This is a genomic window from Paenibacillus sp. FSL H7-0943 (assembly GCF_037963265.1).
Taxonomy (GTDB): domain Bacteria; phylum Bacillota; class Bacilli; order Paenibacillales; family Paenibacillaceae; genus Paenibacillus_AQ; species Paenibacillus_AQ odorifer.
In genome coordinates this window covers 2,249,184-2,306,854 of sequence record NZ_CP150148.1, presented here as the reverse complement: position 1 = coordinate 2,306,854, position 57,671 = coordinate 2,249,184, and the positions used below count along the sequence as shown (strand labels likewise).

General features: G+C 43.4%; 43 protein-coding genes, 1 tRNA gene, 1 pseudogene and 1 other annotated feature. Of the genes and pseudogenes, 10 read left to right on the top strand and 35 right to left on the bottom strand.

The window, feature by feature from the left end; all coding sequences use genetic code 11:
- Positions 1–61 precede the first annotated feature (61 nt).
- The 6 genes from NSQ55_RS09860 to NSQ55_RS09835 all read right to left on the bottom strand — a co-directional run bounded on the left by NSQ55_RS09860 (position 62) and on the right by NSQ55_RS09835 (position 4,520).
- A complete protein-coding gene (locus NSQ55_RS09860; protein ID WP_339172894.1) occupies positions 62–619 on the bottom strand; it encodes a DUF2812 domain-containing protein in 558 nt (185 codons plus the stop codon).
- Complete coding sequence (locus NSQ55_RS09855) at positions 616–945, bottom strand: helix-turn-helix transcriptional regulator (protein WP_076133666.1); 330 nt, start codon at positions 943–945, stop codon at positions 616–618. Before NSQ55_RS09855 ends, NSQ55_RS09860 begins: the two co-directional genes overlap by 4 nt.
- 531 nt (positions 946–1,476) lie before the next feature.
- On the bottom strand, positions 1,477–1,911 hold the full coding sequence (locus NSQ55_RS09850; protein ID WP_076304425.1) for a MarR family transcriptional regulator: 435 nt from the start codon (positions 1,909–1,911) through the stop codon (positions 1,477–1,479).
- A 165-nt stretch (positions 1,912–2,076) separates the two neighbouring features.
- Positions 2,077–3,765: a dihydrolipoyl dehydrogenase gene (gene lpdA / locus NSQ55_RS09845; protein WP_339172891.1), complete on the bottom strand. Its 1,689-nt coding sequence runs from the start codon at positions 3,763–3,765 to the stop codon at positions 2,077–2,079.
- Between the two features lie 57 nt (positions 3,766–3,822).
- Positions 3,823–4,263, bottom strand: coding sequence for an OsmC family protein (locus NSQ55_RS09840; RefSeq protein WP_076125055.1), 441 nt, complete (start codon positions 4,261–4,263; stop codon positions 3,823–3,825).
- Between the two features lie 173 nt (positions 4,264–4,436).
- Positions 4,437–4,520: transfer RNA gene (locus NSQ55_RS09835), tRNA-Leu, on the bottom strand.
- Positions 4,521–4,757: 237 nt separating this feature from the next.
- Between NSQ55_RS09835 and NSQ55_RS09830 the strand changes: the two genes are divergently transcribed.
- On the top strand, positions 4,758–5,519 hold the full coding sequence (locus NSQ55_RS09830) for a methyltransferase domain-containing protein (RefSeq protein ID WP_076184332.1): 762 nt from the start codon (positions 4,758–4,760) through the stop codon (positions 5,517–5,519).
- A 92-nt stretch (positions 5,520–5,611) separates the two neighbouring features.
- Here NSQ55_RS09830 and NSQ55_RS09825 read toward each other — a convergent pair whose 3' ends face one another.
- Positions 5,612–6,790 carry an MFS transporter gene (locus tag NSQ55_RS09825; protein ID WP_248549329.1) on the bottom strand — a complete coding sequence of 393 codons (1,179 nt, stop codon included), beginning with the start codon at positions 6,788–6,790 and terminating at the stop codon, positions 5,612–5,614.
- A 286-nt stretch (positions 6,791–7,076) separates the two neighbouring features.
- Between NSQ55_RS09825 and NSQ55_RS09820 the strand changes: the two genes are divergently transcribed.
- Positions 7,077–8,792, top strand: a complete 1,716-nt coding sequence (locus tag NSQ55_RS09820) for an ABC transporter ATP-binding protein (protein WP_076125049.1) — start codon at positions 7,077–7,079, stop codon at positions 8,790–8,792.
- 338 nt (positions 8,793–9,130) lie between these two features.
- Here the strand turns inward: NSQ55_RS09820 and NSQ55_RS09815 are convergent, their stop codons facing one another.
- The 3 genes from NSQ55_RS09815 to NSQ55_RS09805 all read right to left on the bottom strand — a co-directional run bounded on the left by NSQ55_RS09815 (position 9,131) and on the right by NSQ55_RS09805 (position 14,280).
- On the bottom strand, positions 9,131–11,446 hold the full coding sequence (locus tag NSQ55_RS09815; protein WP_339172885.1) for an endo-1,4-beta-xylanase: 2,316 nt from the start codon (positions 11,444–11,446) through the stop codon (positions 9,131–9,133).
- 648 nt (positions 11,447–12,094) lie between these two features.
- A complete protein-coding gene (locus tag NSQ55_RS09810) occupies positions 12,095–13,540 on the bottom strand; it encodes a DEAD/DEAH box helicase (RefSeq protein WP_339172882.1) in 1,446 nt (481 codons plus the stop codon).
- 86 nt (positions 13,541–13,626) lie between these two features.
- Entirely contained in the window at positions 13,627–14,280 is a 654-nt protein-coding gene (locus tag NSQ55_RS09805) for an HD domain-containing protein (RefSeq protein ID WP_076276371.1), read from the bottom strand.
- 354 nt (positions 14,281–14,634) lie between these two features.
- Between NSQ55_RS09805 and NSQ55_RS09800 the strand changes: the two genes are divergently transcribed.
- Positions 14,635–15,912 carry a histidine--tRNA ligase gene (locus NSQ55_RS09800; RefSeq protein WP_339172879.1) on the top strand — a complete coding sequence of 426 codons (1,278 nt, stop codon included), beginning with the start codon at positions 14,635–14,637 and terminating at the stop codon, positions 15,910–15,912.
- Between the two features lie 166 nt (positions 15,913–16,078).
- On the opposite strand, the gene NSQ55_RS09795 is transcribed toward NSQ55_RS09800, so the two are convergent.
- The 16 genes from NSQ55_RS09795 to NSQ55_RS09720 form a co-directional block, all read right to left on the bottom strand.
- Positions 16,079–18,112 carry a methyl-accepting chemotaxis protein gene (locus NSQ55_RS09795; protein ID WP_339172876.1) on the bottom strand — a complete coding sequence of 678 codons (2,034 nt, stop codon included), beginning with the start codon at positions 18,110–18,112 and terminating at the stop codon, positions 16,079–16,081.
- Between the two features lie 196 nt (positions 18,113–18,308).
- On the bottom strand, positions 18,309–19,355 hold the full coding sequence (locus NSQ55_RS09790; protein WP_339172874.1) for a bile acid:sodium symporter family protein: 1,047 nt from the start codon (positions 19,353–19,355) through the stop codon (positions 18,309–18,311).
- 121 nt (positions 19,356–19,476) lie between these two features.
- Entirely contained in the window at positions 19,477–20,430 is a 954-nt protein-coding gene (locus NSQ55_RS09785; protein ID WP_038569765.1) for a radical SAM protein, read from the bottom strand.
- A 402-nt stretch (positions 20,431–20,832) separates the two neighbouring features.
- Positions 20,833–21,774 carry an AraC family transcriptional regulator gene (locus tag NSQ55_RS09780; protein WP_248549283.1) on the bottom strand — a complete coding sequence of 314 codons (942 nt, stop codon included), beginning with the start codon at positions 21,772–21,774 and terminating at the stop codon, positions 20,833–20,835.
- 45 nt (positions 21,775–21,819) lie between these two features.
- Positions 21,820–22,626, bottom strand: coding sequence for a class I SAM-dependent methyltransferase (locus NSQ55_RS09775; protein WP_339172871.1), 807 nt, complete (start codon positions 22,624–22,626; stop codon positions 21,820–21,822).
- Between the two features lie 63 nt (positions 22,627–22,689).
- Positions 22,690–22,921 (bottom strand) — a binding site (T-box leader).
- Between the two features lie 62 nt (positions 22,922–22,983).
- Complete coding sequence (locus tag NSQ55_RS09770) at positions 22,984–24,237, bottom strand: stalk domain-containing protein (protein WP_076125030.1); 1,254 nt, start codon at positions 24,235–24,237, stop codon at positions 22,984–22,986.
- Positions 24,238–24,393: 156 nt separating this feature from the next.
- Positions 24,394–25,344 carry a nucleoside hydrolase gene (locus NSQ55_RS09765; RefSeq protein WP_076125028.1) on the bottom strand — a complete coding sequence of 317 codons (951 nt, stop codon included), beginning with the start codon at positions 25,342–25,344 and terminating at the stop codon, positions 24,394–24,396.
- Positions 25,345–25,407: 63 nt separating this feature from the next.
- Entirely contained in the window at positions 25,408–25,698 is a 291-nt protein-coding gene (locus NSQ55_RS09760; RefSeq protein ID WP_036679330.1) for a hypothetical protein, read from the bottom strand.
- Positions 25,699–25,815: 117 nt separating this feature from the next.
- Positions 25,816–26,997 (bottom strand): MalY/PatB family protein, encoded by a 1,182-nt coding sequence (locus tag NSQ55_RS09755; RefSeq protein ID WP_076125027.1) that lies wholly within the window; start codon positions 26,995–26,997, stop codon positions 25,816–25,818.
- Positions 26,998–27,256: 259 nt separating this feature from the next.
- Positions 27,257–28,486: a collagen-like protein gene (locus NSQ55_RS09750; protein ID WP_339172868.1), complete on the bottom strand. Its 1,230-nt coding sequence runs from the start codon at positions 28,484–28,486 to the stop codon at positions 27,257–27,259.
- Positions 28,487–28,768: 282 nt separating this feature from the next.
- Complete coding sequence (locus tag NSQ55_RS09745; protein WP_076125023.1) at positions 28,769–29,422, bottom strand: deoxynucleoside kinase; 654 nt, start codon at positions 29,420–29,422, stop codon at positions 28,769–28,771.
- Positions 29,419–30,042, bottom strand: a complete 624-nt coding sequence (locus NSQ55_RS09740; RefSeq protein WP_076304418.1) for a deoxynucleoside kinase — start codon at positions 30,040–30,042, stop codon at positions 29,419–29,421. The genes NSQ55_RS09745 and NSQ55_RS09740 overlap by 4 nt, the downstream gene beginning before the upstream one ends.
- Positions 30,043–30,541: 499 nt before the next feature.
- Positions 30,542–31,678, bottom strand: coding sequence for a carboxynorspermidine decarboxylase (gene nspC, locus NSQ55_RS09735; RefSeq protein ID WP_076125019.1), 1,137 nt, complete (start codon positions 31,676–31,678; stop codon positions 30,542–30,544).
- Between the two features lie 10 nt (positions 31,679–31,688).
- Positions 31,689–32,888 (bottom strand): saccharopine dehydrogenase family protein, encoded by a 1,200-nt coding sequence (locus NSQ55_RS09730; protein WP_036679313.1) that lies wholly within the window; start codon positions 32,886–32,888, stop codon positions 31,689–31,691.
- A gap of 659 nt (positions 32,889–33,547) precedes the next feature.
- Positions 33,548–35,038: a stalk domain-containing protein gene (locus tag NSQ55_RS09725; RefSeq protein ID WP_076125015.1), complete on the bottom strand. Its 1,491-nt coding sequence runs from the start codon at positions 35,036–35,038 to the stop codon at positions 33,548–33,550.
- 42 nt (positions 35,039–35,080) lie between these two features.
- Positions 35,081–36,082, bottom strand: a complete 1,002-nt coding sequence (locus tag NSQ55_RS09720) for a DUF4830 domain-containing protein (RefSeq protein WP_339172863.1) — start codon at positions 36,080–36,082, stop codon at positions 35,081–35,083.
- 304 nt (positions 36,083–36,386) lie between these two features.
- Here NSQ55_RS09720 and NSQ55_RS09715 point away from each other — a divergent pair, with 304 nt between their 5' ends.
- A complete protein-coding gene (locus NSQ55_RS09715) occupies positions 36,387–38,264 on the top strand; it encodes an LTA synthase family protein (RefSeq protein WP_076220704.1) in 1,878 nt (625 codons plus the stop codon).
- Positions 38,265–38,333: 69 nt separating this feature from the next.
- Here the strand turns inward: NSQ55_RS09715 and NSQ55_RS09710 are convergent, their stop codons facing one another.
- Both NSQ55_RS09710 and NSQ55_RS09705 read right to left on the bottom strand, forming a co-directional pair.
- The gene (locus NSQ55_RS09710; RefSeq protein WP_339172858.1) at positions 38,334–41,936 is read right to left on the bottom strand and encodes a M14 family metallopeptidase; all 3,603 of its coding nucleotides are present in this window, start codon (positions 41,934–41,936) and stop codon (positions 38,334–38,336) included.
- Positions 41,937–42,175: 239 nt separating this feature from the next.
- On the bottom strand, positions 42,176–43,924 hold the full coding sequence (locus tag NSQ55_RS09705) for an alpha-glucosidase (protein WP_081393972.1): 1,749 nt from the start codon (positions 43,922–43,924) through the stop codon (positions 42,176–42,178).
- 274 nt (positions 43,925–44,198) lie between these two features.
- Here NSQ55_RS09705 and NSQ55_RS09700 point away from each other — a divergent pair, with 274 nt between their 5' ends.
- Entirely contained in the window at positions 44,199–45,194 is a 996-nt protein-coding gene (locus NSQ55_RS09700) for a LacI family DNA-binding transcriptional regulator (RefSeq protein WP_256717185.1), read from the top strand.
- Between the two features lie 48 nt (positions 45,195–45,242).
- Here NSQ55_RS09700 and NSQ55_RS09695 read toward each other — a convergent pair whose 3' ends face one another.
- Positions 45,243–45,449: a hypothetical protein gene (locus tag NSQ55_RS09695; RefSeq protein WP_076125006.1), complete on the bottom strand. Its 207-nt coding sequence runs from the start codon at positions 45,447–45,449 to the stop codon at positions 45,243–45,245.
- Between the two features lie 21 nt (positions 45,450–45,470).
- Complete coding sequence (gene clpP / locus NSQ55_RS09690; RefSeq protein ID WP_036679301.1) at positions 45,471–46,052, bottom strand: ATP-dependent Clp endopeptidase proteolytic subunit ClpP; 582 nt, start codon at positions 46,050–46,052, stop codon at positions 45,471–45,473.
- 243 nt (positions 46,053–46,295) lie between these two features.
- Between clpP and NSQ55_RS09685 the strand changes: the two are divergent.
- The 3 genes and pseudogenes from NSQ55_RS09685 to NSQ55_RS09675 all read left to right on the top strand — a co-directional run.
- A pseudogene (locus tag NSQ55_RS09685) lies at positions 46,296–46,397 on the top strand (sigma factor); the annotation flags it as partial.
- Positions 46,395–47,378, top strand: coding sequence for an RNA polymerase sigma factor (locus NSQ55_RS09680; protein WP_339174465.1), 984 nt, complete (start codon positions 46,395–46,397; stop codon positions 47,376–47,378). The pseudogene NSQ55_RS09685 and the gene NSQ55_RS09680, both read left to right, overlap by 3 nt.
- Before the next feature lie 472 nt (positions 47,379–47,850).
- Positions 47,851–48,738, top strand: a complete 888-nt coding sequence (locus NSQ55_RS09675; RefSeq protein ID WP_339172856.1) for an NAD-dependent epimerase/dehydratase family protein — start codon at positions 47,851–47,853, stop codon at positions 48,736–48,738.
- A gap of 488 nt (positions 48,739–49,226) precedes the next feature.
- Here NSQ55_RS09675 and NSQ55_RS09670 read toward each other — a convergent pair whose 3' ends face one another.
- Complete coding sequence (locus NSQ55_RS09670) at positions 49,227–51,035, bottom strand: methyl-accepting chemotaxis protein (protein ID WP_339172855.1); 1,809 nt, start codon at positions 51,033–51,035, stop codon at positions 49,227–49,229.
- Between the two features lie 345 nt (positions 51,036–51,380).
- Here NSQ55_RS09670 and NSQ55_RS09665 point away from each other — a divergent pair, with 345 nt between their 5' ends.
- Complete coding sequence (locus NSQ55_RS09665) at positions 51,381–52,322, top strand: MerR family transcriptional regulator (protein ID WP_339172852.1); 942 nt, start codon at positions 51,381–51,383, stop codon at positions 52,320–52,322.
- A gap of 108 nt (positions 52,323–52,430) precedes the next feature.
- Here NSQ55_RS09665 and NSQ55_RS09660 read toward each other — a convergent pair whose 3' ends face one another.
- Positions 52,431–52,892: a DUF2798 domain-containing protein gene (locus NSQ55_RS09660; RefSeq protein ID WP_076218537.1), complete on the bottom strand. Its 462-nt coding sequence runs from the start codon at positions 52,890–52,892 to the stop codon at positions 52,431–52,433.
- A gap of 135 nt (positions 52,893–53,027) precedes the next feature.
- Here NSQ55_RS09660 and NSQ55_RS09655 point away from each other — a divergent pair, with 135 nt between their 5' ends.
- A complete protein-coding gene (locus NSQ55_RS09655; RefSeq protein ID WP_076184313.1) occupies positions 53,028–53,444 on the top strand; it encodes a helix-turn-helix domain-containing protein in 417 nt (138 codons plus the stop codon).
- A gap of 77 nt (positions 53,445–53,521) precedes the next feature.
- On the opposite strand, the gene NSQ55_RS09650 is transcribed toward NSQ55_RS09655, so the two are convergent.
- The 3 genes from NSQ55_RS09650 to NSQ55_RS09640 form a co-directional block, all read right to left on the bottom strand.
- Entirely contained in the window at positions 53,522–55,459 is a 1,938-nt protein-coding gene (locus NSQ55_RS09650) for an FAD-dependent oxidoreductase (RefSeq protein WP_339172848.1), read from the bottom strand.
- Between the two features lie 200 nt (positions 55,460–55,659).
- Complete coding sequence (locus NSQ55_RS09645; RefSeq protein ID WP_076124994.1) at positions 55,660–56,469, bottom strand: MerR family transcriptional regulator; 810 nt, start codon at positions 56,467–56,469, stop codon at positions 55,660–55,662.
- Between the two features lie 110 nt (positions 56,470–56,579).
- Positions 56,580–57,623, bottom strand: coding sequence for a YeiH family protein (locus tag NSQ55_RS09640; protein WP_339172845.1), 1,044 nt, complete (start codon positions 57,621–57,623; stop codon positions 56,580–56,582).
- Positions 57,624–57,671: the final 48 nt, after the last annotated feature.

Sequence of the window (57,671 nt, the reverse complement as noted above, 5' to 3'; positions counted from 1 at the left end):
AACAGCAAGTCTCCCTCTGAAAAGGAAACTTGCCGTGTGTGCATGTTACAACTCTAAAGTCCTATTCTATTATCAAATTTTCCAGCTGAAGCTTCTTAATTTTCTTACGGATAGGTGCACCAAGAATTAAAAAAGCAAAACCTAACAAAATCAACATTCCGCCCATTATTACGTTTATCATACTGAGATTCTGTGATGAAAAAGAATAATTTATTACACCAATCATCACATTAAATAGGCCTAAAATCAACTCTAACCACATTACAGATTTCCATAACCTGTTGATTCGCTTATAGTGTTTTATTCTGGATTCCAGATCTGTGTAAATATCAAACGGACCTTCCACTGACTTCTTTCTAAGGTAAACCCAGCGCATGTAAGTACTCACACAATCTATACCGTTTTCCTCTAAAAACTTGAGATATTTGATGCTATCCGGATGATCCGGCAAGTTATCTAAAAGCTCAATTCTATACGTGTACTCATTATTGGGGGTCTCTGTAAACACATATTTGCACCAGGATAATTCTGATAGAGCCATCCCCTTCGCAGACATTTCATTAAGCCACTTTTCTTCCTTCTCATAATCCCAAATTAGCTTGCGAACCACATGTTTCATTTGGACTCACCTCCAGCTATTCTCTTCCCATTCGCTATCAATTCTTCCAGACGGATGATCTCTCCCTGAATCACTGACTTTCCTAAGCCGGTAATTTCGTATTCTTTTCTACGGGAACCTTGCTCCCCTTCCACTGCTTTTATCCAGCCTTTTTCCAGTAAAGTGTTAAGTGCTCCGTATAAAGTGCCCGCGCCCAGATCAACCCGACCGTTACTTAAGTCCTTCACATTCTGCATAATTGCGTATCCGTGCATTGCTGTATATAGAGACAATAAGATATAAAATACAGCTTCAGTTAATGCGCCTCTTTCTGTGCTTTCAGGCATCATTTCATCCCCATTCTATTACTGTTGTCGATATATCGGCTTACGTAATATCATTATTACGGAAGCCGATATAATTGTCAATACAAAAACACCCATTTTTTTCAATCGCAGCGATCATGAGCGCAACAAAAAAACGCCTAGCACTTAGCTAGGACGGATTTGTTGGGGGGCTACTCAGCAGCTAGATACTCCCACCGTGGCACCTATTCCTTCCTCATTATGAAGTATCGGACTGAGATGCCGCTATTTCCGAAAAATAGCGTGTTTCAGCTTACGTTCGGACTCAGATGCAGCTATTCGTCTCCAAACACTCGCTTTTCACACGATTCCTTAGCAATAAGCGCTATGCAGTCCGAAACCTCTGTAAAATGTGCCAAAAATCAATAATAGCGGCCATACGGTCCGTTAGCTGAAACTGTTCGTACAGATTCTAAAACTACAAAAGTCTATACAAAAAATAGGCCAGATAGGATATGTAAAAAAGGAACATACCCAACCTGACCTATTCTTTATTTTGTTCTGCATAGTTTTTTATGGTCTCTCTTTTGAGGCATTTTGAACCATGACACCTAATACATTTTTAAACGTTTGAAGATCCTGTTCGGAAATATTGGTGATCGTATCATCTTTAAACTTTTCGGCAACCGGCAGTAAATCGAGATAGATCTGTACTCCCTTATCTGACAATTCCAACTGCTTGACTCGCTTATCCGCATGGGTGCCAGAGCGATGCAAGAACCCCTCAGATTCTAATTTTTGAAGCAGCCTGACTACGCTGGGCTCTTTTATAGACATTTTATCTGCTAGTTCTCTCTGGGTAATGGATTCACTGGTATAGATGTAATACATCGCAATCCATTGGCTCCGGGTCATATTATATGGCCGAAATTCCTTTTCTAAGGCTTCCGCGAATATTTTTGCACTACGGTTTGCAATAAAGGCCATACAGTCATCTAAATTAAACACTGTTTACACCAACCAATCCCAACTGTTTTATCTTAAAATAATCAACTCTTTTCTAATTTATTATAGCAAAATATATTAAGGAAGCTGAACATACTTTTCAAGTGATCACATAGTTCATTTATTTAGGCTGCAGCAGGATCCGTCTCCCGAGATACTTAGAACAACTTATCCTTGATGCAACGCCCCAATTCCTAAACCGAATGCTGCTTCATGAATTACTTCCCCAGTAGTTGGATGGGCAAAGATTGTCTGTGTAATCTGTTGTTCCGTAAGCCCATTGGCAATCGCAAGTGTAAGACTACTAATCAGAGAAGACGCATCGGGACCAATGATAGACCCTCCCACAATCTGTCCGGAGCCATTATCTTTGATTAATTTGATAAAACCTTCCGGTTCATTCATTGTCAATGCTTTTCCGTTACTTGCAAAAGATACCTTACTCACACGATAGTCCAGCCCATTCTCCTTACATTCATCTTCCAACAGCCCGACGCTGGCAATCTCTGGAGAGGTGAAAATTACATTCGGTACCGCGGAATAATGCATATCTTGGGATTCACCGAGTAAGGTGTTTACAGCCGTAATGCCCTGATGTGAAGCAACATGAGCAAGCTGAATAATGTTAGTTACATCGCCAATCGCATACACATTTTCTACATTCGTACGCATTTGTTTATCAACGGCAATACCTTTACCACGTTCATTTAGTTGAATACCTGCTTTTTCGATATCCAGACCCTCTAGGTTAGGCTCGCGTCCAATAGCGACCAATACTTTTTCACTAACTAGCAGATGCTCACCCTCACTATTCTCATAGGTTACAATCGCCTGACCATCATCCGCACGTTGGATTTTGGAAACTTTGGAGTTGGTATGAATATGAATCCCAGCCCGCTGAGCTAAACACATAATTTCTACCGAAATATCACTGTCCAGCATCGTTAGCAGACGGTCCATAAATTCTACAACATGAACTTCAACTCCTAGGTTACGGTAAATGAAGGCGAATTCCATGCCGATAACCCCACCACCGATGATAGTTATTACCTTTGGTAACTCTTCGCAGGCGAGCGCTTCAGTACTGTTCATTACAAATGGCAGATCAATTCCTGGGATATTCACCTTGGAAATCCTCGAGCCTGTTGCCACAATGATATTTTTTGCTGAAATACGGTAACTATTTTCGCCGATTACCTTCACTTCATGCGCCGATAGGAACGAAGCGTGGCCGCGAACAACCTGAACACCGTTTTTTTCCATTAAATAACCAACGCCGGAGACCAATTTCTCTTTGACTTCATTTTTACGACGAATAACCTGCTTCATATCCACTTGAAGATCAGATCCTGTTGTTATACCAAACAAAGAGGAGTTTTTTATTTCATGACAGATTTCAGATGATTTGACTAAAGATTTTGTAGGGATACAGCCAACATTTAAGCAGGTACCTCCTAATTCTTCTTTCTCAATCATCGCTACCTGAAGTCCTTTTTTTGCTGCATAAATAGCGGCAACGTAACCTCCTGGTCCTGCTCCAATGATAAGCAAGTCAGGGTTTATAGCATGAGTTTGTTGCACGGCGACTGCAGGTTGTGGGACAGATAATTGGACCGGAGCCTCCACCTGGATTGGATTTACTTCAAATAAGACTTGATTTGAGGCAATCTCGCCCCCCTCTTCAAATAATATATTGATAATAATACCCTCTTCTGCCGCTTCAATCGATCTGTTGCCTTTTCCAGTTTCAATCTGTACCAAGGTATCTCCTGCAGATATCTTGTCTCCGATATTTACATTTATCTTGCCTGCTTTCCCCTTTTTGCCACCTGGAATCATAGACATTTTTATTTCCATCGTTATGCTCCTCATATCCTTGAGGGGACTCATAAAGAGCCCCCTCAAGCGAATGTATTAGTGAATGACTACGCCTGCTTTTACCAGCTTCACACCGTTAGCAAGACAATCTCCAACAGGACATGTCTTTTCGATAAAGTCTGCAAAAGCATCTGCCTTTTCTTGGCTTTCGTTGGTTTTAAAATGCATAACAAAACGAATTTCTTGGAAACCATTTCTCACATCTGCAAGACCCATGAAACCATCCGGATCTAAATCTCCTTCAAGTTCAACATAAAATTCTTCGAAGCTAAAATCGTTAGCGTCTGCAAAGGCACTAGCGACAATGGACTGACATGCACCAAAGGCACACAATAACGCCTCGACGGGATTCAAACCAACATCGGTCCCCCCCAAATCCTCTGGTTCGTCCATAATAATCTTAAAACCTCTAGAATTGGTTTCAACTTGCATTCCATTAGGCAGTTTTTTAGCTGTCGCTTTAAAAGTAGTTAACATATGTATTACCTCCTCCTTAAGATTGTGAAAATAATAACATAGTAATCGATGAATATCAATACTTAGCTAAGTAAGTATTTTTCTCGAAGAAGAACTCGAACCTGATTCAATAAAAAAACAGGTTTCCAATCTACCTGAATAGGTAAATCAGAAACCTGTTTTTGTTGATAGGATGCGGTCAAGAGGACTCGAACCTCCACGATATTGCTACCACTGGCACCTGAAGCCAGCGCGTCTGCCAATTCCGCCATGACCGCATATTATGTAACTGGCGACCAAAACCGCCTGTACATAATACTATACTCCCTCTGCATTTAAAACGCAAGGTTTTTGTGTTATTGAAATAGGCTTCATATAGACTCATAGGTATAACCAATCAATATTATTCAGTTTATATATTTCTATTATAAATCCTCATATGGTACAACATAGATAAAGTAAGGCGCTATGACGGAGATGTCGGAATAATCGATCAATAGAAAGGATGAATACTTATGAACCAGCAGTGGAATACCCAAACCTATGATACTGATATGGCCTTTGTGTCTCAGTTTGGAGAATCATTGATTGAGCTGCTTCACCCACAGCCAGGCGAACAGATTATCGATTGGGGCTGTGGAACCGGGGATTTGGCGGCAGCCATTGCTGCTAAGGGCGCCACTGTGACAGGTATTGATGCCTCTGCCGAAATGATTCAGACAGCCCGTGACAAGCATCCCCATCTAAGCTTTGTCTTAGCTGATGGGCAAACTTATGTCGCGGAACAGCCAGTCGATGCTGTGTTCAGCAACGCTGCCCTTCACTGGCTAACAGACGCAAACGGAGCGGCGGCGTCCATTGTTGCCAGCCTGCGGGTAGGCGGCCGTTTCGTGGCCGAGTTCGGTGGACTGGGCAATATTGCTTCCATCGTCGCTGGCCTTCCACAAGCTTTTGCAGCCATTGGCTGTAGTCATAAGCTGCATTTGCCCTGGTACTTCCCAAGCGTTGGCGAGTATGCAACTCTACTAGAGAAGCACGGACTGACCGTGGACCTCGCCCTTTGTTTTGACCGGCCAACACCACTGGAAGGCTTGGAGCAAGGATTTCAGCGGTGGCTGAATACTTTTGCCGATGGAATCTTAAGTGTGCTCACACCGACCGAACGCGCAGAAGTTCTCTCTTCTATGGAACAGAAATTGAAATCCAAGCTATATCAGGACGGCCGCTGGGTAATGGATTATCGCAGAATCCGGATTGTTGCTTACAAACGAAGCTAGAATAGATAAGAAATACTTCTCATGTTCAATAGTCAAAAAAAGAGTGCACTGGCGCTTAATACGCGCTAGTACACTCTTTTTTACACGGGATCCTATTTTCTGTCTCCAACATACCGATCACTGCCAGCGCCAAGCCCGACAACCATCAACAGTACACTTGCACCCAGCAGTAAAATCAATGGCACCGTCCAGCTGTTCGTTACATCATGCAGCCAGCCGAATAATGCCGGTCCCATTGCTGCCAGTACATAACCCACAGATTGGGCCATTCCTGACAGCTCCGCCGCTTCTTGCGTGCTTCTTGTTCTTAGACTGAAGAACATCATCGCAAGACCGAAGGCAAATCCTCCGGCAATACCAAAGCATACCGCCCAGACAGCCATTAAAGCGCCGCTGCCTTGCCAGATGCCACCTAATGCGATGAAATAAAGAACAGCAGTGATTATAACTAGAATACGTTGGTTCTTCATCCGGCCTGCCCACAGCGGTACGAAGAAAGTAAAGGGTAGCTGTGCCAATTGCATGAGCGAGAGAAACCAACCCGCATTACTCGACGACATTCCCCGTTCACCGAGGAGAACCGAAAACCAGGCAATAAAGACGTAATAAAGCAGTGACTGTAAGCCCATAAAGATCGTGACTTTCCAAGCAAGAGATGAACGCCACATATTTTTGCTTGAGGCTGCACTCTTAGAGCCGGTTCCTTGATTAAGCTTACGCATTTGCGGAATCCAGAACACTGTTGCTAGAGCTGCGATCATAAACCAGATGGCCAAGGTCCCTCTCCAACCGAATCCAGCATTCGTTGCCAGCGGTACACTAATTCCTGAGGCAATAGCTGCGCATAAATTCATAGAAACCGTGTAGATACCTGTCATTAGCCCGATTTTGTGAGGAAACTTCCCTTTAATAAGACCTGGAAGTAGTACATTACACACGGCAATGGATAATCCAAGTATAGCAGTACCTGTGAACAACAGACCTGCTCCAGATCCCGAGCGAATTAGAATTCCCATAGCCAGCATGACCATGGCAACTAATAACACATTAGCTAAACCAAAACGGCGGGCCAGCTTTGGAGCAAACGGGGACAAGATGGCAAAAGCCAATAATGGTAAAGTAGTAATAGCTCCTGCTAGAGTATTGGATAAGCCGAGGTCATCCTGAATCAATTGTATTAATGGACCCACAGAAGTAAATGGAGCCCGCAGCGCTGCAGCGATAAAAATAATTCCCAGCACAAGTAGCCAGCGATCATATTTGCTGTCCATTAAGCTATTATTCTGAATGTGTCCTTCGCTTTGTGAAGCTTTCATCGTGTATCCTCCTAAATTACAAACAAATAACCCCGCCAAGCACAGAGCTTGTCAAGGATTTGAAATATTTTAAACACTATGAACCATCATCTACTATTCTATTAGAAGTTACAACCCTTAAGTAATTTTATACCCGAATTATTGACAAAACCGCTGACCATCTTTAGTATCCATATCATCGGGTAGTTGAGAATCAATTTCATTTGAACTCATATTTAAACCACAGAAAAGAGTGAACAGAATGCTTCGAAGGTTTTTTTCCTACTATCGTCCGTATAGAAAATTATTTATATTGGATTTCTCCTGCGCTGTTTTTGCGGGACTGCTAGAACTGGCTTTTCCGGTAGCCGTCAATAAATTTATTGATGATTTGCTTCCTGGTCAAGATTGGCCGCTTATTCTTATCGCTTGTGTTGCGCTGCTGGCGATTTACGCCTTAAATACGGTGATGCAGTATATTGTCACCTACTGGGGTCATATGCTGGGCATAAATATCGAAACTGATATGCGCAAAAAAATGTTTGACCATATTCAGAAACTCTCGTTCCGATTCTTTGATAATAATAAAACAGGCCATCTAATCGGAAGAATCACCAATGACTTAAATGATATCGGCGAAGTGGCGCATCACGGTCCTGAGGATGTATTTATTGCAATCATGACCCTTGTCGGAGCCTTTCTCCTAATGGCTGATATTAATCTGAAGCTGGCGATTATTACTTTTATTATCGTTCCAATTATGGCTTGGGTAATCATCTACTTCGGCCGCAATATGACTTCAACTTATCGCCAGCTATTTGGAAATGTAGGCAGTTTCAATGCCCGTATCGAAGACAATGTCGGCGGGATTCGGGTCGTGCAATCTTTTGCCAATGAGCAGCATGAACAAGAACTATTCGCAGTAGATAATCAAATGTTCCGCAAAACAAAACTTATGGCTTATAAAATCATGGCTAGAAGCTTGTCCGTCAGCTATATGATGACCCGCCTCATTACTATCCTGGTGATGATCTGCGGCGCATGGTTCTTTATCAATGGCGAGCTGCAAATCGGTGAATTTGTGGCGTTTATCTTGTTGTCTAATATCTTCTTCCGCCCTATCGAGAAAATCAATGCCGTGATCGAAAGTTATCCTAAAGGAATTGCCGGCTTCAGACGTTATCTGGAGATCATTGACACGGAACCTGACATCAGTGACAAACCGGATGCCGTGGAGATCAACGCTTTGCGCGGTGATATTACATTCCAGGATGTATCTTTTGGATACGAAGAGAATCGTCCGGTTCTGCAAAATATAAGCCTTAACGTAAAGGCTGGCGAAACCATTGCCTTTGTTGGGCCGTCCGGCGCAGGCAAAACAACAATCTGCAGCCTGCTTCCGCGCTTCTATGATGTCACAGCCGGGGCCATCACGATTGATGGCATCGATATCCGTGACATGAAGCTGGAATCGCTGCGCAAACAAATCGGGATCGTGCAGCAGGATGTTTTCCTGTTCTCCGGGACAATTCGCGAGAATATCGCCTATGGGAAACTGGATGCAAAGCTGCCTGAAATCTGGGAAGCTGCGCGACGTGCTCATCTGGAGGAGCTCATTCAGAATCTGCCAGATGGAATGGAGACAGTCATCGGGGAGCGCGGTGTGAAATTGTCCGGTGGACAAAAGCAGCGCCTGGCTATCGCTCGCATGTTCCTCAAGAATCCGCCGATTCTGATTCTGGATGAAGCTACTTCCGCGCTGGACACAGAGACCGAAGCCGCGATTCAGCAATCCCTGGCTGATCTGTCCGTAGGCAGAACCACACTCGTCATCGCTCACCGTTTGACGACGATCAAAAATGCCGACCGGATTATGGTCGTGAATGAAGAAGGAATCGCTGAACAAGGCAGACATGAGGAATTAGTCCATGCTGGTGGAATTTACAGCCGTCTGCATCAGGCACAATATAACTTTTAAAAAGTAATTTGCCACAGCTGGGCAAAAATGAAGCAAGCCTAGTCACCATGTTTTTGGCGACTAGGCTTGCTTTTTCACGTAACTCCTCTATTTGCAGCAAACGTGATGCTTGATTAAGGAATTCCTCCCTGATTTTCTTTGGTTTATTGCTCTAATCCTTGCAATCAGGGAAAACCTCCCGCAAATTCACCCCAATTTGCTCATAATAGTGGAATTCAAGCGATATTTAGGGAGGATTTCCCTGAAAAGCTAAGTAACCAGCATAAATCAGCTATATTCAGGGAGGTTTTCCTAAAAATTAAAAACGGCACAATTAAAGCTCAGTTCCCCTAGTTTCGCTATTGCGGCTCTGTTCCCCATACCAGCACTCCGTTCCGATAAAGGGTCACCTTGTTCCAATCCGCATAAGCGGTCTGAAGTGAATTAAACGAATAATCATTGGCCTCGTTAAAATTGCTCCAATCTGTCTTGTGTATCCGGGTCTGAATATCCCCGGAAGTTCCTCCAGCGGCAAGCATGCCCGCACCTGCGTTGAATTTCACTTCCAAATAGTAATCTGCTCCCGTTCGAGGCGTGTCCAGCTTTACAAAACTGCCTGCTACCTTGCTGTTGCCGATCTGGGCATAATCGCAGAAAAAGGATTGCGGCTTGTCTCCATCGATCGTATACCAGTAACGGATGCTCAGCTCGCTAAGATCGACTGCAGTTGTGCCGTTATTTTTAATATTAAAATAGGGCTTCATCTGGTTGTCATTTGGGTTAGTATCCGCTGTCCGATACGCCACTGCAAGCCCGGTGACCGGTTCGACAGGCCCCGAGCCTTGCGGTGTAGCCATCGCTTGTACAGAATTGCTGCTCGTACCCGCACTATTGACAGCATTCACAACATAATAATAAGTCGTTCCGTTGCTAACCGCCGCATCGCTATAGCTCGTCCCGGTAGCCGTAGTCAGAGTGGTATAAGGGCCACCACTCGTAAGTGACCGTTTCACCGTATAGGAAGTTGCTCCCGCCGAGGTGCTCCAGCTAAGATTCACGAGCCCATTGCCTGCAGCTGCATTCAAGTTAGCAGGAGCTGCTGGAACTACGGGAGCTGCCACTGTCTCCAATACGGACCAGTAGGCCGGCTTAGATTGAAGGCGCTCATCAAATAATAAAGGCCAATTGTTACGGGCTACCGGATAAGTGCGCAGCCAAGTATTACTGTCATCCTTCCCCCAGAGAGTGACATTCGTGACCGTATCCGTGTGCCGCAGGAAGATCTCAAATAATGATTTGTATAAAGCCGCTTGGCGCTGCTTCAAATTATCAGGGAAGGTCTCATAGGCTTGAGAATTATCAGAATACACACTAATATCCAGCTCAGTAATATGAGTTTCCAGCCCTAAAGCCTTGAACTTGATAATCGAATTTTCGATTTCAGAGAGCGAAGGATAATACAAACTGATGTGCGTTTGATGCCCTACTCCGTCAATAGGAACCCCTTTAGCCTGAAGTCGTACAATCAGATTGTATAGCGCTTGGCTTTTGGCTGGCTCATGGGTATTGTAGTCATTGATGAACAGTTTTGCGTTAGGATCAGCTTCATGAGCGAACTGGAACGCCTTCTCAATATACTCTTCACCCGCGATCTGGTACCACAGGCTGCGGCGCATGCCATCAGATTGCGAAGTGTCAATCACTTCGTTGACGACATCCCAAGCATAGATTTCACCTTTATAACGTTCCATAACAGTCTTAATATGACTCTTCATCCGCTCATATAACACCGTTTTGGAGACCAAATTACCGCTGGCGTCACGGAACACCCAATCCGGTGTCTGCGAATGCCAGACCAGGGTATGTCCACGTACCTGCTGCCCATTTGCGGTAGCAAAAGCTACTGCCGTGTCAGCTTCAGCGAAATTAAACACACCTTCCTGCGGCTCCGTGCTGTCCCATTTCAGAACATTTCCTGGCGTTACACTATCAAAATGCTTGTCCAACAATTGCCGATCCGGAGCTGTCAGCAGCTCACTATTCGTAAACGCCGAGCCGATCAGAAATTTGTTTGCAAACACATCCTTCAGCGAAGGAATCGCATCCTCGATGACAATTGGACCGAGATCCGGTAGCTTTTCCAATCGAAAATCATCCAAATAAAAAGAAGTTGTCGCGCTACCCGGCACTTCAAAATAAATAGAAAGTTGATCTGCCGGCTCCAATAGCTTGTACTGCGCCTGAAGCTTCACCCAACCGTTCGCTGTCACTGCTCCAAAGGTCAAATTGTCATAATGAATGGTAGCAGGTAATGTCCGCTGCAGTGACATATAGATATTCGCGTTAGATGATCCGGCAGGCAGCTTCACCCATCCAATAAACACATAAGTTTGTCCCACTTCCAGCTGGCTAGTCACATCCAGTGAAGGTCCATGCCACGTTTTTGTTCGGCCGCTTACCTCCAGGCCATATGTGCCGCTGCGTGCCGCATCTGTTTTGGCTGTAAGCACCTCAACTTCCCCACGTCCACTCCAACCCTGAACAGTGCCATCTTCAAAATCGCTTTGCTGAATAAGCGTGTTCTCCGCATGTGCGGGTGCAGCCCAATACGCAGGTACAAGCAAACATAAAACCAAAACAAAATTAAGCGCTTTCAAAAAAGTTCCTTTTTTCATCGCTTCGATTCTCCCTTCTGAGTTAGGTTCGAACCTTATGGCTTCGTTTCTTCCTGTCCCCGATACCGCTCGGGCCACACCACCTTCCTCATAAAAAAATCAGAGCCTATCCTCAGGAGGAACCAAGCTAGGCAGGTCATCCGTGAAGTATGGGCTCTATATCGCCATAATATCACATATGTTTCCATTTATGGAACTGAAATTAATTATTTTCGATCTTATTTTACTTAAGCTGAACGGATCTGCATTATCAGATCTATTTAGCGCCGAAAAAACCCAAGAGACGACACCATTATGGTGTTGTCTCTTGGGTTACATAACATGCTGGCTGAATGTACGGGATTTTTCCCGTACAATTCGGTATTTCCAGCTGGATCAACGCATTGTACGGGATTTTTACCGTTCATTTCGGCGTTTCCAGCGGGATCCGCACAATGTACGGGAGTTCTACCGTTCATTTCGCCACTTCCAGCTGAATCGACCAATTGTACGGGAGTTATACCGTTCATTTCGGCATTCCTTGGAGATACTGAGATACAACAACAAATAAAAAAAGAGCCGTGTTGTGAACACGACTCCCTCTTCATATAAACCGCATCAGTAGCGGCATATTTGCAAGGAGCTTAGCAATAAGCTGTCATCCTTGATTTATTTTTTCGCAATATGAACCTTCAGCTGCTTGCCCTTCACGGTGGTCTCTCTCATCGCTTGCAGCACCATTGCGCCTTTACCGTTCAAAATATCCACGTAGGTCACATTGTCCTGAATCGAGATAATCCCGATATCTTCGGCGGACATACCTTCAAGCTTTGCTATTGTGCCGACAAAATCCACGGCTCTTAGCTTCTTTTTCTTGCCGCCGTTGAAGTATAGCTTCATAATCTCTTTGTTTAAGCTTTCGCTTTTGTCCTTTTTGCGGACAGGCTGCTTATTAATCTTCTGCTCGAACGCTTCCTTTGCGTAGGCCACTGCGTCGTCCGAAGGTGCTTTCATATGCGGAATGCTGAAGCCAATATAGCTTTCGATTTCAGTTACCCACTTCTGCTCATTCGGAGTGACAAAAGTGATCGCTTTACCTGTCTTGCCTGCACGCGCGGTTCTGCCTGTACGATGCACGTAGCTTTCTTTTTCCAGTGGAATATCGTAATTAATCACATGGGTGATATTCTCGATATCAATCCCTCTAGCCGCCACATCGGTAGCGATTAAATAGCGGAATTGCCCTCTTTTAAAAGCATTCATGACCTCAAAGCGCTCATCCTGCTCCATACCCCCGTGGATCTTATCACAAGGATATTCCAGATCCGCCAGTCCTCTGAATACAGCATTCACCTGCTCTTGCGTACGGCAAAAAACAATACAGCTATCCGGATTCTCCACCGTTATGATATCGCTTAGCAAAGAGAATTTGGCAGCTTGTCTCACTTCAATCAACGCATGTTCAATCGTAGCCGTCGTAATTCCACTTGCCTGAATCTCGATATCCGTTGGATCGCTCATATATTTTAGGCACAAATTCTTAATGACTTCGGGTAAGGTAGCTGAGAATAACATCGTTACTCGCTCTTTGGGCAGCTGCTTAATGATCTTCTCGATCTGCTCAATAAAGCCCATGCTCAGCATTTCGTCAGCTTCATCGATGATCAAATATTTGATTCGATTTAGCGGAAGTGTGCCTCTTTCAATATGGTCAAATACGCGTCCAGGCGTACCTACGACAACATGTGTTTTTTGCGTAAGCTCTATCTTTTGAGGGGCAAAGGGCTGCTTGCCGAAAAGAGCAACTGCTTTAATCCGTTTAAAACGTCCGATGTTCGTAATATCCTCTTTCACCTGCATCGCAAGCTCCCGAGTTGGCGTAAGAATCAAAGCCTGCGGCTTATTCTCCACCCAATCCACCAGATCGCAAAGCGGAATACCATAAGCTCCCGTCTTGCCACTGCCTGTTTGCGATTTCACAATCAGATCCTTTTGCTGCAAAGCCACAGGAATTACCTTGCTCTGTACCTCCGTAGGTGTCATAAATTTCAGAACATCCAGTGCTTTAATTATCTCTTCGTCTAACTCATAATCTCTAAATTGCAATTCACTCATCGTTCAACCTCTTCTATGCCGATTGTTCTGGTTAAAGCGGAAACTCCGCGATCCTTCCATCTTGTGCATACTTATCATTATAACAGTTATTGGCGTCCTTGATTCCATTCCTTATAGAACTGGTCCAGAAAATTCAACATGAAATCATGCCGTTCTTCCGCTAACTTGCGTCCATAAGCCGTATTCATTAAGAATTTTAGTTTCAACAGCTTCTCATAAAAATGATTCACAGCCGTCCCTTTGCTATAATCCCTGTATTCCTTCTGCAGCGACTCCTCGCGTGGAGAAACTTCCGGATCATAAGCCGGACGTCCCTTTGCGCCTGAGAAAATAAAGGTTCTGGCAATGCCAATCGCGCCAAGTGCATCTAGTCGATCTGCATCCTGCACCACTTGACCTTCCAGAGTCTGCATAGGTTCTCCTCCACCACCACTAAAAGACATCGTTTCAACGATCAGCATGATATGACGAATTTGCTCCTCCTCTGTAAGGTTTGCCGTAAGCCAAGTGTGGACTTTAAGCAGACCTGCTTCTTTTGACGGATTAAGCTTCTCGTCTGCAACATCATGCAGCAAGGCTGCCATCGTACAGATAAAAACATCCGCACGCTCGATCTCAGCAATTTCACATGCCGTGCTGCGGACCCGATGGGTGTGCCACCAGTCATGCCCCGTAGTATCTTGTCCCAGTTGTTCTTTCACAAATTCTTCCGCCCGGGCTATTATTAAAGGTTGATTCATCGTCAACAAGCTCCCCTCGCCTATGAAATATCGAAGCCCTATTATAGCTGATTGCCTGTCCATTCGCCTACTAAAAATCTTCGTTATAACAAATTCTTACTTGCACGACTCCAAATGATCCGCTATAATCGGCAGTAATCAAAATGTCGAAGGGAATTGATTCTGATGAACACCATAACAATCATGCTGAATCAACTTCATTATTATCACAAACAGCGTTAGCAACCCTGAAATTCTCAGGGAGGCTAACGCTACTCGCGTTGGCCTCCCTGCGGCATAGATCACGCGCAGGACCATGAGGTCCTGCGCGTTTTTTTATTTCTAAACTATGCCAATTCAAAGGAGCTACTAACGATGCAAAACATTAAAGGAACTTATGATTACTTCGGAAAAGAGCAGGCGCTCAGAAAGAACATTCAAAATACGCTGCAGGATTTGTTCGAACTCTATGATTTTGAATCCATGGACACCACATTATTAAATGAACTGGAGTTATTAACCTCTAAATATGCAGGTGGGGATGAAATTCTCAAGGAGATGTACCAACTCACCGATCAAGGCAACCGCAAGCTGGGCTTACGATATGATCTGACCATCCCTTTTGCCAAAGTGATCGCCTTAAATCCTGGAATAGTGTTTCCCTTCAAGCGTTATGAGATCGGAAAAGTATTCCGTGATGGTCCCGTGAAACGTGGGCGCCTGCGTGAATTTCTGCAATGCGATGTGGATGTTGTTGGTATTTCAGGACCTGAGGCGGAAGCTGAATTGATGCAGCTGGCCACAGAAGCTTTTCGCAAGCTGGACATCCCGATCATCCTAAAATGGAACAACAGACGTTTTCTCGGTGAGATTCTGGAATCGCTGGGTGTACCTGCCGAGAACCAACTGTCCGTTATGCTAACCTTGGATAAATTAGAAAAAATCAACCTCAGCGGAGTGAAAAATGAATTGATCAGCAAGGAAATAGATCCTACAACCATCGCTGCTATTCTAGAACTTATTGAAATGGACAATCCAAGCTTTGAGCAGTTATGCCAAAAATATAGTCTTACCGGACAACCGGGAGCAATGGAGGTTCTTGTCCTGCAAAAGCTGCTCCAAGACATTCAGCTGCAACAGACTTGCCGTTTCGATCCCTTCTTGTCCCGCGGGCTTTCTTTCTACACTGGAACCGTCTACGAGATCTTTGATGCATCCGGTTCCTTTACCTCAAGCTTGGGTGGTGGAGGCAGATATGACGCTATCATCGGACAGCTAGTGGGCAGAGAGGATATTCAATATCCTACGGTTGGCTTATCTTTTGGTATGGAGTCTATCATGGCGCTCCTTGCAGAACGTCCTATCCAAGAGCGCAAGACAGCAGAGGTTATGGTCATTCCGATTGGCGAGACGCTCCCACAGGCTTTAATTGCAGCCGCCGAGCTCCGTGCCTGTTCTATCCGGACCACTCTGGTATCCGGTAAAAGAAAACTTAAAAAGCAACTCGCCACAGCCTCATCCAAAAAAATCCGTTACGTTATTCTGATCGGCGAGAGTGAATCCAGTGTGGATAAGGTGCGGCTGAAGGATATGAAGGAACAAACAGAGGTTATAGTTCCATTAGATGAAGCCATCTACCTTATTACTGAATAAACTACTGCCTGATATTCTTTTAGAAAGATTCGCATAAAAAAAAGACCCCGCCGGCGACCGGCGGGGTAAAGTCTATATATAAGGGAGGTTATACATGTACTATAACCCTGCAAGCTTAATATTTTATGAAAAAGAGATAAGGATTCCCTTAATTCATTTCAAACCCTTAGATCTTAAACTTATCTACTAACCCCTGAAGCTCTTTGGCACTTTGAGTATTTTCATCGGCCATAGTAACCTCCAGGAATGTTTTTTCCACGATATCCGCCGTTTTCACCGCGATATCCTGAATCCCTATAGCTCCTTCGTTTACTGTAGCAGCTACCTCATTAACGGCAATATTAATACTCGATATGGCCATACTCAAATGATCGGCTGCGCTCTCGAATTGTTTTAACAGCGTATTTACAGTAGCAGCATCACTGTTGTATTGCTGACTTACCTCAGTTAATCGTTCATAATCTGCTAGAACATTCTGATCAATAAAAGAAAGTAATGCCTCAGAATTCTCCTTCATGGATTCAACAGAGGAATATACACCTGTTACCACACCTTGAATTCCAGCCGCAATCTTAGACGACTTCTCAGCCAACTTCCGAATCTCACCAGCTACAACCGCGAAACCTTTGCCTGCCTCACCCGCTCTTGCCGCTTCTATAGCTGCATTCAGGGCCAGCAGATTGGTCTGACTGGCAATGGATAGAATCGTATCCGTCAGTACATTAATCTCTGCAATCGCGCTCGACTGTTCAATCGCTTTTTCCATATCGATTCGCACGGATTCATAAATTTGTTTAGCATTCGTCGTAGATTCTGTTGCCTCATCTTGGAGAGCCAGCGCCCGCTCACTAATTTGTCTAGAAACGGCAGCGCCTTCCTTCACATTATTGGTGATCCCGGATACATTGTTATCAATTTCAGTAATTGCTGCTGTCATTTCCTCTGTGGAGGCTGCGGTCTCTTCCATACCTGCCGATAGCTGCTGCGTAGTCGCTGAATTATCGTGGGCATTTTCCCGCACATCTATAGACAGCTTCTCCAGCGTTTCTGCATTTTCAAGCACTTTGGACGAGATCGTAATTAAGCTTCCAGCCATCTCACGAAGTGTAGCCCGAGTGCTGAACATCGCTTTGGCGATCGTCCCTGTCTCATCTTTGTTTTTAGTCAAATACTCATACTCTGAGTCATGCGTCAAATTCAATTCTGCCGTTTTATTAATCATGTCCGTTAGTTTAACAATCGGAGAAGAGATTTTTTTAGCAAAATAAAGAGCAATCAGCAAGGCAATAATCAAACTTCCCACACCAAGAAATAAGTTGAAATTTCTCATATCAGTGACAGGTTTCACGATTTCATCGAGGTCTGCGGTTAATACAAGCAACCAGTGCGTCTCAGGTAAAACTGTATAGGTTGATTTTTTTTCCACATCTTTATATGTATTATTGAGCAGGCCATCCGCTACCTTCTCACCAGATTTCACACGCTCCATAACAGCTGCGATCTGCGTATTCTCAATAGGCTGACCAATTTGTGTTTTATCCGGATAATATAATTTATTGCCGTTCTCATCCAGTAAATAAGCGTAAGAGCTCGTCGTGTTTACCACTTTGGTATCCGCCAAATACTTAATCATACTATCTGCGGAAACAGCTGACGCAATAAATCCAATCATCTTTCCATTACTCTTTACGGGCTGTACAAAAGCCACTACATAAGCTCCTGTGGATTTTGATTTCAGCGTTTCACTGATCACAGGCTCAGCCGTCTCCATTACTCTTTTCGTATAATCTCTTTCACTAAAATCTGTCCCTATAAGCTTAGTATCACTGTCAGCCACACTAATACCTTTCATATCACTGACTAGAATGTGCTCAAGGTTCCCGGCCTCCTCCACAATGCTTTGAAGACTGGCGTTCACCTCATTCTGAAGCTTATCTCCTTTGTTAACTCCACCATTCCCAGCTTGCAGCAGTAGATTAACAATTTCCGAGCGGCTCGCAATAAGCTCTGTGCTTCTCTGCTCTTTTGCTATCATGGCTGATATGGTCTGAGCTTTGTTCGTATTGACCTGCTTCATAGAATTCTCAGTAAGATTCACAATCGCCTGAGTTGATTTCAAATACGTAAATATCCCCATTACAGAAATACATAAAAGGGTCACACCTATCATAACAAGTGATAACTTTAGGCGAATCTTCATATTCTTTTCATCCTTCCGACTGCTTGTTCATTTGCGAACAATGAAATTGTAAATAATACAATTACTATCGGGTGGCAAAGTTGAATAGTGAATATAAATCGCGCAAAAATAAGAAATATATCATAAAATGTCGAAATTTTTCATGTAAATGAATAAAATATCACAGCTTTTAGGTCATATATCCTTCATAAGGTGGTTAACAAGGCCTGTCATCTGTCCTAGATGAACTAGGTGGTTCTAGCTGAGAGACAGTATTCGTTTGCATTAATGCACCCTCACTTAACAGTCGTTTAGTTCTACTACGTAAAAATAGACCAGACATCGCAGCGAGTATTTGTTGGAACAACATCCCCGAAATTACTGGAAGCGCAACAGCAGGAGGAAAATATTTCACCGCTAATACAGCTCCCGCACTTAAATTCCGCATACCCGAATTAAACTGTACAGCCACGGAATCTTCATAACTAAAGCGGAAGCGGCGTGACACCAAAGCTCCGATTACATAGCCAAGCACAACGGTTATGAAGGTCACTCCAATTATGATCGCTAATTTGCCATCCGGATGTTTCAGATAACGGGCAATGCTGGCCCCATTAATAGAAACAACTACAAACAATCCGACTTTAACAAACGGAGCAAGCGGCGGTCCACATACCGTATTTACTTTCCCTTTTGTCCATTGATTCAGCAGCATCCCAACTACAGAAGGAATGACTACCATCCATAGCAGCCCTTTCATCATATCGCCTAGCTGAATTTCAACACTCGCTCCCATCAGCAAATATAAGGTACCCGGGACAACAATTGGCGACAAGAGCGTATCAATCAGAATAAGCGCCAATGTCAGCGCAATATTCCCTCCGTACATCGACACCCATACCACACTTACAACACCTGTAGGAATCGCGAACAGCAATACATAACCAGTTACTGTATATGGATCTCCCGGAAAAAAAGCCATGGCTGCAAGCCAGCCGATCAGCGGCATTACAATATGTAAAATTACCATTAGAATAATCAGCTTCTGAGGTTTCAGAAGTACCCCCAGCAGATCCTTTAGATTGGACTTCAAGCTCCCTATCAGCGTCATTACAGCGAAAATCCAGGGCACGAGACCTGTGAACGGCAGCAGTCTGCTTTCGTTAAGTACGCCGACCACGATGGCCGTGGGTGTTAATAACGGCATAATCTTTTCTAGAACAACATTAGATTTGATGAGTCCATTTCTTATATTAGCAAACACTTGGCAGTACACCTTATGTATGAAGCTCATACATCCCTTATCTTTGTTTTTTATTAAGTCTACCATAAAAAAATAGGAACCAATTCTTAAATTGGTCCCTCGAAGTAATCTATATAGAGTGTTAAACTTCTATGCCTTGTGGAAACAATGCATCCAGTGCTGGGCAGGGCTGCTTATCCAAAAACTGTGCCAATGGCGCTGGCATATTATTGTATAAATCTTTTAGTGAAGTTCCTTGATAAATGTTGCCGATAATCACCGGATGGCAAAGCTCTGAAATCAAAATGTCGCCATTTCCATGCAGATGAAGCTGCTTCTTCCCCTCGATACAGTGAGGAAAATACACACCCGGCTGCTCTTCGAACCCAAGGGCGTCCATAAAGCGGTCCATACAGGTGAAATACAGAATCGTATCTTCTTTCTTCCGTGCGATCAGCTCACTCACTGCATTCTTTAATTGTTCCCGTGCAGCTATAGACTTCCAACCCGTATGATCCATGATAATACTGTTCTGAATTTCATGTGTGCGCACGCCCATTGCGTAGACATGATCGCTGATCTCCTTCATATTATCCTGGGTTTCACTGAACAGCAGCGTCTCCAGTACGGTATCCACACTTGTTGCAGCGAATAGGGTAATATTTTCTCTTATTTTTTCATAGATGCTTGGATGAATATTATAATATTTTGAGAAAGCTTCCGCAGTAGTAAAATTGAAGGAAATATGTATAGTCGTTAATCCTGCGGAGACCAATTGGCCAATTCGTTCAGCATTTAAAAGACTGCCGTTGGAATTTAACTGTGTCTGAATCCCTCTGGATGCGCAGTAGGTTACAATCTCCACACAGTCATCGAACTTCAGCGTCACTTCTCCACCTGATAAGCGTACTCTTTTAAGGCCTGGAAGTTCGTCCAGAATGCGGATGACCTCTTTGGCTTTGATGCTTTGTCCATCATTTCTATTATATGCACAGCAATAATCGCAGCGGAAATTACAGTTCGAAGTTACCCCTATTTCTAACCCTTCCAGCTCATAAGTAAGCGGTTTGTCGAGCTCTAATGCTTTATATCTCATACTCTAAAGTCCTCCTGAAAAATAATGAATTTAGTTCAAAAGTTCAACCTTAGAGATTATATAGGTTTATGGCTTAGGTTAATGTGAGTTTTATAACATTCGAGTGTACGGTTTGATTAACGAATTAGTCGGAAGCGCATGCGTAATCACTTTCAGATACGCATAGTAACCTGTAACGGACTCAGCTGACCCTAAACCTAAAATTATCCTATTTTAAGAATGCCAACGGACTCCAGTGCACCTATTGACCGGAAAAACGCCCAATATGAGCCTTTTGCCAATGAATAGCGTCAGCGGAGTCCGAAATCATGTTTTGATAGCTGATAACATACAAATAACGTCATCCGAGTCCGAAAGCCTCGTGGAGTGATGGATAAACCGATACGCATTCAGGCATGTATATTACAGGTTATCTTCAAACTGGTGATGTCCACCGACACTTTTTATAGGGATATAAAGATCAACTTTTGCTTTACCTTCAGGGTCTGTATATGGATCATTCATACAAAATTCGAGCGCATACCGATCATCCGGTTCATAATCACTGTTAGGTAGCCATTGACCGTACACACTTTGATAGGCAATAGCCAATTTGTCGATCGTATCATAAAACGAATATAAGGCATAAAGACCACCAGATAAAGTTTTGAACTCTACGCTCGAATCACCCTCTTTAACAAACTCTTCTGGAATGGTTATGCAGGCATCATATCTACAAGAGTATTCGTCAGTCACGCTGGGATCATCTAAAGAAATACCAATGAAGTATTCTGTTGAAGGTAAATCATTTTTCTCAACCCACTTGCTGAGTGTTCCCCATGCCTTATACGTTTCAAGATAGCTGCCAACATGCCTTACGTATGCCACTTGATAACTTGGAAGTTCTTTAACCTCAATGTTCATTTCCCATACTCTCCTTAAAAAATTATTTATGTTGATACTCACATCATAATTTTTAGAAGGAGACAATTCTTCCTGATTATTGCTGGACATTAACTGATAATTGCTATGTTCTTGCCTTGACCTTCTCATCTCGCTTGGGGTTGTCTTAAACAGTTTCCTAAAGGATGAATTAAAACTTGAGATGGAATTAAAACCGCATAGAGTTGAGATATCTAGCATGGTTTTATGGGTTGTTTCAAGATAGGTTATCGCGTGATGTAGACGTCTTTCCGTCAGATAGGTCATTGGTGTTTTATTTGTAATTGCAGAAAAAACTCTAGAAAAATGATACTTAGAAAAATTAGAAACTTCAGCTAGCGTTTCTAGATTTATTTCTTGATCTAAGTTGTCCTCAATAAAATGAAGAACCGTCTGAATACGCACCCTGTAATCATTGTTCACTAGACCTACCTCAATCCCGTGATGATTAAATGATTTTTTTCTTATTTATTTTCTTCGCCCTATATACAACAGATGAGATGAAATCCCCAAAATGGATGGATCCTTTGCTGCATTAATGAGAAATTCTAAGAGCTCCTCATGTTCACCCCGGTCAGTCCAGTATTGTTTCTGCTCATTTGTCAGTAATGCTCCGAGGCTAGAAGAACCAATTAAATCAATGGTTTGAAATCCATTCTCCTCCATGAAAGATTTTATGTCCTCAATATTGAAGTAATAAGCTCCCGTAAACCTACCATCATCTTTATGATTAAAAATCCCGCTATCATAAAATTCTTGTATTGAATCCATGTTGTCATTAGGCTTCCAATGTTGTGGGAACTGTAAGGATGTAAGCGTCATTCTCATCCGACTTTGAAAGGCTACAAATACGATGCCATTCTTCTTTGTCACACGAAACAATTCCTTAACTGCTAAAATCCGATCCTCTTCTTCTTGCAAATGATATAAAGGGCCTAACATCAGAGAAGCATCAAAGCTCTCGTCTGATATTCCCTCTAAACTAGTTGCATTCAGCACATGAAAACCTTTAAATTGCTCAGTTAATCCTAATTCATTAACCTTCTGCTGAGCTATTTCAACTAACTTAGGGGTAAGATCCGATAACGTTACGTTATAGCCGAGCTTCGCCAGCTCCATGGCATATTTACCGGGCCCAGCACCATTATCCAGTATAGATTGTGCGTTAGTTAAATACTGTTTTATATAATGCAGATTAATGATGAACTCCAGCGGCTCCCTATCCAATCTTCCCCACTCATCAAATTGGGAGTAATAATCAATAATATTGCCCATTACCAAAACACCGACCTTCAATTGTATTTTTTTCTGTAGAGAACAGAAAAAACCTATCGCCTCCAAAGAGGCGATAGGTTTAACCTTCGCGGTACCACTCTTTTTGATCGTTGCATATTGCTTATAATAAACAACGAATCTTAGAACCCGATTACGGAGGGTTAGCCGTTAAGATCTACTGAGGTTCGATCTTACCGCTCATGGGTGAGTTGGGGAACCTACTCCGCTGTCTTGCACCAACCGGCAGCTCTCTGGGCAGTAGTTATTCCTTAATACTCCCAATCATTACGTTTATTCCGTATTGTATTTTGACCTAGTATATATTTAGTAATTATTCCCTGTCAATACAAATTCCACTTACAGCTCTACTGACTTCCCCATCTCGTTCCAGACAGGCTGTCCGATCAGACCTAAACGCCAGATCGCAATTCCTTTAAGGCCATAACGTTTAGCAAGTCCTACCTTCGAATTCACTGAAGATTCGTTTTCGCTATACACAGAGATCCCGAGAATCAGCTTATCCTTACTCACTTGCTGAAGCGCAAGCCGGATGCCTTCATCAACTAAACTCATCGGCTCTGGAACTTTTTTCTCTTGTAAATAATCGTACGCCATAATGACCAAATCATCTGCAAGTGTTCCTAAAGTTTTGTAATCATAACCTTTATAAGAACTATTTAATGGATGAAGAATAACGGTAAGTTTAAGTCCTGCTGCATGTGCTTTTTGTGATAGGTTTTTCACAAAAGCATTGTAATCCGCTTGCACCTTCGCCTTATCACCTGTTAGACCTAGGCCCTCCAGATCCAGGGTAATGCCTTGGAATCCTTTTTGCGTTGCAAGATCTACGATTCCAGTAATCGTCTGTTCTTGAAGCTGTTTATCTTCCAGGTTCTTAGTTAACTCTGATGCGGTATCTCCAGAGAAGACCATCAGATAAGGAGCTGTTCCACCTGCCGCTGCATTCGTGACAATCGATTCTGGTGTTACGTCACCAGCCGCCTGAGGCCATTTGAAATCAGTCCCCGTTGTGGTGAATTGCCCGCTTTTATCAATCCCACTCCAACCGAAGGCCATAGCATCAAAATTAGGAAGTAAGGAAATCTCACTATAAGAACTCAGAGCATAGAAACCAAGAGTGTACAGCTCAGTCTTCGGCGAAGTAATAGATACGGTCTTCGTAGATTGATTCCAAGCTACACCCGCACCAAACTGCTGGCCGAAGAAGCTAAGGGGAATCATCGTTGTATCCCGGATCGTCTGCGGAGCAACTCCTAACTTCACAACCGCGCCGTTAACACCTGCATTTTTGCTGCCAAGGGTCAGGGTTACCACTTTGGTCCCTGCAGTATCTGTTTTGGTAGCCGTAATTTTCTTCTGCGCTTGATTCCACTCGACATTAATTCCCAAAGCTTCAGATATAGCTCGGAATGGCACCATCGTTGTTCCGCTCATCACAACAGGTTCTACTGGAAATGGTAGTGGATAACCATCCAGCACAATACTAACTCCAGCAGCTGTGGCTGCCTGTGTAGTATTTTGGAATAACGCCGTGGTGCCTCCTAGCGAAATAGCCATACATAATACTAATTTACCGATTCGCTTATTCATGAATGTTAAGTCTCCCTCTTCTATGATATGCAGTCTAATCTTGTAAACTCTTATATGTCCTCTACCATTTTACCAAAGATTATCCAATTGTAAAATTAATAGATTGTCATCTATGAGCTGCGAAATTATTTGTCATATTAGAAGAGGTCGGCAAAATTACATAAACACGCTCAAAAAGGTTCCCACTGCTCGTTCAACATCTACATCCACTGCAACTTGTATGGGTTTACCCACTTTTGGCTGAGCCCGCAAGTCCGCTACGACCATTCCCGATGTAAACTCACCTTTGTGCTCCACACGAACATTCATCTCTTTGTAGGTTACTAGATCTGGTTGCAGCGCAACCATAAGTGCGAGTGGATCATGCAGCGGTGCGCTGTTGATCAAAAAGTTCGCTTCACGATAGAAATTAAAATAATGAGTAAGCGATTGTTCCATAAACGAAATGATCGCTTTATTTTCTTCACGTCCAAAACGTTTTAATAAATCGATATGCTCTTGTGTAATCCGCGTCTTAAGCGTAACGTCTAGACCCACCATCATAACAGGAAGCCCAGATGTAAATACATGATCAGCAGCTTCCGGATCCCCGGCAATATTCGCTTCCGCAACCGGTGTTCTATTGCCGGGACTGAAGATCGTACCGCCCATCACCACTACTTTTTTCAAAGTATTCTTAATACCAGGGTCCATATCAAGCGCCATTGAAAGGTTGGTTAGATGTGCCAGTGTGACTAATACAATCTCTCCGGGATTCTCATTAGCCATCCGAACAATAAACTCAGATGCAGTTTCGCTAATGGGACGCTGGCTGGATGGAGCAATTTCCACATTGCCAATACCGTTCTCACCATGCACATGAGTGGCGTAGCCTGAGTGTTCACGAACAAGCGCCTTGGATGCTCCGATCGCTACAGGAATCTCATAACCGGGCTTAGCAAGCTCAATTAGCCGCAGTGAATTGTCCGCCGCCTTTTCGACCTCAATATTTCCAAAAACGGTTGTAATTCCTTCTACAATTACGTTTGGAGCACGTAAGGCATATAGAATCGCCAGTGCATCGTCAATACCTGTATCTGCATCAATAATAATTCGTGTTTTGCTCATTTATGTTCTCTCCCATTATGTTTTTTTCATAAAAGCTATCATATCACGGCCAACGAGGGTCGCTCAATTTTTATTCAATTCCTGTTCTTTAAAGGCTTCAATAAACCGCTCAGGATCGCACTCTATCAAATAAGCATACACGCCCTTACTCGTGTGGAGATAGAACATGCCGCCCATATCCCCCATTGAGCGATAAGACATATCGAAAATATCTTTTAGCGGGAATTCCCGATGGCGTGTTACAATTCTATCTTGATACAGATACATTAGCCGATTGGAAGCAACACTTCGTTGTTCTCCATCCCTAATTTCTCGTTGTATCTTATAATACGGAAGCTGAGCTACCCATTTCATTTGCAGTCCTCCTGCTTTTCGTAATGGACTCTATTTTATTATTCTTTTTACCCTATTGCAAAATAAAGAAGCTTAACGATCCCATTAGCGGAATCATCAAGCTTCAGTAATCACCGTTTATTTCGTTGTATAAGCTGCGGCTGCCTTGCAAAAGCGTTCCAATGCCTCAACTAATGTGGATCTCGGACAAGCCAGATTAATCCGTAGATGGCCTTTGCCTTCTGTTCCAAAAACAGAACCTTCATTAAAAGCCACTTTAGCCTCTTTGTACATCAGCTGCTTCAGACCGTCTATTTCCAAGTTCAGTTCGCGGCAATCCACCCAGAGCAGGTAGGTTCCTTGCGGCTGCATCACATGAACCTGTGGTAAATGCTCCGCCAAATAGCTGACCGTATAATCCACATTATCTGATACATATTGTAACAGCTCATCCAGCCATTCTTCTCCGTCATTGTAAGCGGCTTGTACCGCTCCTTGCGCGAAGAAACTAGCCATATGTAAGCTCAAGGCTTTCATTTTTTGATCAAATTTACGTTTCAATTCCGGATTCGAGGACACGATAAAAGAGGATTGAAGCCCCGGAAGATTGAAGGTTTTGGTCGCAGCAAGGGTGGTTAACGTAATATTGGCAATTTCCTCAGACAAGGACGCAAAAGGAATATGCTCATAACCTGGAAGCGCCAAATCACAATGGATCTCATCAGAGATAACTGTCACTCCGTGACGCAAGCACAGTTCACCGAGCTTCAACAGCTCTTCTCTTTCCCATACTCTACCGCCTGGATTATGCGGACTGCATAACAGCAGCAGCTTCGCTCCACCCAACATCAACCCTTCCAATTGCTCATAATCCATCTCAAAGCGCCCATTACGGACGATAAGCGGATTCTTGGCAACCTTCCGGTCATTCATCTGGATGACATCATAGAAGGGATAATAAACTGGCGATTGTAAAATAACCTCGTCCCCAGGCTCAGTAAACAGTTCAACAGAGAGGCTTAAGGAAGTTACAATTCCGGGAGAATCTGAAATCCACTCCGGTTTGATCTGCCAATCATGCCGTCTTTTAAACCATGACGTGATGGCTTCTTTATAAGTATCACTAGGTACACTGTAACCGTAAACTCCTTGTTCTGCGCGGCGCAGAATGGCTTCCTTCACTGCGGGAGGACTTTCAAAATCCATGTCTGCCACCCAAAGCGGCATAATATCCTTCTCACCAAACAACTTCTCGGATTGGTCCCATTTGTAAGAGCTAGTATTACGGCGGTCAATTACGCGATCGAAATCATACTTCAACTAAAGTCACCTCATCCTTATAAACTTATCTTTTATTGTATCATGAGGAAACCGATATGGCATCTTAAGATAGAATCAAAAGAATTCACATAAATAGATGATTAATTTCAAGTCGTTAGACGATAGAAAAACAATAGAATGTTAATAGTAAATACTCTGAATAAAGAGGAGGACCTTCGTTCGTCCTCCTCTTTACAATAATCATAAGTAAAATCACCAATATTAAGGTGACCAACTTATCTATACGAAATACACCTTGTTACGCTAATTGTGTAATAACGAGATGTGCTGAAACAGATCTTGTTCCTCCAGCGAGAGGAGTAATAGTAAGTGCAGTAGAGTTACCAGCAGGATTGCGAACGGTCAGGATGGTGTTAATGACCGTTGTTTGCACTATAGCCATTTCTACGATTTGCGATGTACCTGTTGCGCGTCCAACTACGGTATAAGCGAGATCTGCGCCATTAAGAGTCAAGATTAGTTGTCCCGCTTCGGTTACACTAACCTGAAACAACACCTGATAAGTCCCTATTGCCGCTAAATTAAAAGAACTAGGACCTGTTCGTGCAATTGTTGTCCCGCTAGTAGGTCCGTTTTGAGGAAAACTTACGTCTGTGCCCGGTGCTACAGTTGCTGCATTATCAGGAGGCATTAGGGCAAAAAAATCAGCAAAACCTAATACGCCTCCTGTTGCCCCGGTTGCGCCCGTTGCTCCTGCTGCTCCCGGTGCTCCGGTTGCTCCCGCGGCTCCTGCTGCCCCCGGTGCTCCTGCTGCTCCCGGCGCCCCGGTTGCTCCCGTTGCTCCTGCTGCTCCCGGTGCTCCTGCTGCTCCCGGTGCTCCTGCTGCTCCCGGTGCTCCGGCCGCTCCCGGTGCTCCTGTTGCTCCAGCTACTCCCGGCGCTCCCGGCGCTCCCGGCGCTCCCGGCGCTCCCGGTGCTCCTGTTGCTCCGGTTGCTCCCGGTGCTCCTGGTGCTCCCGGCGCTCCCGGCGCTCCGGTTGCTCCTACAAAACCTTGTGGTCCTATAGCTCCTGCAGGACCCGGTAAACCTTGCGATCCCTGAGGACCTACAACTCCTTGGGCACCCGGAACGCCTTGCGCACCCTGAGGACCAACGGGGCCCGCTACACCCTGAGGACCAATCGCTCCCGCTGGCCCGGGTTCACCTTGAGGTCCTTGGGGTCCCGGAGGTCCGCCGGCAGGTCCTTGAGGTCCTTCAGCTCCTTGGAATCCTCGTGCTCCTTGAGCTCCGGGAATGCCTTGGGCCCCTTGTATTCCTTGGAGTCCTTGTGCTCCTTGCGGCCCTTGCGGTCCTGTAGCACCAACAACTGTCGGAGTAGTAACATTCACTTCTGGTGGAGGACAGGTTACTTTTACAATCTTCTTAATAACCTTTCGGCGATGTTCTTTTCTTTTTCTTTTCGAAGGAAATACAGTGGCGACTTTTTTCTTATGACACTTTTTATCGTCTGGACAACTCAATGCGTACACCTCCCTATAAAGATAGTTCAGTGTACGCATCTTATTAATTTTAGACATGGACCAATAACTAGTTTCTATTAGACTGGAACCTATTTTTATAAAAAAGGGCTAATAAAATAGGAGGTGGCCCTTAAGCACATTACAATGTCCACACCATTTTAATTTACTTTTCGTATTTTATGATTAGGACAACTGACACTTCCCTATTAGGCCCAAATCATAGATTTGGGTCTTTTTTTGAGCACATAAAAAAACAACCCCCAAACCACGGGAGCTGCTAATCATCAACTATTATATTGTATCAACAGGCTTACGAATGGTGTTGCCTACCTTCGTAAGAATATCCGCCATTGATGCCGAATCATTCACGTCATAATCATCAATGTTCAGTCGGAGCACTGGGCAAGCTGTAAACTCATTGATCCATTTCGAATATCTGCCATGCATATGTTCCCAGTAGGACACGTCCGTTTGTATTTCCATTTCACGGCCACGTTCATTAATTCGCGCTAAAATAGAAGGAAGACTGCCTTCAATATAAATCAGCACATCAGGGTGCGGGAAATAAGGTGTCATAACCATAGCTTCATACAAGCTTGTATAGGTTTCATAGTCTGTCTTGGACATCGTGCCTTGATCCGCATGCATTTTAGCAAAAATACCAGTGTCTTCATAAATCGAGCGATCTTGAACAAAACCACCGCCCATTTCGAACATTTTCTTCTGTTCTTTAAAACGTTCGGCTAGGAAATAGATCTGTAGATGAAAACTCCATCTCTCAAAATCATGATAAAACTTTTCAAGATAAGGATTATGATCAACTTGCTCCAGCGAGGTTTGAAAATTCAACCTTTTAGCCAAAGCACCTGTTAAAGTGGATTTTCCTACCCCCACGGTTCCTGCCACGGTAATTATGGCGTTATCTGGGATGTTATATGGATTCATTTCATTAGCTCCTTTAGGTGAGAGGCAATTTCGACGAAGTGTTCTGGGTTCTCCACGAAATCGACTGCATTTCCATCTATGGTAATAATAGCGGTAGACGGCTCTTGAATCGCTAGAGAGGCCATCGCATCATCATAATCTTCTATCAATTGCTGCAAATACGCAGTATCCATGTCCCCTTCAAAAGGGCGTCCGCGTTTGGCGATTCTTTTTAACAAGGTATCGAGATCCGCTTTTATATAGAGAATAATATTTGGCTTCGGCAGGTCATCCGTCAGCACATGATAGATTTGTCGATACTTTTCTCGTTTCGTTCCCTTCAGCGTTCGTTCCCCAAAGATAAGGTTCTTATAAATATGATAATCCGAGATCACCGGTTTACCTTTATCTATGTATTGAGTTACTGTATCTTCAAGCTGCTTGTACCGATTACAGAGAAAAAACATCTCCAGTTGAAAGCTCCAGTCATCCATGTTCTGATAAAATTTAGCCAGAAACGGATTCTCATCAACAATCTCCTTAATAATCGGTAAGTTTAATTCCTCTGCAAGCATCGAAGCTAATGTTGTTTTTCCAGCCCCGATCGGGCCTTCCACTGCAATAAACGGTGCATGTTTCATTGATGCTGACTTCCTCCTCAGATACGGACCCTTCAATAACTATTTTTAAAAACAGACTAAATTATTGTATCACATGAGACCTTACTTGTGAGCGGCTAATTATGAAGAAACTTTTCCAGCAATACAAGTATACAACTGTAAGCTAGACCCAATAACAAGAGAAGGATCCCTATGAAAAAACGGTTCGATATCTATCTTCTCCCCATCCCCACGAGCATGAAGCGGACCGAGGAGACTCTATTTCCGAAAAATCGGCTGTATCAGCATACAATCGGACTCAGTTGCAGCAATTCTACCAAATGCGCCCTAATAATAGTCACTATCCGGCCAATAAGAGCTATACTGTCCATAACCTTAGCTAAATAAGCTAATAAATACCAATAGCTGCTATACGGTCCTTAGCTTCACTTCTCTTTTCCTAGATGTAATCGCGCATTCAAAGGACTGGAACCATAGCAAAAAAGGTGTCCCTGAAGGGACACCTTTTTAGATCATTCTATTAAGATAAACGTCCGCTGAAATCTTCGAAAGCGAACTGTTTGATTACTTTAATTCCTTCTTCGTCATTGTAGCTGACGATAGCTGGCAGATTCACGCCGTTAAACATATGGTTCTTCACCATGGAATAATGCGCCATATCTAGGAATACGAGTCTATCGCCGTATTTCAAAGGCTCCTTGAAGGAATAATCTCCAATCACATCTCCGGCTAGGCAAGTCATTCCACCTAATCTGTACGTATAAGGATATTCCCCAGGTTGTCCAGCATCGATAATGTTCGGACGGTATGGCATAGCCAGTACATCTGGCATGTGGCATTCAGCCGAAGTATCGAGAATCGCAATGTCCATTCCGTTATGCATAACATCCAGAACGGTAGCTACCAAATATCCAGTATTAAGCGCAACGGCCTCACCTGGCTCCAGATAGATTTCCACACCGTAAGTCTCTTTCATATGCAAAATGCAGCGGACAAGGGTCTCCAGATCATAATCGGGACGTGTAATATGATGACCGCCACCAAAATTAAGCCATTTCATCCCTTTGAGATAAGGTCCGAACTTCTCTTCGACTACCTTGAGCGTACGCTCCAGTGTGTCAGAATTTTGTTCGCACATGGTATGGAAGTGTAATCCATCAATCCCCTCAAGCTCTTCAGGTCTAAAGTTAGGGAGAGTTACTCCCATTCTGGAATAATTGTAGCATGGATCATACAGCGGAACTTCGATCTCGGAATACTCCGGATTCACTCGAATGCCGCAGCTGATGTGCTTCGGTGCATTTTTCACACGATCCTTGAATCGATTCCACTGGTCAAAAGAATTGAACACAATGTGATCGGAGTATTCAAGAAGCTCATCGAATTCACTGTCCACATAAGCTGGTGCGTAGACATGAACCTCTTTGCCCATTTTTTCATAGCCAAGTCTGGCTTCGAATAAGGAGCTGGAAGTTACGCCATGCAAGTACTTGCCAACTAGCGGATACAAGGAGTGCATAGAGAAGCCTTTTTGCGCGAGCAAAATCTTAGCTCCTGTACGTTCTTGTACAGAATTCATAATCTCAAGATTGCGGGTAAGCAATCTTTCATCTACAAGGTAACATGGTGACGGGACAACGCTGATATCAATATCCATCAATCGCGCCTTAGTCTAGCAGCGTTGGCGAGAAATCTTCTTGCCAAGGCAGACCATGTTTATTCAAAGCTTCCATGAATGGATCTGGATCGAACTCTTCTACGTTGTACACGCCTGGTTTCTTCCAGATTCCTTTTATAATTAACATTGCTCCGATCATTGCAGGAACGCCTGTAGTATAGGAAATGGCTTGGGAGCCAACCTCTGCATAACATTCTTCATGATCGCAAACGTTGTATACATAATAAGTTTTTGGCTTACCGTCTTTAGTACCTTGGATGATACATCCAATGTTAGTTTTACCTTTTGTTCTTGGTCCCAGGGAAGCTGGGTCAGGCAGCATTGCCTTCAAGAATTGCAAAGGAACGATCTCTTTACCTTCGTACATGATAGGCTCGATAGAAGTCATACCCACATTCTCAAGCACTTTCAAGTGAGTCAGGTAGTTCTGTGAGAAAGTCATCCAGAAACGGATCTTTTTCACGCCCTTGATGTTAACAGCCAAGGATTCCAGCTCTTCATGGTACAAAAGATAAATATCTTTAGGTCCAATTTCCGGAAGATCGTAAACTTTCTTCTCAGAAAGTGGTGCAGTTTCAATCCACTCGCCATTCTCGAAATAACGGCCATTAGCTGTAATTTCACGAATATTGATTTCAGGATTAAAGTTTGTAGCGAATGGATATCCATGATCGCCAGCGTTGGCGTCAACAATATCAATGGTATGGATCTCGTCAAAATAGTGCTTTTGCGCGTAAGCCGTGAATACGCCAGTTACTCCTGGGTCAAATCCACTGCCGAGCAAAGCGGTAAGGCCAGCTTTCTCAAATCTTTCTTTGTAAGCCCACTGCCAGGAATATTCGAATTTCGCTGTATCTTGTGGTTCATAATTGGCAGTATCCACATAGTGCACTCCTGTTGCCAGGCACGCATCCATGATCGTCAGGTCCTGATATGGGAGAGCGACATTAATAACGACATCCGGCTCAAAGCTCTTGATCAGTTCAATGACTTCGTCCGTGTTATCTGCATCGAGCTGAGCAGTAGAAATCTTCGTGCGGCCTCCGGCTAATTTATCTTTCAGAGCGTCACATTTCGCGACAGTTCTGCTAGCAATGCAGATCTCTTCAAATACATCCGGGTTCTGGCAGCATTTATGAACAACAACACTTGCTACGCCGCCAGCGCCAATAATTAACGCTTTTCCCAAAATAAAAACCTCCTAAAATTCCATTTGCAAAATCAACAAGGCTGATTATACATAATATTTTTGAATAAATCAATAAAAACCGACAAAAAATGATGTGTTTTGTGTAAAATCTCTAAGAAATCTTGTTAATACTCTTAAATGCTCATATTTCCTCGATTATCCACGTTTATAGATCAGGTGTTTAGTTGGAACAGAGTGAATTTTCAGAAACTAGGGCAACTAGATTATTCTATCACAAGAGGGTTATACTTCATACGATTTATTTTAAAATCAATGAAAAATCTCACCACCCTTTCAACTCCGCCTAAAGAAGTTCGGTTTCCACACATTCCAATCAACAGCACTGCAGCAAATACAAAGAGGCCGTAATATATACTCTTACCCGTTTTTGTCCCAATATTAATCGTTGTTGCTATGCCCATCCGTTTCGCGCCCATAATTGAACGATCATTGGGATAATTATAAGTTGTCCCATTTTTCCAATATTCATCATCATCCGTATAAAGAATCCTCGAAAAGATTCCCGCACACATTCTTCAAAATCGCGTACGCTTTGTTTACGGTCATTGCATATCCCCCTAAATCTTCTGCCTTCCACGCAAAAAAGCTGAGCTCCCCTGAAGGAGAGTTCAGCCTAAAGCTTCTAATATATAGTCAACTTATTTATTAGAATTTATTCGAACGGCATAAGCATCTGCATCCCATTCTACCTGTGCCCCCAACATTTCACTTATCAATCTGAGGGGTACATAAACGCTATCATTAATGAAGACCGGTTTTTGATCTGTTGCGATAATCTTTCCATTAACAGTCGTTTGTCCAGTTACCGAATTCAAGATCAGCGTTGTAGATCCCTTCACAGCAACCACAGCTCTCGATGGAACATCCCAACGAACATTAACTCCCATCTGCTCGAAGACTCCTCTTAAAGGAACATATGTCGAATTATTGATTAGTAACGGCGGCATAGTCAGTTCCATTTCATTCCCATTCAACAACACTTGAATAGATTTTTTCACCAGCTGAGGCGTACTCACCTCGATCTCTCTGACCCCCAGACCCGTCTGTCCAAATTCATTTGCCCCCCAGGCAAGGACATGACCATCTTTTAAGAGTACATAATGATTTCTGCTCCCTTTAGAAACGGAAACTGCATTCTGGATGCCTTTAGACTGTGTAACATTAATCTTGTTCTTATCGCCAACCGTCCACTGCCACACGGTCCCATCCGCCTTCACTGCGGAATCTGTTGTCAGCGAAATGACGTCTGTAAGTCCTGGAACCTGAACAGGCTTTAGAGCTTCTCCCAGATATGGATCTATGTAATTATTCCAAATCCATACTGTGCCATCCCATCTCAATGCCGCCCCATAAAGTCCATAGGCTCCATCCATATCAACCGCTCTATATTCTCCGCTTCCTTTAATAAGCGTAGGCTTTAAGATTACGCCCTTCTGAGTTCCCAGTGGTTGCTGTGATCCCCACACCCATACCTCTCCGCCGTTACCAAGAGCCACTGAATTATTCGATCCCGCTGCTATAGACAGGACGGTGGGTAGTCCCTTCACCTGCACCGGGGTTAGCTTGTTTTTCCGCGAATCGTCACCGAGTTCTCCTTGTTCATTGCCTCCCCACGCCCAGACCGTTCCATCTTTAAGAAGAGCTAAGCTAAAGGTGCCCCCCGCAGAAACAGCTTTCACATCTGTTAGCCCTTGCACTTGAACAGGCTCTACAAGAATCTTAGAAGACTGTGTTCCAATGCCAAGTTGTCCATGCTCGTTCCCCCCTACCGCCCACACTGTACCATCGTCCTTCAACATCAAGTTATGGCGATAACCACCTGAGATTTGCTTTACATGATCGATATGCATTTTGACGGGAGTATACGCTGGTGTGGTCGCCCCATTACCAATAGAGCCATACCCACCACCCCACGCCCAGGCTGTTCCATCCGCAGTGACGGCATACGCACTTCTGTCACCAGCGTCCAGTTGGGTGATGCCAGACAATAATTTCTTTTCTTCAAGTGAATTCACATTATCTGCTGCTGCCACTAAAGGTGAGACCATAGTCAGGCAAAGAACAGTCCCGACAACAACTCTACAAATCCGACTTACCTGCACTTTTGACATCAAGCTTTGTTTAAACACTTGAGATCACTCCTTTTATTAAAAAATAGATAACGCAACAACTCACGGTCCCGTTCCAAAACCTCCAATCTTCCAGCCGTTAGCGTGTTTGGTCAACACTGCGAAGCGAGTCTCCCGGCCATCTGGGGTATTGAAGACGGGATTTAGTGATTTCATATACAGATCGACCACAATATTTAACGTTGTGCGGTCACCGATGTCTTTAATTTCTGAGCCAGTATCATAATCCATCACTTTATAAGAGGTAGGCTTAGCCTCAACAATACTTTCACTGAGAGCATTTTCACCACCAAAACCCGGGTTATAGAGTTGATGCGCTTGACGGTTAACCGTCAATGCAGTGAGTAAGGCATTAGGATTCAAACATGCGCGGGCACGGGTATGATTACCATCCTGAATAGCCTGAAAAAAAGCATCCAGCAGCTCGAAATGGTCTAATGAGGCTAAGTCACTATTCTCTCCTTCCTCAGCAAACAAACCTTCTCTCTCCGTCCACTCCTCAAATGTAAGTCCTGTAATGTCAGTCAAGCTACGCTTCTTAATAGACGGGCCGATACTTTGAATATTAAATTCCAGCCACGCACCAACGGTATTCCCTGATTGCACAAGCAAAACGAGGTTGGAGGGATAAGAAAATTCTTTTTGTTCGCCAGAACCAGGTAAACCATCGACTAAGGAATACCGCTGCACCTCTACCGTGGTCCCCTTCAGCAGTGTCAAATCCAATCCTGCATCTTTAGAGAACTCATTCGCTAATTGCCAGTAAAGTCCCACTGGATACTCCCCCAGCTTAACCTCCCAGTTCTGCGGTACCTCAACTGCAAATGCCTCCGGATGGCTCTGAACTTTATAATCCAGTGTTTGCAAAAAGTCTTCGGGAATCATAGTTACTTGAGCAGATGTTGGCGTTACCTGTGGTACAGACGTTGAAGCTATAGAGGCAGTAGGTTCCACACCTATGGAGTTCTCCCCTTGATTACATCCAGAGTTTAAGAGTACAAAAAAACAAATCGTTACCATCGTTACAAACTGCCGCTTAGTCATCTGATTCCCGCCTCTCTAATCACTCCTCTATATTTAGACTGAGGAATATTATACAAAGTTGCGGGATACTGGAAATTATTAAAATCATTTTATACGCATAGGACCCTGTAGTTTGGGATTGGCGTTGATTTTACCTGCTTATGCGGCATAAATCGCCTGTTGCTTCGCTCTAGGGCTCTCGTCCACCTTTTGACACTTGTTAACTTCGAGAGCATAATAAGCTTCGGCATATTGCAACGGATTTCCATGAAATACAGGTATATGCAGGACCTTGGTGTAATTGCATCAGAGAGGATGATAACGAGTGAAAAAAGATTTTGATATAAAAAATAAACCCTTCCTAGTCTTTAGCTTCGTCCTGCTGCTAAAATGCGCAGTGGCCTGGTTCGTAGTTTTTAGCGACGGTCCTAACTGGAGTATGCTGCTGACAGAGATCCCATTTTTCTTTATCGTATTTGGACTCATAGAATGGATGGCTTCCAAACGAAAGTTTCTGTATTACATGATAGCCAACCTATTGATTTCAGTCATATATTTTGCCGTGCTAATGTATTACAAATATTACGGTGTAATTGCTACTTATCATGCCTTGGAACAAGCAGATAAAGTAACTAAGGTGGGAGAAAGCACATACTCATTGCTGGACCCTTACTACTTGTTCATTTTTGTGGATATTGTAGTTTTCATGTTTTTTATGTTCCGTCCGAAATATATTGCGATCTGGAAAGAAAGAGGTATGAACCGCCGCATGAACCGGACTGCTTTGTTTGGAATCATCAGTGTTTCTTTGGCGGTCTGTGTCTTTAATGTTTGGCCAAATCATGCCAGTATGAACGAGAACAAAAAAGCGGAGAGTATGGGGATTCTTAATTACGAGGTCTATACTATTTTTGCCGATACAAGGGAAACAGAAGAAATAATCGACAGCAAAGAAATCACGCAACCATCCATTAACGAGACCAAAGGGATTACAGAGCCTGTCTCACCGAAGTACTGGGCGGCAGCTCAAGGTAAGAATCTAATCGTGGTACAAATGGAATCTTTTCAGAACTTTTTGCTGGGCCTGAGCATTGACGGGCAGGAAGTAACACCCAATCTAAATAAGCTTTTGAAAAGCGAACATTATTTCAATAACTTCTATACTAATGCCGGGCAAGGAACAACTTCGGATGCTGAATTTGTAGTGAATACTTCGTTGTACGTTCCCCACCACGAGGTAGCCACTTCATCCAATTATATGGATAAGGCGCTTCCGAGCCTGCCTAAGTTGATGAAAGCTAATGGATATAACACAGCAACCTTTCACACCAATAGCGTAGAATTCTGGAACCGCAAAACCCTATACAAAGTACTAGACTTTGATAAGTATTATGATCAAGCGTTCTATGGGGATGACGATCATATCGCATTCGGTGCTTCAGATGAGGTACTCTATGCCAAGACTGTTCCTGAATTAGTCAAAATGGATGCTAAAGATGATCCTTTTTACGCGATGGTCATTTCTATGAGTGCTCATCACCCTTATAAAATGCCAGAGTTAAAAAATAAAATGACACTGCCTAAACGGTATGAAGGCACCCTAGTTGGCAACTATATTCTAGCTCAAAATTACGCAGATTATGCAATGGGACAATTCCTGGATCAATTAAAGTCCAGTGGTCTATGGGATGATAGCGTCATTGTCTTTTACGGTGACCATCAGGGTGTATCGCTATATTCCCTTGATGGCAACGAGAAATCGTTAATGGAAGAAATGGTCGGCCACGAATATGGTTATACCGATATGTTCAATGTTCCTTTCATCGTTCATGCCCCTGGTGTAGGTGAACCTGCCGTGTACAGCCAAACTGGCGGCCAAATCGACATTATGCCAACTGTAGCTAACCTGTTAGGGATTTCAATGAAAGACCAGCTCCACTTCGGAGAAGACCTGATGAACCAACAGACCAACATGCTGCCTGTCAGACACTTTTTGCCTACCGGCTCTTTCATTAATGACACAAGCATGTATTTAACTGGTGTCGATTACGACGATGGAGACAACTTTAATCTAATCGATGGCTCAGAAACAGAGGGCGGTTCGACAAAAGAACAATTTGACGCCGTTCAGCGGCTTCTAAATATGTCAAACAGCTACATTCAACAACTGCCGGATTTACCCTCTACGGATGATGCAAAGTAACTATAAAAAGAATGCCCCTCAGCCAAATAGCTGAGGGGCATTTTTGCATTTTTTATAAGAATCTAAAACTTAATTAAGCTTCAACATCCTATCGATAATCACTGCTGCTTGAGCACGGTTGGCAATGTTTTTAGGACCGAAGGTATCCGCAGTCAGACCTTGCACAATACCTTCCTGAGTTAGTAATGCCACCGCTTCTTTACCGTAAGCAGCGATTGTAGCCTGATCTTTAAAGTTAGCCAAAGCGGCATTTGTATCACTTACCGACTTGCCTTTAAATTTCTTAAGTGCATTGGATACAATGATTGCCATTTCCTCGCGTGTAATCGCACGGTTAGGATCAAACTTTCCATTGCCTACACCGTTAATCAATCCGTTCTTGACCCCGGATGCAATGTATCCGTAAGACCAGTCAGTAGCTTTCACGTCACTGAAGGCAGCGGATGATTTCACATCAAGCAGATCAAAAGCTCGCACGATCATGGTAATAAACTCGGCACGCGTCACCTCTTTAAGCGGAGCAAAGGTATTATCGCTCACCCCTTGCAGAATCCCTTTTGCCGCCAGCTCTTTAATCGCCGATGCTGCCCACGCCACCTTACCTAGATCCGTGAAGTTAGAACCTATTGGGGCTGGTGTCGCAGACGGCTGCACAGTTGGAGTTGGAGCTGGCGTTGGTGTTGCAGACGGCTGCACGGTCGGTGCAGGTGTTGATGTTACAGATGGCTGCCACGGTGTCGAAGGTATTGTTGGCTCTTGTTCATTCACCCCGTTATCCATACCATCCTCTTCAGTCGCCGCTGGAGCGGCAGCATAGATTGAATTGGCAAGCAATCTGAATTGATTTTGCGGATGATATTTATTCATCAGATCATTCGCAAATAACGTCACATGAATGTTGTCTGTATTGTAAGTAAGCGCCAATACTTGGTCTTGTGCAGCCTCGTTATTCGGCCACCAGCCTGCTTTGAAAAAGTCAGCGCCTGATCCGTATTTCGCCAAGATCTCTGCGCCTTCAGGCACTTTTGTAATATAAGCCGCGGAAACCGTGTAGAGGTATTCGCTATCGGCATAAGGCGCTGTAATTACATTGTCCTGAGAGACCTCAGCCTTAAACAATCCCTCATGAGCATCTTCTTTGCCATCCTTATTGACCGGAGTTGAATAGTCCAGTCCAGGGAGGACCTTAAGCCCTTTAACAGTTTTCAGCATCGTTCTTCCATAACCGATAAACGGTTTACCTGTAGCAATCAGATTCGTTCCCGAATTGATTAGAACATCTGCTGCCACTGTATCCGTAGTTACGTTAAATCCAAGATCCTTCAGCATAAATGCAGTCGCTCCTGCAATAGCTACCTCAGGAGCCTTAAGCAATTTACCCGTTCTGTTCTCTGAAGCACTAAACGGCACAATATCCAGCAGATATTTAGACGATACCGTTCTAAGGTTGGATCTGGAAACAAGGAAACTTCCCTTCTCGTAACCCGTCCCCCCATTCTCCAGCAGTGTCACTGCCTTATGGTTGGCTAGCAGCTCATTCACAGCTTTTATCGCATCATTGTTGCTGTTTTTAATCACATAATTTTGCTCGAACGGAGATTGATCTAGATTCGTACTAGGGATCGTTACACTGCTAACCTGTTCTGTTTTCCCAGTGAATGCTCCAACAGAACGGCTAATATATCGGTCAAAACCACGCATAGCCGAGAAATTCTGTACCGTATCTGAATACATCTCATTAAAATCCGAGACATCTAGTCCATCATACAAGACAAGATTCGCATAACCTCTTTTGGCTTGATGCATATTCACCACATAGGTTCCAGCCGGATAGACTACAGAATCTACAGTTACACTGGCTGTTGTCCGTTCTACTTTCACATTGTTACGCAGTAGGTACTGAACCATTTTGTAGGTTTCCAGATCATTTTTTTGCAAATCTTTTGCAACCGGAAGAATGTAATACTCAGGGAAGAAATTCGTATTCTCATCTACCCCTGGACGTCCAATGGACTCATTCTGTGCATTGATTAGATAATCTTTAACAGCAGCATTAGTATTCTCATTTTGGATACCCCGTTTGAAGATTTCCAATTGATTCAGGAACAGTTCCTGCTTGTTGTTGATCACATAATCGGTTGCCCCCAAAGCCGCATAATAAAAGGCATCCAGTGAATCTTCATTCAATTCAGGCACTTCAATCGTATGCCCAAGTGCTCCTTGATGCATGGCATATACAGCTGTGTAGGCTGGTGAAGCATCATCCCAACCTGTTGCATTCGTTCCTTTATAGTTCGGATCCTGTTGTGTTTTTTCGTATTCTTCATAAGGGATATGGTAGGAATCATATTTAGTATTAGCAATTCCCGCCTTCCCCATGGCATTTGCTTGCTCAAGCATACTTGGCATTACAAGATCATATTCAATGTTAGGATCATGAGGTGGTGTGCAAGGCTCAATCAAGAAGCCACTTACAAATCCATGCATGTCCAAAAAGGTAAGCGGCGTCCACTTAGCAATTTGTGCAGTTACCGCTTGTGTCTCAGGCTGGGTCTGGTAAGAGTTGTCCCGATTTGGATCAAGCAGTGTTGAAGTTTGACGCGTGTTTAACGCGCGACCGTCAGGATTCTCTACATAATCAAGCAGGAAAATCACATGGTCAAGCGCTTCGTCGATGTTCAGAACTACCTTTTTCGGATTTCCATTCTCATCAGTGGTATCATAGGTGACAATTTGCTGTGTCATCAGCGTATCCAAAAACTTAATGATTACATCGACACCATTGGCTTCATCGGCATGAATGTTGTTCAACCAGATAGGTACCTTATAATCCTGCAGATCCCCGTCGTTAATTTTCTTTTGCAGGGCTTCAGGATCATTCATCATAAGCGGTAAGGTCTCGTTCAAATATTGATCTACTGAGGACTTATCCTTAGCAACAATAGAGAAATGAATGGCACGACCTTGAGATGATGTCCCAATTTGCTGATACTCTACATATCGATCATATTTATTATTGCTTTCAGCAGTAATCCTATCGATCGCTGGTTTAATCTCATCATATGTATGATAGGTTTCATATGGATTTAGTTTGACTTGCTGCTCTACCAGCACATCTCCAGCAGGTAATGTCCCGATTAGATTATAAATTCCCACTCGTTTGACGTACTCTGCACGTATACCCGTTAATGAAAGATTCTCTCCGTACAGCAAATCAAAATGAATTAAAGCCTTTACTTTTGAACCTGAGATCGGCTCATAGGTCACTGTTACGAAAGGATTACCTGAATAATCTTTCGCATCTTTATTCCATTTCTTCCACTCTGCCAGCGGCTTCATCTCTTCCGCCGTTCTGCCAAAATTCCAGATGATATCTTGAGGCGATGCCCCATCAGGAAGCTCTAAAGTCAATTCTAATGTTCTAGCTTCCGTCATAGAAGCTTTGTATACTTCTGTGGAAACTGTCGCCGCTATTTGTTCATAGACAGCAGTCGCTACCGTAGTTTGTTCTGAAGAAAGCACCGCTGGATCAGCTGTGTTCTCCGTAGAAACCGGAGCAACAACCGCCTGCGGGTTAATTTCGGTTGCAACTTCACCTGCATATGCAGCTGGAAGCAGACCCGACATCATAAGTGTAAAAGCTAGTAATAAAGATAGTATTCTCTTGGACATTTTTTACCTCCTATAATTTTGTCTACTTTCACCCTAAATTGAATGAATATACACTTATATGAATCTGTATTCATAACATAATATAGTATTCTATTAATTTTGGGAACAAAAATAATAGAAAAAATAATATTTTTATACGACTTGCCTAGGTAAGCGCATTCATTTTGTGCAAGAGTCCTACACTAACGCAACAAAAAAAGCGCCCGGATAACTGGGCGCTTTGAATTACAATAAATATATTAAACGGTTTCTGGAAAAGAAGCTTCACTTAACTCTTGTGCAGGTACAAGTTCACTGCTACCCTCTTGCTCTACAGGTGCGTTAACCAGCATATACACTCGGGACTCGTAAGGCCGTAATGCGACAGTCTCAATCGGCTCCGCAGGATCAACCTCATAGTTATGCAAGAGCAATTCACTAGTATCAAACTCCAAATCAAATGGAAGGTCAAACAGTGCTTCCTCTGCTGTCAGGTTAGACATGACCAGCAGTTTTTTATTTCCAAGCGTCCGCGTATAAGCATAAATACGTTCATCTTCAGGCAAAATGAGATCATATGTCCCGTAAACAGTAACGGGATTAGCAGCCCGAAGAGCGATAAGCTTTTTGTAATGATGATAGATGGAATAAGGGTCCTGCTTCGCCCGCTCCACATTGATTTCCGTATAATTCGGATTCACCTTCATCCATGGCTTGCCGCTGCTGAAACCAGCGTTTTCAGAGTCGCTCCATTGCATTGGTGTTCTAGAGTTGTCCCGACCGTTCTTCCAGATTACCTCCATGACTTCTTCATGTGATTTACCGGCTTCAGTCTCCAAACGATACAAGTTCTTCATCGCCACATCATCGTAATCATCCATTGATTCAAATCTTACATTGGTCATCCCAATTTCTTGACCTTGATAAATAAATGGTGTTCCCTGCATCAGGAAATACATCGTAGCCAACGATTTAGCTGACTCTTTCCAATACTGGCCATCATTTCCCCAAGTAGAAACTGAACGCGGCTGGTCGTGATTTTCGATGAACAATGCGTTCCAGCCTCTGCCCTCAAGACCTTTTTGCCAACGGGAGAGCGCTGATTTTAACTGCAGAACATCCAATCCACCTGTCACACTCTTATTCCAAAGAGCTAAATGCTCGAATTGAAAAATCATATTAAATTTGCCTTGCTCTTCACCCACCCACGACTCCGCCTGATCAACATTTACACCACTCGCTTCGCCAACTGTCATGATGTCATATCGGTCAAACGTCTCCTGCTTGAGCTCCTGCAAGAAATCGTGAATCCCTTCACGGTTCATGTGCCCATCGCCAGACGGAACATACGGAAGATTCTGTGGATTCGGCAGATCGGGATGTCCGGTGATTTTTTTAATATGTGAAATGGCATCCACCCGGAAGCCGTCGATTCCTTTGTCCAGCCACCAGTTGACCATGCTATACAATTCACGGCGCACCTCAGGATTCTCCCAGTTGAGGTCTGGCTGTCTTTTGGAAAATACATGCATAAAATATTGCTCTGTGGCGGGATCAAGCTCCCAAATCGAACCGCTGAAAATACTCTCCCAGTTATTCGGCTCCTTCCCGTCCTTAGGATCACTCCAAATATAATAATCCCGCTTCGGATTATCCTTGCTTGAACGTGCTTCAACAAACCATGGATGTTCGTCCGAAGTATGATTAATCACTAGATCCAGAATCAGCTTCATGCCTCGTGCATGAACCTCGTGCAGCAGCTGATCAAAGTCGGCCATGCTGCCGAACTCCGCCATAATATCCTGATAATCCGAAATATCATAACCATTATCATCATTTGGGGATTTATAAATAGGACAGATCCAAATGACATTGATGCCAAGCTCCTGCAAATAATCAAGTTTAGAAATGACTCCCTGCAGATCGCCTACACCGTCACCATTGCTGTCCATAAAGCTCCGTGGGTAAATTTGATACGCTGTGGCTTCTTTCCACCATGTTCTGTTCAATGCATGCAGCTCCTTCGTATTCATATACCCTTCACAGGAAAATATTTTCCCGAAATTCATTAGAATTAATAATTCAGTTATTGTTTTTAGCAAAAATTCAACTTTATCGTTCAAAACAAGCTTTTTTCAAGGAAATAATTTTCCTTCAGCGATCATTATAGGACCTTTTATTTCCTAGGTCAACAACAATCTTTTGGATTCTTGAAGCTATCCGTGATATGCTTGCGAGAGTTGAAACACCAAGTGAATCATATGGAAAGTTATGGTGATCTTCTTGAAGGTAAAGATAAAAGATATAGCCCAATTGGCGAACGTTTCGATCTCTACGGTGTCCAGGGTAATCAATAACAGCAAACCAGTTAACGATGATGTCCGTAAACGAGTACTGGAAGCTATTAAACAAACCAACTACCGTTCGAATGTCATCGGCCTTGAAACGGACAAAGCTAATACACAACTGATCGGTGTGATCATTCCGCAGAATAGCAACACTGTACTGGATGACTTCAATGTTGGCATTCGCGATCTCGCGGATTTGTATGGATACGACATTATGGTCGGATTAACGGACGGCAGTGCAGAAAGTGAACAACATTATTTGAAGATGTTCCAGCGGATGGGGACAGAAGGAAATATATTTGTGGGTTCTATTCCAAACCATGAACATTTGGAGATCATCCGCAGCTCAAATACACCTTGCGTGCTTGTCGGGCAACAATCGCAGGTGGATACGATTCCTTCCGTTCATCTGGACAATATAACTGCCTCTTATGAAGCTGTTACTTATCTGATTCAAAAAGGTCATCGCAAAATCGCTATGATTCGCGGCTCGGGAGATAATGCGGTGGGTGGGGATCGGTATAAAGGCTATCTACAAGCCCTTATGGATGCAGGCATAACCTTAAGAAAAGAATGGGTAGTAGAAAGTGCGATGGCCGTCGAAGATGGGAGCGACGCCATGCGCCGAATTATGGATAGCGGAGAGTTACCTACTGCGGTGTTTTGCTCTACAGATTGGATGGCAGTTGGAGCCATGAATCATTTAACCGATAACGGTCTACGGGTGCCAGCTGATGTTGCCGTGTTCGGATTTGATAACAGCTTCATTGCCTCTATCGTTCGACCTAAGCTTTCCTCGGTTGAATACTCAGGAACGGAGATTGGGATGACCGCCACCCGAACCTTAATCAAGCTGATTAAAGGGGAGACCGTTGTGCCGCATCATGCAAATGTGGCTCATTATTTGGCTATTCGGGAAAGTACGGGTTAGGAGCTGTGGAACTCCTAGCCCATTTTTATACAGATGATGTTATTGATGTTATTGTGTGAATCCTACTTTGGCTCGTTCACGCGTTTTGGTATCTAGAGAGATAGAACAGATCGAGCTGATTGGAATATAAAACTCTTCAAAATCCGTCCGATATTTGACGAACTTTTCACTTACCGTTTCCAGCACTCCTTTTGTAGCGTTGGAGCCATCCACAAAATAGATTGTTACCTCTTTTCCCTGCAAAACCTCCAGCATAGCCTTCTTCACTCCTTCGTCTTAGAGATTTGTGATGACCTTATCGATAATTCCGTATTCAACCGCCTCATCGGCTGACATGAAATAATCTCGATCCATATCTTGCAGTACCTTCTCTACCGTCTGCCCAGTTCGGTCCGCTGTAATTTGCACAAGCACTTCCCTTGCCTTCAAAATACGTTTGGCACTGATCGCAATGTCACTAGCTTGCCCCTGCGCCCCACCATGCGGCTGATGAATCATAATCTCGCTATTCGGCAAGGCATAACGTTTCCCTTTGGCCCCAGCCAATAACAACAAAGAACCAAAAGAAGCCGCCATTCCTGTACAAATGGTATTCACCGGCGGCTTAATAAGTTGCATCGTGTCATAAATACTGAAGCCTGCGGTGATAGATCCACCTGGACAATTAATATACATGTGTATATCTTTATCCGGATCTTCTGCTGATAAAAACAATAACTGGGCAACAATACTGTTAGCCAGCTGATCCTCAATTTCCGCACCTACGAACACTATCCGGTCCTTCAACAGCCGCGAATAAATATCGTAAGATCTTTCACCTTGATTCGTTTGTTCGACTACATAAGGAACGTACGCCATCCGTATTCGACCTCCATCTGTTTTAGAGTTTTGAAATCTACCCTGTAAACGGATTAGTATGGGGATAGGATACGTTAGGCGTGAGAATTTTTATTTTTTAAAATTGCGTATCTTAATTTCCTACTCATTCGTTTATTATTAGAAGTAATCGAAATTACCTTACTGGAAAAGGAGTTATGCAGAGTGATCATCCTTGAGAAGCTTAGCACCGGAGATGCGCCGGATGAAAGTAACACCAGGTCTTTGCAGATAGCTCTGAAGCGATATTGTCTTGCATTGACACAATCCCCGTGGGATGCCGATGATTTAGCTCAGGATACATGGGTCAAGGCCCTAGGTTATATGAAGACTTCGGACTCAACGAGCGCAAATAATGGGAACAGTTCAATGAATGAAGTTAAACAAAATAAAGAAACCATTGAAAATGATAAAGCTAATGAAGCTAATAGAGCTAATCAAAAACTTGAAACTAATCAAACTAATCAAACTAATCAAATGAACTATATGGTTTCTACGGCTGCAACGGCTGCTAATACTGCAATGTCAGCCAAGGCTGTAACGCCATCTAAGACTGCAACGGCTGCTAATACTGCAACGTCTGCAAAGGCTGTAACGCCATCTAAGACTGCAACGTCTACTAATACTGCAACGTCTACTAATACTGCAACGTCTACTAAGACTGCACCGTCTACAAAATCTGCAATGCATTCTACGATTCCTACAAATTCTACTCATCATACAAGTTCTACAAATCACCCAAATCCTGAGGCATTGCTTTTTCGGATTGCCCGAAACACATGGATTGATATCATGCGGCGTAAAGCCACCTTGTCACGAGTGTTGGAGCTGGATCAGTCCCCCACTGAGGCCTCTGCGGAGTATGGTTCATTTGAGATTGAAGCTGCTTTTCAAGCACTACAGGAGTATTTATCTCCGCTGCAGCAGGCGGTGTTCCTGCTTCGAGATGTGTTGGGACACTCTGCAATGGAAGCTGCCGAGATTCTCGATACCACAGAAGGGGCAATAAAAGCCGCTCTGCACCGAGCCCGGCAAGCCCTTCCTCTCGTAAGACAAGAGCTGCTTCAGGCCGATGGTCCTTCCTTACCACAGGACACAGCCATGCAGATCGTCTTGAGCCGCCTTGCAGCCGCGTATGAACATGGGGAAATTGACGAGCTGATCGAGCTTGTATTTGCGGACGAAAGCCAGGAACCTGTAATGGCGGTATCGAGCCAAAGCTTGCAAGGCTTCCAGACCTTCCAAGCTGGTGGATTCAGTTCAAACAGCTGGAACTATACCACGCCAGGAATGTGTATGGTGGCGTAGTTTTTCGTTAAGCTGGATCTCGGGCAGCTAAGTGTCTCGTTACGTTAAAAACGAACAGATATGATTGTGATTAGTGCGCTTAATATGTAATTAACATTTGGGCTGTTTGTGGTAACTAGCTACAAACGTTGCATATTGTGCAACAGAATCCGCCGTCCTGGCCGCAAAAATTGAATCTGCTGCACTCTCTGCAATAGATTCTAGTGAAAAGTTAGTTTAATGCCACTTGCTCATCCATTGATTGTATAGAGTGCAATAGGATCAAATTTTCTCCACTCTAATACGAATTCTATTGCACGAGGTACAATCAAACTAACTCTTTCCCTTTAGTCCAATTTGTATCACTCAAAACTCAATACATTGCTGCTGATCTGGCTGATCCCGCTGCTTATCTACAATGAGTCAGAAGCTTTATATAAACCAATAAACAGTCGTTTTAATAACCATTAATAGCAATCAAGGAGTGAGGTTGATGAGGAAGATTCTTATTTTAGGCGGCACACGCTTTTTTGGAAAACGTTTGGTCGAGCGTCTGCTTGAGGATTCTAAGAACGAAGTAACCATATTAACGCGCGGGGAAACAAGCGATCCTTTTGGCGATCTCGTTCACCGGATACAGGTAGATCGGTCTCAACCGGAGGCCTTCGCTCAAGCATTAGGTGATACGAGTTGGGATGTGGTTTACGATAATATTTGTTTTTCACCTGATGAAGCGGATCAGGCGCGCCGTATTTTTGACGGCAAAACCACGCGTTACATACTGACTTCAAGTTTATCTGTCTATGATTTCAGTGAGCAAGCGCTGACAGAAGAGATATTCGATCCTGAAACGTACCCAATTCGTTATGGAGGACGAAAGGATTTCACCTATCAGGAGGGGAAAAGACTGGCGGAAGCCGTCCTTATCCAACAAGCTACGTTCCCGGTAGCCGCTGTCCGCTTTCCGATTGTTCTGGGAACTGACGATTATACACGAAGACTCCATTTTCATATTGAACATGTACGTAACGAACTGCCCATCGGGATTCCGAATCCAGATGCAAATATCTGTTTTATCCGTTCGGACGAAGCCGCTGATTTTCTATATTGGCTCGGCAACTCGATGGTGACGGGTCCTCTCAACGCTTGCTCAGACGGTACCGTTAGTATTAAAGACCTTATCTCGCTGATTGAAAAAGAGACCGGAAAACAAGCCGTCATTCAAAGCGAAACAGCGGATGCGCATAATTCTCCATTCGGGATCACACAATCCTGGTTTATGGATACAGCTAAAGCTCAATCGGAGGGATACAAGTTTCTCACTCTAAGCGACTGGCTCCCAGAGTTAGTTAGCACCCTAAATCAAACGTACGAGGACTAATTACTAACTATGTTACTACGATAAAAAGCTGGCTTTTCGTGGACAACTCCCACGAATGAGCCAGCTTCTTCATGTAACCAAACACAATTATACGTTGAGTTAATTGCACTCTATACAACTATTTTCAGGTATGTGCACTCCCATCTGGTTTTAGTTGTATTTCATGCAATTATATCCCCACCAAACCACCGTTATCGTCATTTCGCCTCTAAATAACTGCACTAAATACAACTAAACCCTAATCAAGCTAAATACAAACTTTTTTAGTTGTATAAAATACACTTAAAATCAAAACGGCAGGTAGAACCTCACTAAGCGCTAAACTTTAGCCTCTCATCTCTAAACTCTACTCACTACTCCCTACTCACTACTCTCTACTCCCTACTCCCTACTCCCTACTCCCTACTCCCTACTCCCTACTCCCTACTCCCTACTCTTTTCTCTACTCTCTACTCCACCTTACGCTACTAATGCTAATTCCCGCTGAGCTAAGCAGAGATTGTCAGATAAGACCCCTCTTTAGAACCGTCTGCATTTGGTGTACCACCATCATTTGGAGTACCGCCATCATCTGGAGGATCACCAGCACCTAATGTATCATCTCCTAATGCGTCTCCTAATGCGTCTCCTAATGTGTCCCCGGCTTCTGGATTGCCAGCATGGTTTGTATCCCTGTCACCTTCATATCTGACCCCATCGTCCCCATCCGAATCAATCTTAAAAATGTTGATTTCTTTGAATAAATTCTGCGAAATTTCATTAATCTCAATGGCTTGACGGGCTATATCACGGATTGCATGATCCTGCTGTACGCTGGAGGCGTTCACTTCTTGCACCCCTGCTGCAGTTTCCTCGGCGATGGCCGCGACGGCATGAACAGACTCCGCGAGTCTACGGTTCATAGTCTGAGTCATATCCACTTTGTCGTGAATTTGCCCAATCTGTTTACTAATCTCCACAATAGAATGATCAATCGCTTCAAAAGAGGACAACGTTTCGGCCACTTTATGATCCTGTTCCTCAAGATTTCCTTTGGTCACCAGCATATATTGCTGGAATTCATCCATCCCGGATTGCAGCTCGCTAATAATCTGACTGATATGTACGGAGGACTCTTTGGTCTGCACAGATAATTGTCTTACTTCATCAGCGATGACAGCGAACCCTTTTCCGTAGGCACCTGCCCGGGCTGCTTCAATTGCTGCGTTAAGTGAGAGGATATTGGTCTGATTAGAAATATCTGTTATGGATTTAGTGATGCGCGAGATGTCCTTTGATTGATCACTCAGTTTGGTTAAAGCCAGATATACTTTATTAACAGATTCTCGCGAATGCTCAGACACCTCCCGGAGGGCGATGACGGATTCAGATCCTTTGCGAGTATTGTGATTAGCCGTTTGACTGGTAGCCAGCATAACCTCGGTATACTCCGTGATCTCATTCACTTCACGTTCCAGCTCCTGAATCAGGCCAGCGCTCTGCTCAGATTGTCCTGCCTGCTGTTCTGCGCCTACCGAGATTTCCTGTATAGTGCTTACGATATCTTGATTCGTATGCGCCGTTATAGATGAAGATTCTTGAAAAGAATGCGAATAAGTTGCCAGCGAAGAGGCTACTGACTGGGTATGCTGAAGCATTTCCCGGACCCGCTCCACCATATGATCAAAATGATGACTCAAACTGCCCAACTCATCGTTGTAAGGTGAATTAATCTGCTGACGCAAATCTCCTTCGGCAATTTTTCGCAGAGCCACTTGCAGTTTATGAATAGGATTCAGGAAGGAACGTATGAGCATAACCGCAATCACTAATGTGAAAATAAACACTAGCACAGCTGCGTAAGCAACTATAGAGGTGGTCAGATTAAGCAGATCAAAAGAATAATCCTGTGCTTTTTCTGCATTTTCTGCTGCTGCCGTATACAACTTTTCATTAGTCACTAGCATGACTTCACTCAACGCTGTAGCCTTCGTATGTAATTCATCGATTTGTTCCAGCACACTCATGGGATCAAGCTGCTCGTCTTCTATGGTCTTTACCAATTCGTCAAAATATCCCGTATATTCCCCAATCTGACTATGTAATTGTTCTAACTCTTTAAATGCCGGCGAATCTGCCGCAAAATTCACCGTCGCCAACTCTTTAGTCAGCTTTGTTTGCTTGTCCTTAAAAGGTTGGACGAATTCCAAATCACTCGAACCCGCTAACGAAGATTCTACCGCATTCATTTCCTGCAGCAGTTGCGTAATTATAGACACGGTAATTCGTTTTTCCATCTCAGCTTTTTGCGTTTCCATAGAAATCTCCACTTGGCTGATTTTATGGTTTTGATAAAACGCTACTCCCAAAAAGAAAAGAACAACGGCGGAAAAACTCAAAATCAACTTCCATTTCATAGTTAGATGCATAGACCTAGCTTTCAACAATATCATCCTCCGTATAAAGCCTCATATTGCAATAGGTACATTCTACCAATATCTTGATTGTAGAAGCTGGACGTTAAATACTGGACAATGTTTTGTATGAGAAATGTAAATTATCTCGAATACCCAATCATTAATTCTCCTTGCAATTGACGTAACGTTAAATGCTAAAATAATCCACATAAGGCGCCTTATCAAACTATGAAATGGGAGTTGTCTATGAGCGGATTTGTTACCATTGATAAGCTTTCTGCGCAATTCGGACTGACGAGTCGGACTCTGCGTCACTGGGAAGCTCAAGGATTGTTTGAAAGTAAGCGGGACAGCAGCTCTGGCTGGCGGATTTATGATGAGAAAGCAATACTCGCCATTCGGGTTACCTCATTATTAAGAAAGCTGGATATTAGCATCAAGGATATTGGAACCGTGCTTAAAAATATGTCCGTTCAGTCCATGTACGAAGCGCTCAGCCAGCAAGCGGCTTCTATTCACAATCAAAAAACAGAACTAACAAATAGAGAAGGTGAAATCCATCTCTTTTTACAGTGGATATCCGCCCATCTCGAGGAACCCATTACAAATCAATTATTATCTGAACTAAACGAAAAGTCATGCAGTCCATCGGATGGTATGACTAAAACTGAGGAGGTTATATCTATGCCAACTATTAATCACTCTACCCCTATTCATGTAAGATTCATTACTCTCCCAGCTATGAGATTTGCCTACAATGTTGCGGTTAGTACCTCTCCAGAAGATGAAGCTATGATTCCAGTTAATGATTGGCTGGACGCTAGTCAACTATTAGGCACAGCACGGCTGTTTGGCGGCAATACGAACCCGCATCCAAGTGGTGAGAATAAACCTTATGGATATGGATTCTGTGCCTCAATTCCGGAAAATGTGAAGATACCAGCTCATCTAAAGGAAATGCGGCTCGACGGCGGCCTCTATGCTCTGACAGAAAGCACTGATGATATCTACGGCTCATGGCAAGCCCTAATGGGGTATCTGGATACTCATCCTGATTATCAAGCGGATCAAAATTCCAGATTATGTCTGGAGGAGCATATCCGTAACGATAGTCCCAAAGGTAGCGGAAATGAGTATGCCCTAAATCTACTCGAACCTGTAAAAAAGAGAGTTCACGCGCTTGCGTAAACGAGCGAGCCATAGATAAACGTTTCTCATCTAAAAAAAACGCTCTCTTCTGCTTATTCGGGCAGACGGAGAGCGTTTTGTTGTATATTGCTTCTATTGATTTATTCCCTACGCAGACACAGCTGGAGTAATTTTCACAAAAATAAATCGTGTAAGCGGCCCAACTAAAATGATTTGCAGTGGAAGTGCAAAAATAAAATTTTTACCTATGGCAGACAGATAAGCTCTTGGTAGCTCAGCAGAAAATCCAACATGGAGAACTGCGCCATAGAAGGACATGAACAATACCATTCCGGTCACCATAAAAAAGGATATGAACATGATTTTTTTGATCATCGGATCATTTTCTTTAACCAGCTTATGCGCGATCCCCTTCGCAACCTTGCCTACAACAAACACATCTAGAATGAGTGCAACTATAAATGCAGGCAAGTAGCCGACAATCACATCCTTAACTAACGTGCCTGACCAACCCTCCATTAGTGCTACATTGTAAATACTCATCCCCAGCACCATCAAAAAACACATGATGAACGTAAATAAAAATGCCTCTTTTTTGTTTCTTCCCATCTTCAAGCTCCTTTTATCTCTATATTGTCAACTTGGATTACAATAACACAAATCCTCAAATCAAGTCAACCAAGTTGACAATAATCGCAAATGACTTATACTGGGATAAACGAGCCATCATTTAGGAGTGTTCTAATGAATAAGCAGCTGCAAAAAATGAACCTGATTGATTTACTCAGTGAGAAGCATCTAGCTTTACGTAAAATAGTGACAGACAAAGACCCGGATCAAATCAATAAGACCGAATCCCACATTCTTGCAGTTCTTGAGGCCCGAGAAATGTTATCGATCTCAGAAATCAGTAGAATAATTCATATTTCAAGACAGGGCACGCATAAAAGCATTCAAGGCATGTTATCCCGTGGTTATGTCCAAGCCGTTGAAGTCGAAGGAAATCAGCGTGACAAAAATATTGTCCTCACTCCAAAGGGTATAGAATGCAATAACAGAATGATGATCACCAAAATTGAATTAGAGCAGCAGATCGCTGCCAAGCTGGGAGTAACAAATGTAGAGCTTCTTAAATCTTTGCTAAAAGAAGATTGGCTCTAATCTCCAGCAAAAAAAAGCCGCAGAGCTGTCTACTCTGCGGCTTTAAAAAGATTGAATTATTTTCCGGGAAATTGTCGTTAATTAGCTTTCAAAGCACTGTTTGCCGCGCTCTCTCCACCTAGACGACCTGAGGTAAAGGAATAACCAATTCCGACCCCATTGCCCACATAGGTATCATTGAATAATACGCCTTCCGATTCAAGCCCTACAGCAAACAATCCTTTTACTGGTGTACGTTTATCATTTAGCACTTGGAACTTAGTGTTTACCAGCAAGCCACCCACAGAACCCAAGTTGTTGATTTCAGCGACGATGGCATAATACGGTCCTTCTTCGCCCATTGGCTCTAAATAATCAGCAGCTTTACCAAATTCAGTATCCACACCAGTTTTTGTAGCTTCTTTATAACTATTGTAATTTTCTACAAACACATCTACATCCATACCTGCATTTGTTGCTAATTCTTCGATTGTATTTCCTTTGAAGCCATCTCCGTTTTCTACCATAGAATCAAACACCTTTTCTGCATTTACCCATGGATTCTCTAACGTGAATTGATCTGCAAATTCGGCATAAAATTCTGGTGGCATTCCTGGCAGGCTTGGTGCGTTAACACCTTTCATCCCCTTGGACTGAAGAGCAGCCAATTGAGATTTTGATACGATAACCATATGATAAGCACCATTAAATGCACTCGTATTAGCTGCTGCGACCGATGTTAATGTAGCTGCTTCATCTCTGAAACGTGCTCCGGAAGAACCGACATTCATGAAGTTAGGCAGATACGTCAACATCAGCGGATAACTTGCTTCAAAAGGCTCATATTGTGCTTTTAGTCCTTGTGTTGCTCTGGCTAATGTTTGGTGCAGCATTTGTCCACCGAAGTTATCAGGAACCTTGGCTCCTGCTTCCCAAGCCATTTTCAGACCTTCCCCAACATTCTGACCTAGTCCTCCGTTAACCCCTTCAAAACCAAAAGCTTCTTTAACCATTTCCGAATTTGCGGCATAACCGCCTGTTGCCATTACGACACTTTTTGCTGTGATTTCAAGAGTAGTCCCGTCCGATTTCTCAGCCACAATACCTGTAACTTCTCCTGCTTCATTGGTAATCAGCTTTGTGGCAGTGGTTTCGGTGATCACTTGTCCACCCTTTTGTTCAACCGATTCAGCCAACATTTTCCGAAGGGTCTCTTCCCGGGTTTCATAAGCTGGCAGCACATGCAGCTGCTCTCCGAAGAAGTTTAGGAAGCTGGTTTTATACCCTTTTTCTGCTAACCAATCATAAGTTTCGCCGGATTTCGTTACGTATTGTCTAATCGCTGCAGCGTCAACTCTCCAGTGATTGTTGACAATCCAATCGGCAATTTCTTTTTCCACATTTACTTTAAGATTATTGTCAGTAGCTGCGGAAGAATTATAGAACTTACCGGCCCAGGATAGATTACTTGCTCCCCCGATAACTCCTGTTTTTTCGATAATAATAACCTTGGCACCTTTATCAGCAGCGGTTACCGCTGCGGACACACCAGATGCACCGGCGCCTACTACCACTACGTCTGATTCAAGCTTTTCCGTTTTACCTTCACCTGCTTTTTGCACGCCACCGGCTTTAAGGACTTCCAGATTTCCTCCACCTTTGGTTACGGCATCTTCAACTGCCGCGAGCATTGCTTCACTGGAAAGACTCGCACCACTAACAGCATCTACTGCCAAGGTTTGTCCTTCCAGAATTTGATCTTTTATTTTTTCAAGTGCATTATCGCCTAGACCACCCGTTTCTGACTGGCTTACGATCTTAATATCTTTAATTTTATCTGGCTCATCCATAGTGACTTCTACTTTAATCACGCCCTCTTTGCCTTCCGCTTCCCCTGCGAATGTACCGGCTTTAAAAGATGATGATGACGAATTTGCCGACTCCCCATTTCCTTTGCATCCGCTCAACATGGAAACGATCAGCACCATACAAAAAGTTAACATGAGCATTTTCTTGGTGAAATTTCTGTTGCGCATTCTCTTCTCCCCCAGTATCTAATATCTTATAGCTCGCCAATAACGTGATATTTTTCACATTCATATCTATACATATCTACCGAACGTTGCCAAGCTATATACCGAAGTATAAACATTGGTGCAGCACCAAGGTCAATGTCCAATTCTTGTCCAAAAAGAAAAAACACCCGCTCTTAGAGCAGGTGTTTATAAAAATAAACTTATACAATTGGAATATTCACTTCCAAATATGAGCGGTTATTGCCTTCTATTTTTTCAGTAAGCATTAATTTACCCACCACATCACCCGCTATGGTATAACCATTTGCTTCGATGTAATCTATCATAAACTGCAAAGATTTCTTCGTGATATAATGTCCATCCGTAGATAACATGATAGCAGAGATACAGGTACTCGGGCTAATGTACTCTACATATTCATCGATATCCATTGCAAATTTCTGCACTTCCTCCTCGGGTAAGGTAAGCCCCCAGCTATAGTCAAAGTTATTATCACCGGATAACACCCCCGCGTCCTCAATCTTAAAAGAATAAAACGCATAAGGAAGCCTATCCATCCAAGTGTTGACGAGGCTTTTTACGATATCATTTTTTAATAATGCATTTTTATCCGTTTGCTTAAGCCTGTACATGCCTGGCAGTTGTTTAAGTTTACATATATATAATGAGGACTCTATTTCCTTAAGCTCTTTATGAATTTCATTCATCTTGTTTAGCAGCATCGTCTTTTGCTTAATCTCTTCTTCTAAACTCTGCTGAGACTGCTGCATCAATCCCATAACTTGCTCAATAGAGGAATCCTTCATCAGAAGTGCCACTTCGGGCAATGGAATTTCCATACTGCGATACCATCTGCTCATTAACAGATCCCTTGCATCTAAATCATTAAAATATCTATAATTATTGCTGTTATCTTTTGTAGGCCTAACAATATCATGTTTCTCGTATAATCTCAGCGTATCCGCAGTTACCCCGAGAATGGAAGCAAATTCACCTATGCAATACTTCACTTGAAGTCCCTCCATTCATTTCATGCATATCCTACCACACTAAATGATAAAGAGAAGGATGCTGTTTGGATATGAAGTAACTCATTTCATACTCAGGGTGTACATGCTAACTACGCTAGCGCAAGTAAGTGAACTAACATAAATCCAACTAAAGATAACATGACCGAACCTATAAGTCCCGCTGCAAAAGACTTCATTCCAAGCCGTCTAAATGCCGCCAAATCAACGTTTAATCCAAGCCCTGCCATCGCCATAGCGATTAACATATAAGCAATCGTAACGATCCCATTGGCTACTGATGCGGAGACGATTCCTAACGAATTCACACCACTGACAACTAGAAATCCTAGAATAAACCAAGGGATTGGAATGCTTTTCCACGAAGCTTTTGCCGCTCCACCTTGCACTTTTCTTTCTTCACGATTGGACCAAATCCCAATTAAAATAGCCACCGGCACAAGTAAAGCCACCCGGGTTAATTTAACGATGACCGCCATATCAAGGGCAGCATTTCCACCAGCATCCGCAGCCGCGATAACGTGAGCAATTTCATGTAAAGTCGCTCCTGAGAATACCCCATAACCTAAATCTGATAAGCCGAGAAAAGGATATAAAAATGTGTACAGCAGTGTAAATATTGTGCCTAATATAGCTACTATAGCTGCACCAATGGCAGTTTCGTCATCTTTGGCTTTTATCTGTGGAGCGATGGCAACCACCGCTGCCGCACCGCAAATCGCAGTTCCGCAGGCAGTTAAGATACTGAGGCGCTTATCTACTTTGAACAGTCGTGCCAGCCCGTATACAACGGAGATCGCAAATATAATGACGATGACTGCCAAAAGAAATACCCGGGGTCCTGCCGCAACGATATCCTTTAGATTAAGCCGCATACCGAGCAAGATAATCCCAAGACGAAGCAGTTTTTTACTGGAAAAATCGGTGCCATGTGTGATGCTATTTGGCACTCCTATCGTAGCTCGCCAAATAATCCCGATTAAGATGGCAATGACCAATTGCCCCATAATAGATAGGAATGGAAAACCCGCTAAAAATTTCGCCAATAATGCGATAACTAAGGTTAGCCCTATCCCTAATGCAAACCCAACCTTTTTGTTGTGATCTGGTTGATACAAACCTTCTGATTGACCCATGTCGTATACACTCCTTGATGAATCTCTAGATGATGCTGTATAAATACA

Excerpts from the sequence above, each read along its gene's own strand:
- NSQ55_RS09860 (WP_339172894.1), bottom strand. The coding sequence starts at position 619 with ATGAAACATGTGGTTCGCAAGCTAATTTGGGATTATGAGAAGGAAGAA.
- NSQ55_RS09855 (WP_076133666.1), bottom strand. The coding sequence starts at position 945 with ATGCCTGAAAGCACAGAAAGAGGCGCATTAACTGAAGCTGTATTTTAT.
- lpdA (WP_339172891.1), bottom strand. The coding sequence starts at position 3,765 with ATGGAAATAAAAATGTCTATGATTCCAGGTGGCAAAAAGGGGAAAGCA.
- NSQ55_RS09840 (WP_076125055.1), bottom strand. The coding sequence starts at position 4,263 with ATGTTAACTACTTTTAAAGCGACAGCTAAAAAACTGCCTAATGGAATG.
- NSQ55_RS09830 (WP_076184332.1), top strand. The coding sequence starts at position 4,758 with ATGAACCAGCAGTGGAATACCCAAACCTATGATACTGATATGGCCTTT.
- NSQ55_RS09825 (WP_248549329.1), bottom strand. The coding sequence starts at position 6,790 with ATGGACAGCAAATATGATCGCTGGCTACTTGTGCTGGGAATTATTTTT.
- NSQ55_RS09820 (WP_076125049.1), top strand. The coding sequence starts at position 7,077 with ATGCTTCGAAGGTTTTTTTCCTACTATCGTCCGTATAGAAAATTATTT.
- NSQ55_RS09815 (WP_339172885.1), bottom strand. The coding sequence starts at position 11,446 with ATGAAAAAAGGAACTTTTTTGAAAGCGCTTAATTTTGTTTTGGTTTTA.
- NSQ55_RS09810 (WP_339172882.1), bottom strand. The coding sequence starts at position 13,540 with ATGAGTGAATTGCAATTTAGAGATTATGAGTTAGACGAAGAGATAATT.
- NSQ55_RS09805 (WP_076276371.1), bottom strand. The coding sequence starts at position 14,280 with ATGAATCAACCTTTAATAATAGCCCGGGCGGAAGAATTTGTGAAAGAA.
- NSQ55_RS09800 (WP_339172879.1), top strand. The coding sequence starts at position 14,635 with ATGCAAAACATTAAAGGAACTTATGATTACTTCGGAAAAGAGCAGGCG.
- NSQ55_RS09795 (WP_339172876.1), bottom strand. The coding sequence starts at position 18,112 with ATGAAGATTCGCCTAAAGTTATCACTTGTTATGATAGGTGTGACCCTT.
- NSQ55_RS09785 (WP_038569765.1), bottom strand. The coding sequence starts at position 20,430 with ATGAGATATAAAGCATTAGAGCTCGACAAACCGCTTACTTATGAGCTG.
- NSQ55_RS09775 (WP_339172871.1), bottom strand. The coding sequence starts at position 22,626 with ATGGGCAATATTATTGATTATTACTCCCAATTTGATGAGTGGGGAAGA.
- NSQ55_RS09770 (WP_076125030.1), bottom strand. The coding sequence starts at position 24,237 with ATGAATAAGCGAATCGGTAAATTAGTATTATGTATGGCTATTTCGCTA.
- NSQ55_RS09765 (WP_076125028.1), bottom strand. The coding sequence starts at position 25,344 with ATGAGCAAAACACGAATTATTATTGATGCAGATACAGGTATTGACGAT.
- NSQ55_RS09760 (WP_036679330.1), bottom strand. The coding sequence starts at position 25,698 with ATGAAATGGGTAGCTCAGCTTCCGTATTATAAGATACAACGAGAAATT.
- NSQ55_RS09745 (WP_076125023.1), bottom strand. The coding sequence starts at position 29,422 with ATGAATCCATATAACATCCCAGATAACGCCATAATTACCGTGGCAGGA.
- NSQ55_RS09740 (WP_076304418.1), bottom strand. The coding sequence starts at position 30,042 with ATGAAACATGCACCGTTTATTGCAGTGGAAGGCCCGATCGGGGCTGGA.
- nspC (WP_076125019.1), bottom strand. The coding sequence starts at position 31,678 with ATGGATATTGATATCAGCGTTGTCCCGTCACCATGTTACCTTGTAGAT.
- NSQ55_RS09720 (WP_339172863.1), bottom strand. The coding sequence starts at position 36,082 with ATGACTAAGCGGCAGTTTGTAACGATGGTAACGATTTGTTTTTTTGTA.
- NSQ55_RS09710 (WP_339172858.1), bottom strand. The coding sequence starts at position 41,936 with ATGTCCAAGAGAATACTATCTTTATTACTAGCTTTTACACTTATGATG.
- NSQ55_RS09695 (WP_076125006.1), bottom strand. The coding sequence starts at position 45,449 with ATGCTGGAGGTTTTGCAGGGAAAAGAGGTAACAATCTATTTTGTGGAT.
- clpP (WP_036679301.1), bottom strand. The coding sequence starts at position 46,052 with ATGGCGTACGTTCCTTATGTAGTCGAACAAACGAATCAAGGTGAAAGA.
- NSQ55_RS09680 (WP_339174465.1), top strand. The coding sequence starts at position 46,395 with ATGAAGACTTCGGACTCAACGAGCGCAAATAATGGGAACAGTTCAATG.
- NSQ55_RS09675 (WP_339172856.1), top strand. The coding sequence starts at position 47,851 with ATGAGGAAGATTCTTATTTTAGGCGGCACACGCTTTTTTGGAAAACGT.
- NSQ55_RS09670 (WP_339172855.1), bottom strand. The coding sequence starts at position 51,035 with ATGGAAACGCAAAAAGCTGAGATGGAAAAACGAATTACCGTGTCTATA.
- NSQ55_RS09665 (WP_339172852.1), top strand. The coding sequence starts at position 51,381 with ATGAGCGGATTTGTTACCATTGATAAGCTTTCTGCGCAATTCGGACTG.
- NSQ55_RS09660 (WP_076218537.1), bottom strand. The coding sequence starts at position 52,892 with ATGGGAAGAAACAAAAAAGAGGCATTTTTATTTACGTTCATCATGTGT.
- NSQ55_RS09655 (WP_076184313.1), top strand. The coding sequence starts at position 53,028 with ATGAATAAGCAGCTGCAAAAAATGAACCTGATTGATTTACTCAGTGAG.
- NSQ55_RS09650 (WP_339172848.1), bottom strand. The coding sequence starts at position 55,459 with ATGCGCAACAGAAATTTCACCAAGAAAATGCTCATGTTAACTTTTTGT.
- NSQ55_RS09640 (WP_339172845.1), bottom strand. The coding sequence starts at position 57,623 with ATGGGTCAATCAGAAGGTTTGTATCAACCAGATCACAACAAAAAGGTT.